At 61.9% G+C, this 55,089-nt stretch carries 58 protein-coding genes, 1 tRNA gene and 3 pseudogenes (1 of these 62 only partly in view); 36 read left to right on the top strand and 26 right to left on the bottom strand.

What is annotated here, in order from left to right:
• A protein-coding gene (locus AC1DWU_RS18295) for an enolase C-terminal domain-like protein (RefSeq protein ID WP_477151440.1) crosses the window boundary here: on the top strand, positions 1 to 952 show its 3' portion. Its footprint begins 263 nt before the window's first position; 952 of the gene's 1,215 nt are visible here — the last part of the coding sequence; its start codon lies beyond the left edge, outside the window; the stop codon is at positions 950 to 952.
• On the opposite strand, the gene AC1DWU_RS18290 is transcribed toward AC1DWU_RS18295, so the two are convergent.
• The 3 genes from AC1DWU_RS18290 to AC1DWU_RS18280 all read right to left on the bottom strand — a co-directional run bounded on the left by AC1DWU_RS18290 (position 953) and on the right by AC1DWU_RS18280 (position 4,017).
• Entirely contained in the window at positions 953 to 1,648 is a 696-nt protein-coding gene (locus tag AC1DWU_RS18290; RefSeq protein WP_477151439.1) for an outer membrane protein, read from the bottom strand. It abuts the gene before it with no gap.
• Positions 1,649 to 1,761: 113 nt separating this feature from the next.
• Complete coding sequence (locus tag AC1DWU_RS18285) at positions 1,762 to 3,060, bottom strand: PQQ-dependent sugar dehydrogenase (protein WP_477151438.1); 1,299 nt, start codon at positions 3,058 to 3,060, stop codon at positions 1,762 to 1,764.
• 84 nt (positions 3,061 to 3,144) lie between these two features.
• Entirely contained in the window at positions 3,145 to 4,017 is an 873-nt protein-coding gene (locus tag AC1DWU_RS18280) for an NAD-dependent epimerase/dehydratase family protein (RefSeq protein ID WP_477151437.1), read from the bottom strand.
• A gap of 87 nt (positions 4,018 to 4,104) precedes the next feature.
• Between AC1DWU_RS18280 and gnd the strand changes: the two genes are divergently transcribed.
• A complete protein-coding gene (gene gnd / locus AC1DWU_RS18275; RefSeq protein WP_477151436.1) occupies positions 4,105 to 5,082 on the top strand; it encodes a phosphogluconate dehydrogenase (NAD(+)-dependent, decarboxylating) in 978 nt (325 codons plus the stop codon).
• On the opposite strand, the gene AC1DWU_RS18270 is transcribed toward gnd, so the two are convergent.
• Complete coding sequence (locus tag AC1DWU_RS18270) at positions 5,079 to 6,065, bottom strand: acetyltransferase domain-containing protein (protein WP_477151435.1); 987 nt, start codon at positions 6,063 to 6,065, stop codon at positions 5,079 to 5,081. The two genes, gnd and AC1DWU_RS18270, sit on opposite strands and share 4 nt — an antisense overlap.
• Positions 6,066 to 6,131: 66 nt before the next feature.
• Positions 6,132 to 6,578, bottom strand: a complete 447-nt coding sequence (gene queF, locus AC1DWU_RS18265; RefSeq protein WP_477151434.1) for a preQ(1) synthase — start codon at positions 6,576 to 6,578, stop codon at positions 6,132 to 6,134.
• 185 nt (positions 6,579 to 6,763) lie between these two features.
• On the opposite strand from queF, the gene AC1DWU_RS18260 reads away from it, so the two are divergent.
• The 8 genes from AC1DWU_RS18260 (at position 6,764) to AC1DWU_RS18225 (ending at position 11,461) form a co-directional block, all read left to right on the top strand.
• Positions 6,764 to 7,189, top strand: coding sequence for a cyclic nucleotide-binding domain-containing protein (locus tag AC1DWU_RS18260; protein ID WP_477151433.1), 426 nt, complete (start codon positions 6,764 to 6,766; stop codon positions 7,187 to 7,189).
• A 14-nt stretch (positions 7,190 to 7,203) separates the two neighbouring features.
• Positions 7,204 to 7,644, top strand: a complete 441-nt coding sequence (locus AC1DWU_RS18255) for a Crp/Fnr family transcriptional regulator (protein WP_477151432.1) — start codon at positions 7,204 to 7,206, stop codon at positions 7,642 to 7,644.
• Complete coding sequence (locus AC1DWU_RS18250) at positions 7,641 to 7,952, top strand: Rdx family protein (RefSeq protein WP_477151431.1); 312 nt, start codon at positions 7,641 to 7,643, stop codon at positions 7,950 to 7,952. Before AC1DWU_RS18255 ends, AC1DWU_RS18250 begins: the two co-directional genes overlap by 4 nt.
• 131 nt (positions 7,953 to 8,083) lie before the next feature.
• On the top strand, positions 8,084 to 8,881 hold the full coding sequence (locus AC1DWU_RS18245) for a substrate-binding periplasmic protein (protein ID WP_477151430.1): 798 nt from the start codon (positions 8,084 to 8,086) through the stop codon (positions 8,879 to 8,881).
• A gap of 41 nt (positions 8,882 to 8,922) precedes the next feature.
• Entirely contained in the window at positions 8,923 to 9,735 is an 813-nt protein-coding gene (locus AC1DWU_RS18240) for an amino acid ABC transporter permease (protein ID WP_477151429.1), read from the top strand.
• 65 nt (positions 9,736 to 9,800) lie between these two features.
• Positions 9,801 to 10,352, top strand: coding sequence for a CreA family protein (locus AC1DWU_RS18235; RefSeq protein ID WP_477151428.1), 552 nt, complete (start codon positions 9,801 to 9,803; stop codon positions 10,350 to 10,352).
• A 107-nt stretch (positions 10,353 to 10,459) separates the two neighbouring features.
• Complete coding sequence (locus AC1DWU_RS18230; RefSeq protein WP_477151427.1) at positions 10,460 to 10,651, top strand: hypothetical protein; 192 nt, start codon at positions 10,460 to 10,462, stop codon at positions 10,649 to 10,651.
• A 174-nt stretch (positions 10,652 to 10,825) separates the two neighbouring features.
• Complete coding sequence (locus tag AC1DWU_RS18225; RefSeq protein ID WP_477151426.1) at positions 10,826 to 11,461, top strand: peroxiredoxin; 636 nt, start codon at positions 10,826 to 10,828, stop codon at positions 11,459 to 11,461.
• A 112-nt stretch (positions 11,462 to 11,573) separates the two neighbouring features.
• Here AC1DWU_RS18225 and AC1DWU_RS18220 read toward each other — a convergent pair whose 3' ends face one another.
• The 3 genes from AC1DWU_RS18220 to AC1DWU_RS18210 all read right to left on the bottom strand — a co-directional run bounded on the left by AC1DWU_RS18220 (position 11,574) and on the right by AC1DWU_RS18210 (position 12,586).
• Positions 11,574 to 11,840, bottom strand: coding sequence for a hypothetical protein (locus AC1DWU_RS18220; protein ID WP_477151425.1), 267 nt, complete (start codon positions 11,838 to 11,840; stop codon positions 11,574 to 11,576).
• A 65-nt stretch (positions 11,841 to 11,905) separates the two neighbouring features.
• Positions 11,906 to 12,250 carry an MmcQ/YjbR family DNA-binding protein gene (locus AC1DWU_RS18215; protein ID WP_477151424.1) on the bottom strand — a complete coding sequence of 115 codons (345 nt, stop codon included), beginning with the start codon at positions 12,248 to 12,250 and terminating at the stop codon, positions 11,906 to 11,908.
• A 12-nt stretch (positions 12,251 to 12,262) separates the two neighbouring features.
• Positions 12,263 to 12,586: a hypothetical protein gene (locus tag AC1DWU_RS18210; RefSeq protein WP_477151423.1), complete on the bottom strand. Its 324-nt coding sequence runs from the start codon at positions 12,584 to 12,586 to the stop codon at positions 12,263 to 12,265.
• Between the two features lie 248 nt (positions 12,587 to 12,834).
• Here AC1DWU_RS18210 and AC1DWU_RS18205 point away from each other — a divergent pair.
• Positions 12,835 to 12,924: transfer RNA gene (locus AC1DWU_RS18205), tRNA-Ser, on the top strand.
• Between the two features lie 154 nt (positions 12,925 to 13,078).
• Here AC1DWU_RS18205 and AC1DWU_RS18200 read toward each other — a convergent pair.
• The gene (locus tag AC1DWU_RS18200; protein WP_477151422.1) at positions 13,079 to 13,345 is read right to left on the bottom strand and encodes a hypothetical protein; all 267 of its coding nucleotides are present in this window, start codon (positions 13,343 to 13,345) and stop codon (positions 13,079 to 13,081) included.
• A gap of 169 nt (positions 13,346 to 13,514) precedes the next feature.
• On the opposite strand from AC1DWU_RS18200, the gene AC1DWU_RS18195 reads away from it, so the two are divergent.
• From AC1DWU_RS18195 to AC1DWU_RS18145, 11 genes are all read left to right on the top strand, one after another.
• On the top strand, positions 13,515 to 14,267 hold the full coding sequence (locus AC1DWU_RS18195) for a hypothetical protein (RefSeq protein WP_477151421.1): 753 nt from the start codon (positions 13,515 to 13,517) through the stop codon (positions 14,265 to 14,267).
• 68 nt (positions 14,268 to 14,335) lie between these two features.
• Positions 14,336 to 15,469, top strand: a complete 1,134-nt coding sequence (locus tag AC1DWU_RS18190; RefSeq protein ID WP_477151420.1) for a hypothetical protein — start codon at positions 14,336 to 14,338, stop codon at positions 15,467 to 15,469.
• 235 nt (positions 15,470 to 15,704) lie between these two features.
• The gene (locus AC1DWU_RS18185) at positions 15,705 to 17,138 is read left to right on the top strand and encodes a DNA cytosine methyltransferase (RefSeq protein ID WP_477151419.1); all 1,434 of its coding nucleotides are present in this window, start codon (positions 15,705 to 15,707) and stop codon (positions 17,136 to 17,138) included.
• Positions 17,131 to 18,339, top strand: a complete 1,209-nt coding sequence (locus tag AC1DWU_RS18180) for an MvaI/BcnI family restriction endonuclease (protein WP_477151418.1) — start codon at positions 17,131 to 17,133, stop codon at positions 18,337 to 18,339. The genes AC1DWU_RS18185 and AC1DWU_RS18180 overlap by 8 nt, the downstream gene beginning before the upstream one ends.
• 41 nt (positions 18,340 to 18,380) lie before the next feature.
• Positions 18,381 to 18,797 carry a very short patch repair endonuclease gene (locus AC1DWU_RS18175; protein ID WP_477151417.1) on the top strand — a complete coding sequence of 139 codons (417 nt, stop codon included), beginning with the start codon at positions 18,381 to 18,383 and terminating at the stop codon, positions 18,795 to 18,797.
• An 85-nt stretch (positions 18,798 to 18,882) separates the two neighbouring features.
• The gene (locus tag AC1DWU_RS18170; protein WP_477151416.1) at positions 18,883 to 21,861 is read left to right on the top strand and encodes a hypothetical protein; all 2,979 of its coding nucleotides are present in this window, start codon (positions 18,883 to 18,885) and stop codon (positions 21,859 to 21,861) included.
• The gene (locus tag AC1DWU_RS18165; protein WP_477151415.1) at positions 21,839 to 27,340 is read left to right on the top strand and encodes a DEAD/DEAH box helicase; all 5,502 of its coding nucleotides are present in this window, start codon (positions 21,839 to 21,841) and stop codon (positions 27,338 to 27,340) included. The genes AC1DWU_RS18170 and AC1DWU_RS18165 overlap by 23 nt, the downstream gene beginning before the upstream one ends.
• On the top strand, positions 27,337 to 29,313 hold the full coding sequence (locus AC1DWU_RS18160) for a DEAD/DEAH box helicase (RefSeq protein WP_477151414.1): 1,977 nt from the start codon (positions 27,337 to 27,339) through the stop codon (positions 29,311 to 29,313). Before AC1DWU_RS18165 ends, AC1DWU_RS18160 begins: the two co-directional genes overlap by 4 nt.
• Positions 29,314 to 29,971: 658 nt before the next feature.
• Entirely contained in the window at positions 29,972 to 31,606 is a 1,635-nt protein-coding gene (locus tag AC1DWU_RS18155) for a heparinase II/III family protein (RefSeq protein WP_477151413.1), read from the top strand.
• A 172-nt stretch (positions 31,607 to 31,778) separates the two neighbouring features.
• Positions 31,779 to 32,426: a PopZ family protein gene (locus tag AC1DWU_RS18150; protein ID WP_477151412.1), complete on the top strand. Its 648-nt coding sequence runs from the start codon at positions 31,779 to 31,781 to the stop codon at positions 32,424 to 32,426.
• 64 nt (positions 32,427 to 32,490) lie between these two features.
• A complete protein-coding gene (locus AC1DWU_RS18145) occupies positions 32,491 to 32,802 on the top strand; it encodes a 3'-5' exonuclease (RefSeq protein WP_477151411.1) in 312 nt (103 codons plus the stop codon).
• Here AC1DWU_RS18145 and AC1DWU_RS18140 read toward each other — a convergent pair.
• Positions 32,759 to 33,745, bottom strand: coding sequence for a hypothetical protein (locus AC1DWU_RS18140; protein WP_477151410.1), 987 nt, complete (start codon positions 33,743 to 33,745; stop codon positions 32,759 to 32,761). The two genes, AC1DWU_RS18145 and AC1DWU_RS18140, sit on opposite strands and share 44 nt — an antisense overlap.
• Positions 33,746 to 34,179: 434 nt before the next feature.
• On the bottom strand, positions 34,180 to 34,554 hold the full coding sequence (locus AC1DWU_RS18135; protein ID WP_477151409.1) for a hypothetical protein: 375 nt from the start codon (positions 34,552 to 34,554) through the stop codon (positions 34,180 to 34,182).
• 177 nt (positions 34,555 to 34,731) lie between these two features.
• Between AC1DWU_RS18135 and AC1DWU_RS18130 the strand changes: the two genes are divergently transcribed.
• Positions 34,732 to 34,974: a DUF6471 domain-containing protein gene (locus tag AC1DWU_RS18130; RefSeq protein ID WP_477151408.1), complete on the top strand. Its 243-nt coding sequence runs from the start codon at positions 34,732 to 34,734 to the stop codon at positions 34,972 to 34,974.
• Positions 34,975 to 35,009: 35 nt separating this feature from the next.
• On the opposite strand, the gene AC1DWU_RS18125 is transcribed toward AC1DWU_RS18130, so the two are convergent.
• From AC1DWU_RS18125 to AC1DWU_RS18095, 7 genes are all read right to left on the bottom strand, one after another.
• Positions 35,010 to 35,903, bottom strand: a complete 894-nt coding sequence (locus AC1DWU_RS18125) for a hypothetical protein (protein ID WP_477151407.1) — start codon at positions 35,901 to 35,903, stop codon at positions 35,010 to 35,012.
• A gap of 44 nt (positions 35,904 to 35,947) precedes the next feature.
• On the bottom strand, positions 35,948 to 36,232 hold the full coding sequence (locus tag AC1DWU_RS18120) for a hypothetical protein (protein WP_477151406.1): 285 nt from the start codon (positions 36,230 to 36,232) through the stop codon (positions 35,948 to 35,950).
• A gap of 50 nt (positions 36,233 to 36,282) precedes the next feature.
• The gene (locus AC1DWU_RS18115) at positions 36,283 to 36,567 is read right to left on the bottom strand and encodes a hypothetical protein (protein ID WP_477151405.1); all 285 of its coding nucleotides are present in this window, start codon (positions 36,565 to 36,567) and stop codon (positions 36,283 to 36,285) included.
• A 72-nt stretch (positions 36,568 to 36,639) separates the two neighbouring features.
• Complete coding sequence (locus AC1DWU_RS18110) at positions 36,640 to 36,981, bottom strand: hypothetical protein (RefSeq protein ID WP_477151404.1); 342 nt, start codon at positions 36,979 to 36,981, stop codon at positions 36,640 to 36,642.
• 381 nt (positions 36,982 to 37,362) lie between these two features.
• The gene (locus AC1DWU_RS18105; protein ID WP_477151403.1) at positions 37,363 to 37,563 is read right to left on the bottom strand and encodes a helix-turn-helix domain-containing protein; all 201 of its coding nucleotides are present in this window, start codon (positions 37,561 to 37,563) and stop codon (positions 37,363 to 37,365) included.
• A gap of 81 nt (positions 37,564 to 37,644) precedes the next feature.
• Positions 37,645 to 38,328 (bottom strand): hypothetical protein, encoded by a 684-nt coding sequence (locus AC1DWU_RS18100; protein WP_477151402.1) that lies wholly within the window; start codon positions 38,326 to 38,328, stop codon positions 37,645 to 37,647.
• On the bottom strand, positions 38,325 to 39,530 hold the full coding sequence (locus AC1DWU_RS18095) for a tyrosine-type recombinase/integrase (protein WP_477151401.1): 1,206 nt from the start codon (positions 39,528 to 39,530) through the stop codon (positions 38,325 to 38,327). Before AC1DWU_RS18095 ends, AC1DWU_RS18100 begins: the two co-directional genes overlap by 4 nt.
• Before the next feature lie 306 nt (positions 39,531 to 39,836).
• On the opposite strand from AC1DWU_RS18095, the pseudogene AC1DWU_RS18090 reads away from it, so the two are divergent.
• Positions 39,837 to 40,361 (top strand): annotated as a pseudogene (locus AC1DWU_RS18090) (DUF6538 domain-containing protein); the annotation flags it as partial.
• A 37-nt stretch (positions 40,362 to 40,398) separates the two neighbouring features.
• On the opposite strand, the gene AC1DWU_RS18085 reads toward AC1DWU_RS18090, so the two are convergent.
• From AC1DWU_RS18085 to AC1DWU_RS18075, 3 genes are all read right to left on the bottom strand, one after another.
• The gene (locus tag AC1DWU_RS18085; RefSeq protein ID WP_477151400.1) at positions 40,399 to 41,313 is read right to left on the bottom strand and encodes a Vgb family protein; all 915 of its coding nucleotides are present in this window, start codon (positions 41,311 to 41,313) and stop codon (positions 40,399 to 40,401) included.
• Between the two features lie 586 nt (positions 41,314 to 41,899).
• Complete coding sequence (locus tag AC1DWU_RS18080) at positions 41,900 to 42,289, bottom strand: hypothetical protein (protein WP_477151399.1); 390 nt, start codon at positions 42,287 to 42,289, stop codon at positions 41,900 to 41,902.
• A 208-nt stretch (positions 42,290 to 42,497) separates the two neighbouring features.
• Positions 42,498 to 42,776, bottom strand: a complete 279-nt coding sequence (locus tag AC1DWU_RS18075) for a GlsB/YeaQ/YmgE family stress response membrane protein (protein ID WP_477151398.1) — start codon at positions 42,774 to 42,776, stop codon at positions 42,498 to 42,500.
• Positions 42,777 to 43,108: 332 nt separating this feature from the next.
• Here AC1DWU_RS18075 and AC1DWU_RS18070 point away from each other — a divergent pair, with 332 nt between their 5' ends.
• On the top strand, positions 43,109 to 43,489 hold the full coding sequence (locus tag AC1DWU_RS18070; protein ID WP_477151397.1) for a low affinity iron permease family protein: 381 nt from the start codon (positions 43,109 to 43,111) through the stop codon (positions 43,487 to 43,489).
• Between the two features lie 413 nt (positions 43,490 to 43,902).
• Here AC1DWU_RS18070 and AC1DWU_RS18065 read toward each other — a convergent pair whose 3' ends face one another.
• A complete protein-coding gene (locus AC1DWU_RS18065) occupies positions 43,903 to 44,094 on the bottom strand; it encodes a hypothetical protein (RefSeq protein WP_477151396.1) in 192 nt (63 codons plus the stop codon).
• Positions 44,095 to 44,740: 646 nt separating this feature from the next.
• Between AC1DWU_RS18065 and AC1DWU_RS18060 the strand changes: the two genes are divergently transcribed.
• The 5 genes from AC1DWU_RS18060 to AC1DWU_RS18040 all read left to right on the top strand — a co-directional run bounded on the left by AC1DWU_RS18060 (position 44,741) and on the right by AC1DWU_RS18040 (position 47,278).
• The gene (locus tag AC1DWU_RS18060; protein WP_477151395.1) at positions 44,741 to 45,055 is read left to right on the top strand and encodes a hypothetical protein; all 315 of its coding nucleotides are present in this window, start codon (positions 44,741 to 44,743) and stop codon (positions 45,053 to 45,055) included.
• A 325-nt stretch (positions 45,056 to 45,380) separates the two neighbouring features.
• Positions 45,381 to 45,509 (top strand): hypothetical protein, encoded by a 129-nt coding sequence (locus tag AC1DWU_RS18055; protein ID WP_477151394.1) that lies wholly within the window; start codon positions 45,381 to 45,383, stop codon positions 45,507 to 45,509.
• 76 nt (positions 45,510 to 45,585) lie between these two features.
• Positions 45,586 to 45,849 (top strand): DUF6894 family protein, encoded by a 264-nt coding sequence (locus tag AC1DWU_RS18050; protein WP_477151393.1) that lies wholly within the window; start codon positions 45,586 to 45,588, stop codon positions 45,847 to 45,849.
• 30 nt (positions 45,850 to 45,879) lie between these two features.
• Entirely contained in the window at positions 45,880 to 46,539 is a 660-nt protein-coding gene (locus AC1DWU_RS18045; RefSeq protein ID WP_477151392.1) for a DUF6766 family protein, read from the top strand.
• A 154-nt stretch (positions 46,540 to 46,693) separates the two neighbouring features.
• Complete coding sequence (locus AC1DWU_RS18040) at positions 46,694 to 47,278, top strand: DUF982 domain-containing protein (protein WP_477151391.1); 585 nt, start codon at positions 46,694 to 46,696, stop codon at positions 47,276 to 47,278.
• A gap of 366 nt (positions 47,279 to 47,644) precedes the next feature.
• Here AC1DWU_RS18040 and AC1DWU_RS18035 read toward each other — a convergent pair whose 3' ends face one another.
• A complete protein-coding gene (locus AC1DWU_RS18035; protein ID WP_477151390.1) occupies positions 47,645 to 47,872 on the bottom strand; it encodes a hypothetical protein in 228 nt (75 codons plus the stop codon).
• Between the two features lie 260 nt (positions 47,873 to 48,132).
• Between AC1DWU_RS18035 and AC1DWU_RS18030 the strand changes: the two genes are divergently transcribed.
• On the top strand, positions 48,133 to 48,291 hold the full coding sequence (locus AC1DWU_RS18030; RefSeq protein ID WP_477151389.1) for a hypothetical protein: 159 nt from the start codon (positions 48,133 to 48,135) through the stop codon (positions 48,289 to 48,291).
• A 62-nt stretch (positions 48,292 to 48,353) separates the two neighbouring features.
• On the opposite strand, the gene AC1DWU_RS18025 is transcribed toward AC1DWU_RS18030, so the two are convergent.
• Together AC1DWU_RS18025 and trhA are read right to left on the bottom strand one after the other, a co-directional pair.
• Entirely contained in the window at positions 48,354 to 49,046 is a 693-nt protein-coding gene (locus AC1DWU_RS18025) for an EF-hand domain-containing protein (RefSeq protein ID WP_477151388.1), read from the bottom strand.
• 303 nt (positions 49,047 to 49,349) lie between these two features.
• Complete coding sequence (gene trhA / locus AC1DWU_RS18020) at positions 49,350 to 50,036, bottom strand: PAQR family membrane homeostasis protein TrhA (RefSeq protein WP_477151387.1); 687 nt, start codon at positions 50,034 to 50,036, stop codon at positions 49,350 to 49,352.
• Positions 50,037 to 50,125: 89 nt separating this feature from the next.
• Here trhA and AC1DWU_RS18015 point away from each other — a divergent pair.
• From AC1DWU_RS18015 to AC1DWU_RS18000, 4 genes and pseudogenes are all read left to right on the top strand, one after another.
• Positions 50,126 to 50,296, top strand: a pseudogene (locus tag AC1DWU_RS18015) (SDR family NAD(P)-dependent oxidoreductase); the annotation flags it as partial.
• A pseudogene (locus AC1DWU_RS18010) lies at positions 50,296 to 50,494 on the top strand (NAD(P)-binding domain-containing protein); the annotation flags it as partial. The pseudogenes AC1DWU_RS18015 and AC1DWU_RS18010, both read left to right, overlap by 1 nt.
• A gap of 723 nt (positions 50,495 to 51,217) precedes the next feature.
• Complete coding sequence (locus AC1DWU_RS18005; RefSeq protein ID WP_477151386.1) at positions 51,218 to 51,883, top strand: outer membrane protein; 666 nt, start codon at positions 51,218 to 51,220, stop codon at positions 51,881 to 51,883.
• Between the two features lie 203 nt (positions 51,884 to 52,086).
• Positions 52,087 to 53,580: a class I adenylate-forming enzyme family protein gene (locus AC1DWU_RS18000; RefSeq protein WP_477151385.1), complete on the top strand. Its 1,494-nt coding sequence runs from the start codon at positions 52,087 to 52,089 to the stop codon at positions 53,578 to 53,580.
• Positions 53,581 to 53,586: 6 nt separating this feature from the next.
• On the opposite strand, the gene AC1DWU_RS17995 is transcribed toward AC1DWU_RS18000, so the two are convergent.
• On the bottom strand, positions 53,587 to 53,835 hold the full coding sequence (locus tag AC1DWU_RS17995; protein ID WP_477151384.1) for an acyl carrier protein: 249 nt from the start codon (positions 53,833 to 53,835) through the stop codon (positions 53,587 to 53,589).
• Between the two features lie 114 nt (positions 53,836 to 53,949).
• On the opposite strand from AC1DWU_RS17995, the gene AC1DWU_RS17990 reads away from it, so the two are divergent.
• Positions 53,950 to 55,089, top strand: a 1,140-nt coding sequence (locus AC1DWU_RS17990; RefSeq protein ID WP_477151383.1) for a phthiocerol/phthiodiolone dimycocerosyl transferase family protein, incomplete at its 3' end; no start/stop codon positions are given.

Below are 55,089 nucleotides of genomic sequence, written 5' to 3'. Positions count from 1 at the left end.
CGGCATCGACATGGCCCTGTGGGACATCAAGGGCAAGGAAGCCGGCATGCCGGTCTACCAGCTGCTTGGTGGCAAGACGCGTAGCGCCGTCGCCGCCTATGCCCACGCCCAAGGCAACTCCATCACCGAGCTCGAGGACGACGTCCGCCGCTACTGGGAAGAGGGTTACACCGTCATCCGCTGCCAACTCGGCAACTATGGCGGCGGCGGCTTCGTCGATCGCGCCAATGCCCGTGGGCCCAAGAACCATTGGCCGCAGGACAAGGCGTTCGACGACGACGCCTATCTCCAGGCGATCCCCGAGATGTTCGCGCACCTGCGCGACAAGCTCGGCTTCGGCCCCAAGCTGACCCACGACGTGCACGAGCACCTCGCGCCGCACAACGCCGTGCAACTGGCCAAGCTACTCGAGCCCTACCGGCTCTACTTCCTTGAGGACCTGCTCTCGCCCGAGCAAGTGCAGTGGTACCGGCTGGTGCGCCAGCAATGCGCCACGCCGCAGGCGATGGGCGAGCTGTTCATCAATCCGCATGAGTACCTGCCCCTGATCACCGAGCGGCTGATCGACTTCGTGCGCGTACGCATCTCGAAGGGCGGTGGCATCACCAATGCGCGGAAGATCGCCACACTGTGCGAATGGTTCGGCGTTCAAACCGCCTGGCAGGAGGGCGGCGACAACGACCCGGTCAACCAGATGGCGGCGATGCATGTCGATCTCGCCAGCACCGCCTTCGGCATCCAGGAAGAGAACCACTTCAAGCCGGAGGAATACGAGCTGTTTCCCGGCCATGCCCTGCTCGAAGGCGGCTACCTCTACGGCAACGAGCAGCCGGGCCTCGGCATCGATATCGACGTCAAGAAAGCCCAGGCGCTGCTCGATCCCGACAAGGCGGCCAAGTCCTACTACATGGCTGAAGACCGCCGCCGCGACGGCCAGATCGTCCGTCCCTGATCAGAAGCCGTAGTTCACGCCAAGCTTGACGATATGGAGGTCCTGCTGGGCATCGGCAGAACTGACGGGCGCGTAGTCGAACTGGCTGCCGAGCGAGACGAAATCGTACTCGATTCCGGCGGAGGCGTTTTCGCTGAAGGCGAATTCGGTCCCGAGTCCCACCGTCCAGCCGGTCGCGATCGCATCGGCCGACATCGGTGGCGCGGGCGGCAGTGGCGCAGTGGCGGTAAGCGTCGAGCGCACCCCGCCCGCGGCAAGGCCACCCTTGGCGTAGAGCAGCAACGTGTCGGCGGCGTAGCCGACCCGGCCGGTCACCGTGCCGAGCCAGTCGAGGTCGTAGCTGTAGTCGAGGCTATTGAGCCCATCGGTGGCGCTGCCGCTGCCGCCGATCCAGGTTTTCGCGAGATCGGCCTCGGCGCCCAGCACCAGCACGCCGGCCTCGGCGTTGACGCCGGCCCGGATGCCGGCCAGCCAGCCGCCCGCTGCGAGGTCCAGCGGATCAACCAGACCGCCCGGCTCGGTCAGTGTGACGTCCCCGCTGCCCGCGCCAACGAACATGCCGGCATAGGCGCCTGACCAGTCGTAGCCGGCAGCTGCCGCGATGGCTTCAGGATCGTCGACAATCATGTCGGCAGCTGCAGCTGTGCCGCTCCCGAGGCCCGCAACGGCCAGGAGCATGAGCGCAGAAATTCGCATGGTGTGGCCCCCCACAAGTTCCGCGGTCGCGACCTTAGGACGGGGAGCGTGATGCCGCCGTCATCGAGGGCGGCGAGATAACGGCCGGCGCGGTAACCACGCCGGCCGTTCGATCACGCGGCGCTGACGCGCCAGATCACGTCACCCACGTCGTCTGCCATCAGCACTGCCCCGTCCGGGCCGATGACGACGCCAACCGGGCGGCCATACGACTCCTTCTCGTCGGGCGACAGGAAGCCGGTGAGGATTTCGCGCGGCGTGCCGGTCGGCTTGCCGTTGGCAAAGGGTACGAAGGCAAGCTTGTAGCCCGAGAGCGTCGAGCGGTTCCACGAGCCGTGCTGGCCGATGGCCATGCCGTTACCGAAGCCGGGGAGCGTCCCCTCGGGCAGCCAGCAGAGCCCGAGCGAGGCGGTGTGGCCACCGAGTGCGAAGTCGGGGGCGATGGCGGAGGCGACCTTGGCCGGATCCTGCGGCACGCGATCGTCGACGATCTTGCCCCAGTACGAGTACGGCCAGCCATAGAAGCCACCATCCTTGACCGAGGTCAGGTAGTCGGGCGGCGTCTCATCGCCGATACCGTCGCGCTCGTTGACCACGGTGAAGAGTTCGCCCGTAGTTGGCTCGAACGCGAGGCCAACCGGGTTGCGAAGGCCGCCGGCGAAGATGCGGCTCTTGCCCGTCGTGAGGTCGAGCTCGTAGATGCAGGCGCGGCCTTCCTCGACCGCCATGCCGGCTTCGCCGATATTGCTCTGCGATCCGACACCGACATAGAGCTTGGTCTGGTCGGCGCTGGGGAGCAGGCTGCGGGTCCAGTGGCCGCCCGGCTTGGTGTCCATCAGCTTCTTGCCCGCCGCGGTGATCCGGGTGTCGCCGACCTTGAAGGGGTAGGCATAGACACCGTCGGTGTTCCCCACATAGAGCGTCTCGCCGATCAGTTGCATGCCGAAGGGCTGGTTGAGACCCTCGAGCAGGGTGTGCCGCACTTCGGCGACGCCATCACCATCGGCGTCACGCAGCAGCGTGATCCGATTGGGGCTCTCACCCACCGCCGCGGCGCGGCGCATGGTGGTGAAGATCGCGTAGTCGAACGGGGTCTTGATGCCTCCCGGCGTGCTCAGCGCCTCGGCTACCAGCACGTCGCCATTGGGCAGCACGTGCATCCAGCGCGGGTGCTTGAGGCCTTTGGCGAACGCATTGACCTTAAGCCCGGCTGCGGCGGTCGGCTTGTGGTCGCCGGCCCAGCCGCGGGCCGTCGGCATCTTCAGCGTCGGGATGGATTGCGGCCGCGCCTCGGGGATGTCCGGGGCGTTGCCGTAGATCGGATTGCGCTTGGGCTCGTTGAAGCTGCGCGCCAGAATCGCGCCGGCTCCGATCCAGGCAACCACGCGGGCGTAGATATCGGCGAAACTCATGCTGTCCTCTGCATATCGCGGCGCGTTGAGCGCGCCGCCCATTGCTGCCGCATACTTGTCTGCGTCACTTGGCGCAACTCGGCGTTACTCGATGCCGGCTGCCTTGAGGTCGGCCCACACATCATCCTGCGGCTCGTAGCCTATCCACTCCCGGGCTTCCTCGAGTTCCCAGGCCATGCCGGTATTGTTCGACATGCCGGAAACCACGATTGCCGGACCCGGCCACTTGCTCGCATCGGCCCTGAGGGCCGCGTCCATCAGTCGGAGGTGATCGCCGTTGGAAAGCCACATGTTGCGGTACCACAGCGCGTTGCGCTTGATCATCACTTCATCGGTTTCGCCGCGATCGCCACCGCCGCTGCCTGCCAGGGTCCGCGCGAGGTTCTCGCCGCGCTGGCACCAGCCGATGCGGGTCGAAACCGCGGTGATGCGGCCCTCGGTCGCCGCGGCGCGGGCAACGCAGACGCGCTCGCCCAGCACCTTGGTGGCACCGTAGGCGGAGCCCCATTTGTAGCCTTCGCTATCGTGGTAGCGCGTGCCGCTGATCTGCGGTGTCGACATCCTGAGCTTGCCGTCGGCCGGTAGCGGCGCGTCCTTGTAGCCGCCCATGGCGTGGTTGGAGGACGCGAAGACGAAGCGGCAGGGCTTGGTGCCACCGCCGGCCTGCTCGAGCAGGTTCGCCGTCATGTCGAACGAGGCGGCCGACTCGGCCCAGCTCGAGGTGGGCGCCGGGTTGGCCGAGGCGTAGTGGACGATGCCGTCGGCGGCCTGCGCCTCCTTGCGCCAGCGTTCGTCGTACGGGTCGGCAAGGTCGGCGACCACCACCCTGGTCTTCTTGCCCGCAGTGAAGGGCTTCACGTCGATGGCGACGATTTCCTCCACCCAGTCCGCTGTTTCCAGGTGCTCCCTGAGCTTACTGCCCAGGTTTCCCGCGCCCCCGGTAATCACTACCCGCATAGTCGTTCCTCCTCGGACGGGGCTGCCCCCGTTCTCTCGATGTCGCGTATAACACCCCCCGCGTCGGTCGTTACAGTGGAGAGCATCATGCAGATCGGTATTGTCGGGTTGGGCCGCATGGGCGGCAATATCGCCAAACGGCTGATGCGCGCCGGGCACGACGTCGCGGTCTACGATATCGACGCGGCCACGCGGGCTGCACTCGGCAATGACGGCGCACGTCCGGCCGAGACGCTCGAAGCCCTGGTCGCCTCGCTGACCGAGAGCCCGCGTGCCATCTGGGTGATGCTGCCGGCCGGCAAGATCACCGAGGGTACCATCGCCCACCTCGCCTCCTGCCTCGCGCCGGGCGACATCCTGATCGATGGCGGGAACTCCTACTACAAGGACGACATCCGCCGCGCCGCCGAGCTGCAGAAGACCGGCATTCGCTATGTCGATGTCGGCACCTCGGGCGGCGTGTGGGGGCTGGAGCGCGGCTATTGCCTGATGATCGGCGGCGAGAAGGCGGCAGTCGACCACCTCGATCCGATCTTTGCAGCGCTGGCGCCTGGCAAGGGCGAGATCGAGGAGACGCCGGGCCGTAGTGGCTTCGACCCCCGTGTCGAGCAGGGCTACATCCATGCCGGGCCGGCCGGCGCCGGACACTTCGTCAAGATGGTCCACAACGGCATCGAGTACGGCATGATGCAGGCCTATGCCGAGGGCTTCAACATCCTCGAAAGCAAGAATGCCGAGGTGCTGCCGCCGGGCGAGCGCTTCGAGCTCAACGTCGCCGATATCGCCGAAGTCTGGCGGCGCGGTTCGGTGGTGACCTCATGGCTGCTGGATCTATCGGCGATCGCGCTGGCGAAGGACCCCAAGCTCGAGGCTTTCTCCGGCCACGTGGCGGATTCCGGCGAAGGCCGTTGGACGGTCGAGGCAGCGATCGAGGAAGCCGTACCGGCCGAGGTGCTGACCGCCGCGTTGTTCACCCGCTTCCGCTCGCGCCAGGAGCATAACTTCGCCGAGAAGATGCTGTCTGCGATGCGGCTCGGCTTCGGCGGCCACAAGGAACAGAACTAGGGCGCTTTGTCCGCCATCGCGGTGCAGAGGTTGGTGACGCCGGCGAACTGCGCCAGCTGTTCGTCGTTGGGCTTGGGCGCGGCAACTGCTTCCCACAGGTTGTCCTTTTCCACCTGCTCGACAGCGCAAGCGCAATAGCGCTCGCAGCGCGCCGCGTCCGAACCGGCGGCGAGGCAGCTCTGCGTGCAGCTCTGCACGAACGCCTGCGCCTCTGTGAGCACCGGCGGCGAGAGCACCGGCGCTTGCAACTGCGCCAGCCCGAAGAATACCGCGATGATCAGCGGCTGGTGCAGCACGTAGATCGGCAGGCTCCAGCGCCCCATGAAGGCGAGCCCGCGGGCCAGAGGCTCGCTGCTGTGGAAATGCCCCAGATCCTCGGCAAGCGGCGAGGCGAGGATCAGCCGCATGGCGGCCATACCGAGCAGCACGACGCCGAACCACGGGAAGATCGGCACCACGTCGCTGGTCGGCGGCGAGGTTGGCCAGAACCCGATCCAGCCGAGCTCGCGGCTCGAAAACACCGGGTCGTTGTAGAGGAAATTGGCGGCGATCACCGCGACGCCAATCGCCGCGACAAGCCACGGCGGCAGCCGGAGGAACGCGAGCCCCATCAACGAGAAGAGCGCGATCGCGTGCAGCACCCCGAAGAACACGAAGAAGTCGGGGAACATCCAGTAGGTGCCCGCCGTGACCAGCAGCGCACAGGCAACGAGGATGCCGAAGCGCCGCCAGAACTTGTTCCAGCGGATGGCCTTGCCATGCGCCAGCACCAGGCCCGCCCCGACCAACAGCAGGAAGCTCGAGACGATCGACTTCTGGAAGATCACCCAGCCGAGTTCGGTGGTGACGTCCACATTCGAGTAGCCGAAATAGTAGAGGTCCCAGGCGACGTGGAAGACGACCATGGCGATGATCGCCACGCCGCGCAGCAGATCGAGCAGCTGGTAGCGGGGACGCGTCCCGCTGCTCAGGTCAAGACTCACCCGCTTCGTCCCCCGGTTTCGATTTCCGCGACCATAGTGGAACGGCGCCGCCGCTCAAGCGTCGAACTAGCCGCGACCGCGATAGCCGGGTACGCCCTGCTCAGGCAACCACAGGTTGGCCGGTGCCGCGCCGGTCTGCCAGAACACATCGATGGGAATGCCGCCGCGCGGATACCAGTAGCCGCCGATCCGCAGCCACCGCGGCGCAAGCGTGTCGACCAGGCGCTTCGCTATGTCGACCGTCGTTGCTTCGTGGAAAGCGCCGTGGTTGCGGTACGAGAACATGAACAGCTTCAGCGATTTCGACTCGATCATCCACTGGTCGGCGACGTAGTCGATGACCAGATGCGCGAAATCCGGCTGCCCGGTGATCGGGCAGAGCGCGGTGAACTCCGGCACGGTGAAGCGGATCAGGTAGTCGATATCCGGGTGCGGGTTTGGCACCCGATCGAGCACGGCGCTGGCCGGATCGAGTGGAATCTCGGCCGGGCGGCCGAGGACGGACGTATCCATTTGTGTCTCTCCAATGTCGCGCCCGGCAGGTGACCGGGGACGGGAGGTTTCGGGCTGCAGCCGGTAAGGACCGGCGCGGCGCCTCCCATACGCGCGCCCCGCCGGTGCGGCCAGCGAAATCGTGCGCTTCGCATCGTCGCAAAGCTCGGCTACCATTCCCGCATGTGTACGGGCAGGTTGAGTTGATGGAGCAGATTCTCGTGGCAGCGGCGACGCTGCCAGTCAGTGTGTTGGGACCACGGGCGGTATTGGTCAGCGAGGGAGCACGCACCGGCAAGCTCTACATCCTGAAGTCCGGCGATCTCGAGGTGCTGCGTAACGGCAGTACTGTCGCCGCGATCGGCGATCCCGGCTCGGTGATCGGCGACATGTCGGCGCTGCTCGATTTGCCGCATTCGGCAACCGTCAGGACGCGCAACGGCGCGGAGGTGCACGTCGCTGACGACGCCGATGCATTCCTCGACGCTCACCCCGCGGCGGCGCGGCACATCGCGAAGCTCCTGGCGGCGCGGCTGCACAAGACCACGGCGTTGCTGGTCGATATGCGCAAGCAAGCCAAGGTCCGCGAGGACCAGGACATGTTCGACAAGATCTTCGCTCTACTCGAATAGCAGGAGTTGGATTGGTGGCGGGTCAAGAGACGGAAAGCTGGCTGAAGTTCGATTTCTTTCCCGCTGGCACTGAACTCATCGTGCAGGGCGGACAGGCCGGCGGCAGCATCATGGTGCTGAAGGAAGGCGAGGTCGAAGTGCTGCGGGACGGCAAGTTCGTCTCCACCATCAAGCAGCCCGGCGCCATCTTCGGTGAGATGAGCGTGCTGCTGGAGCGGCCGCATTCGGCGACGGTGCGCGCCGTCACCGACGTGCAGCTCTACGTCATCAATGATGCACTCACCGTGCTCGAGGCGCACCCGTCGTGGCTGCTGCAGATCGCGCGGCTGCTGGCGCAGCGCGTCAACGCCACCACCGCTCAACTGGTGGCGTTGCGCAGCCGCGAGGGCGAGGAGAATGACGTCCTCGTGCTCCCCACCAACGTCTTCTCCTCCTGGGCGGATCCGCAGATATGACCGACAAGCCGAAGCTCGCCATCACCTACTGCACGCAATGCAACTGGCTGTTGCGCGCCGCCTGGATGGCGCAGGAAGTGCTCTCGACCTTCAGCCTCGAGATGGGCGAGGTGACGCTGGTGCCCGGCACCGGCGGCATCTTCGAGATCCATCTCGACGGTGTGCTGATCTGGGAGCGCAAGCGCGACGGCGGCTTCCCCGATGCCAAGCAGATCAAGCAGTTGGTGCGCGACCGGATCGATCCGGGCCGAGACCTCGGCCACATCGATCATCCGCATGGCCCCGCCGCCAAGCACGGGCATTCCTGATATCCGGCGTCCTTCAGCACCCTGTTTCAGAAAATTCAGTTGAGGCCGCAAGAGCCTGCCGGATATGGTCCCGCCAATGCCGGCAGGGGTAATATTGGCCGGCCACAGCCATTGTGGGAGAATGCCGCCTCATGAAATCCTTCATCACCCTGCTTGCCGCGCCGTTGCTGGCGCTCGGCCTCGCGCTACCCGTCCATGCCCAGGGCCTGCCCGATCTCGGTGGCCGCACCATCAAGGCGGTGACCGAGAACGCCTATTACCCGCTGAACTTCGCCGACAAATCGGGCGCCGGCATCGGGCTCGAATATGACGTGATCAACGAGGTGGCGAAGCGCCTCAACGCCAAGGTCGAGTGGAACCTCTCGGCCTGGGACGTGATGATCGAAGCGGTGCGGACCGCGCAGTTCGACATCGGCGCCGACGGCATCACCATCAATGCCGAGCGCGAGGAGCAGATCGACTTTACCAAGCCCTTCATCACGGTCGAGCAGTACTTCCTCGTGCGCGGTGACGAAGCCCGCATCACCGGCATCCAGAGCTTCAAGGACGACACCAGCCTGCTGTTCGGCGCACAGGCCGGCACCTCGGCCTTCTACACCGCCATCTACGATGTGCTCGATGGCGACGAAGCCAATCCGCGGGTGAAGCTGTTCGACACCTTCGGCGCTTCGGTGCAGGCGCTGAAATCCGGTGACGTCGATGCCGTGATCGCCGACCAGTCGGCCGCCGCCGGCTACATCGGCGCCGATCCGGGTGCCTTCAAGCAGGTCGGCGAGCCGATCAAGTCCGAGCCGCTCGGCTTCATCCTGACGCCGGGTTCCGACCTGGTGGCGCCGTTCAACGCAGCCCTCGACCAGATGCAGGCCGACGGCACGCTCGATACCCTGATCAAGAAGTGGTTCTTCGAGTACGGCCAGCAGAACTCGTAACCGATCATCGGGACGCGCATTCACAGGCGCGTCCCCTTTCCATGCCGGCATCCCCCAACAAACGCATTGCTGAGTTCCCGTGGTGGCTGCTGGCCATCGCGCTGCTCGGGCTGACCATCCTCTGGGCCATCGTCGCCGACGAGGGCTATGCCGAGATCTTCTCGGTGCTGACCAAGGGCGTGGTGACGACGCTGTGGGTGACCTTCGTCGCCTTCGGCCTCGCCGGCATCCTAGGGCTGCTGGTAGCGCTCGCACGAACGTCCGGCAACCCGTGGCTCACGCAGATCGCCACCTTCTACGTCGAGATCATCCGCGGCGTGCCGATCCTCGTGGCGCTGTTCTATGTCGCGTTCGTCGGCGCCCCGGCGATGGTCGTCGCTGCGAACTGGGTGCTGACGCCGCTGCTGCAGGCCGAGCTGATCGAGCCGCTGACCGTCCGCAATTTCGATTTCACCTGGCGCGCCATCGTGGCGCTCACGGTGTGCTACTCGGCCTTCATCGCCGAGATCTTCCGCGCCGGCATCGAAGCGGTGGACCGTGGGCAAATCGAGGCGGCCAAGGCACTCGGCCTCTCCCGCTGGAACACCTTCCGCCACATCGTCGCGCCGCAGGCGCTGCGCACCATCCTGCCACCGCTCGGCAACGACTTCATCTCGATGATCAAGGACTCCGCCCTGGTCTCGGCGCTCGGCGTGCAGGACATCACCCAGCTGGGCAAGGTCTACTCATCAGGCAGCTTCAAGTTCTTCGAGACCTACAACGTCGTGGCGTTCCTCTACCTCACCATGACCATCTCGCTGTCATTGCTGGTGCGGCTCCTCGAGAAGCGGCTGAAACAATCGGAGCGCCAGTAGTTGCGCGGGGCTGCTAGGGTTCCCACATCACGCCCGTCCGCAACTCGAACCCCTGGACCTGCAGCATGATCAAGCGCCTTGCCTCCCTCGGCCTCGCCCTCGTCCTCACCGGCGCGCTCGCAGCGTGCGGCAACAATAACGGCACCAATGTCGGCAGCGTCGGGGTCGACTGGACCGGCAACGACATCAGCGTCGAGGCGGTGGCTGATCCCGAGGTGACGGGTGTCGTCTGCCACGTCGCGTACTTCAACCGCTCGCTGATTGACCGGCTGCAGCAGGGCAACTGGTTCGAGGATCCGTCCTACTCGGCGGTCGACTGCACCGCGGCTGGGCCGATCACGGTGGGCAAGATCAACACCAACAAGGGCGGCGAGGAAATCTTCAAGCAGTCCCGTTCGCTGATCTGGAAGAGCCTGCGCGTGTCGCGAATCTACGATGCCGAGAACAACTCGCTGATCTACCTCGCCCACGCGCGCGAGTTGCAGCAGGGCTCGGGCAAGATGTCGCTGTCGGTGGTGCCGCTCACCGGGCTCGACGTCACCTGGACCAACGGGGCTCCGAAAGGCGCCGCGACCGCCCCGGCGGCGTCCGCCGGCACCGCGGCAGGCGGCGTCTGAGGTCGTTCAAACCCTAATCAAACCCGACCGATCCGGGCAACGCCGAGGCAATGCCTCGACGCGCAGTCTCGCCTGGATGCCCGCAATGAGGCGTGGGAGGCACGATCATGTTCAGCTGGCTGCCGCCGCTACAGCAAGGTGCAGCGATCATCGGCGTCGCGCTGCTGCTGATCGTCGTGATCTTCCTCATTGCCCGGGTCGCGCGGGTGAGCCAGCCCCTGGCGCTCGCCCTCGCCGTGACGCCGCCGATGGCGCTCGCCGTGGTGCTCGAGCGCAGCCTGGCCAGCGGGCTCATCTAGCCCTATCACGCTGATTTTGCTGCTGGCCCCGCTGCTGCGGAAGCGGTTACCCAGCCTTGACGCCAAAACACAAAAGGATTTCATGCGGCGCAGTCGTAATCGACTGGGCTGCGTCGGATATTCGTCGACGCGCCTGCGCCAGAAGCGGCGACGATCCGCACCAAGGAGTTCATCATGGCAATTCTCATCGGCGATACCGCCCCCGATTTCGAGGCGGAGACCACCGAAGGTCGCATCCGCTTCCACGACTACATCGACGGCAGCTGGGCCGTGCTGTTTTCGCACCCCAAGAATTTCACGCCCGTCTGCACCACCGAGCTCGGCTACACCGCCAAGCTGAAGCCCGAATTCGACAAGCGCGGCGTCAAGGTGCTGGGTCTGTCGGTCGACAAGCTCGAGAACCACGCCGGCTGGGCCGCCGATATCGCCGAGACGCAGGGCGCAACGCTGAACTTCCCGCTGATCTCGGATGTCGAGGGTGAGGTCGCCCGCAAGTACGACATGATCCACCCCAATGCCGACAATTCCCTGACGGTGCGTTCCGTCTTCGTCATCGGGCCGGACAAGAAGGTGAAGCTCAAGATCGAGTACCCGGCCTCCACCGGCCGCAACTTCGACGAGATTCTCCGCGTCATCGACAGCCTGCAGCTGACCGCCAAGCACCAGGTCGCGACCCCGGTGAACTGGAAGGCAGGTGAGGACGTGATCATCGTCACCGCCGTCACCGACGAGGCAGCGCGCGAAAAGTACCCGGAAGGCTGGAAGACGCTGAAGCCCTACCTGCGCATCGTCCCGCAGCCGCGCGCCTGACCTCGCGTCATCACGGCATTCGAGCGGGCGGTCCTTGATCTGGTCGCGTGATCGAACCGGAAAAGTCTGCAACTTTTCCTGATCACGCTCCAGTCGGGCCGCCCGCTTTGCATCAGGCGTTGCCGCGCAGCGCCCGGTTGATCGCGCCGAGCAGCATGACGATGCGGCCCAGCCCCATCAGCGCCAGTCCGCCGACGAATGGCAGCACCGCCCATTCCAGCAGCCGGGCAGCATCCACAAGCGTCCCGAGCAGGTCGGAGCCGGGCGCATCGAGCGCGGTGTTGATCATCTGGATCAGGCCCGGCGCTCCGAAGCCCGCCACGATGATCGTAGCCAGCACCGCAATCAGTCCAACGACATAAAGCAATCCTGCAACCATTCTCGCCCCCTCATGGCCCAATGGTCGACAGTTAAGAAGTCCTGAACGACTTCGTCAACGTCCGCTCAAATTCCCAGCTCTGCCCTGAGCTTGCGCGTCAGCTTGCTGGCGATCAGCCGGTGCGACTCACGGATATAGCCCTCGGCCAGCTCCTGCTCGAGTGCGCCGGGCGTCACCCGCACCCACTGGCGCTTGGCGAAATAGGCCGCCTGCGCGATGCCGTCGAGGTCGGTCAGGCCGTCGAAGGCGATCTCGCCGACCTTGAACACCAAATCGCCCGAGCTGTCGCCTAGCAGGCAGAACACCTTGCCGCCGACCTTGGCGACCAGCGCCTCCCACTGCTCGTGCAGCGTCACGGCGGGCAGCCCGGTAACGAAAGCGGTGTACCCGTCGCGCTCATGCAGGTTCAAAGTCGCCGGCCCTCAGATCTGGTCGTGCCGGACAAACAATCGCGTCTTCCGCGACCTCCCGGCCCAGGCCAGGAGCGCTCCCGGAACGGCGAGCACGGCCCAACCCGGGAACGCAAGGATCGCTTCGGACACCGGCTCGAGCACCATGCCGAAGAACCGGCCGGCAAGAAACTCCCGCACGGTCGCAAGGCTGTCGGCGTTGAGCCAGGTCCAGTTCTCGGCCAGCGAGGTGAACACCAGCTGGCTGGCGCCGAGCGAACGCGTGCCGTCGATGATCAAGAGGATCAACGCCACACCAAGGAGCCAGGTGCCCAAAAGCCTGATAAAGAGCCGCATCGAGGTTCGTCGCGTCCGCATGCGCCAAGCGGTTCCCGATTGCCCCGCCGGCTGCTTCGCTCCTTTTGCCACGCCGCCCGCGCCGCAGACAAGACAACTCTACCGGCCATCACGCAGCAATCGATCGCAGTGCGCCGCCGACGACGTTATGTGCCTTGCGGACACGACGTCGATGAGTATATTGCGCCCGCTCCGGCAGGCTCAGGCCCCGGACACGCAGACCCGGGCCCGCCCGGCCCGCTGCATGCGGAGAGATGGCCGAGTGGTCGAAGGCGCACGCCTGGAAAGTGTGTAGGCGGGGAACCGTCTCAAGGGTTCGAATCCCTTTCTCTCCGCCACCTACTCCTTGTAGTCTATTGATTTTGCATAACGTTTGTTGCGCACCGATCAGGTGTCCCCACTGCTTTCCCCATTTGCGGGCGTCGCAGCGGTCGCGTGCTCAGGCGATCATCATCGCTGTTCGATGACGTCGACCGCGCGATGGCACGTCGCTTACGGGAGCGGGTTCAGCTTCCATCCATAGTAGGAATAAAGGAAGTCACCCCTTCCCTCGCGGTCAGTCAACTTAACCTTCATCCGAAACTTCGTTCCTATCGGGAACTTGGCAACGGCGCTTTCCGCGCATTCTACTCGGAGCGAGGTCGGGAAGGGGCCACCGGCGACAGGACGAACGTGGACCGCGCCGTGCAGGCCGGAAGTTTTGGTTGCAACATAGCTCTCAACTGCAATGTACTGGTAAGGCTCTGCCGGCTTCGCCATTTTCTGGCTCCTTCTGATGCGTAGCGGAACGACCGTTCGCCGCTCAGGACTACTCCCGTCTAATCTCTCAGTGTAGTACTGCCTCAGCTATCCCGAGCACGGCACTTTTGTTACCCAGTTCTAGGCAGACACCGATCGGACAATCGGCTTATCGGGCAAGGGGGCAACCGTGGGTGACAATGAGGCAATACCGGAAAAGGTACTCAAGGCGATTAAGAAGAGGGCACGCGAGGAGTGGCCCGACGATCTCGATATGATCGCGTCTACGATTGACGAGGAAACGGCAGCCTATCTCGCGTACACCAACTTCGACTTTGCGGAATTGCAGGACGACCGCATAAGATTGATCAGACAAGCCAAGGCCGCAGAATGGCTGGACCCAAGCTGGGAGCACCGCCTGGAGAGCCTGCAGTCGGAAGTAGATGCATGTCGCGAGCTTTCGCAGTCGCGAGACGGGGTCCCGAACGATCTTGTCCGACAACTTAGGACCGAGGCGAAACTAAAACACCCGGACAGTTATCCTTCGCAACTGGAGGAGGTTTCTGCCGGTGTTGCCAGATGGCATTACGTTTCAGATCTCCGCAGTTCATTAGGGCCAATTGCGCAGTTAGTGATTGAGATGGAACGCATTATTGGGGGGGCGTGCTTCAATCACAGCATACAGAACTATGGCCCTTGGGGCGTATGGGAGGGCGAAGGACGAGCCTTTCGATATCCGATAACCTTCGTCGACGAGGATCGGCAGGAGCGCAAAAAGTGGACGGTCACGTCAGATATGCCGCCAGAACTTCTTATCACTGGCTTCTACAAATTTGGGGCAAACGAATTGGGTATAGTCCGCTCCATGGTCGAAATTATTAGGATGATCGAGGCGACCTACGGCGTCGATCTTTCGGACAAGAACAAGAATGAGAAGAAATAGTGACCTATCAGGCGAAGTTGCCCGACGGGCCGCTTCGACGCTCCGAAGACACTCGCAGGAGACCCATGATGGCCGACAGTTGGCCAGATATGAACGGCTACAATCTCGCCAGCCTGCATAAAGACATTCGCGAAGCAGTGCTCGAGCTTGAGGAATCGTTCAACGAAAACGGGATCCCCGAAAAAGGGGACACTAGTCAGCTGCACGATCAGCGGCTTGGCCCGTTCCTCCACGAAACCTATCAAAAGCTCGCCGAAAATCCGCCCGGCCCACTTCGCTCTCTGCGGGCAACATCCGTATCGACCCTACTGTCACAACTGGAAAACGACCTGTCACCCATCCAGTTTGCCCATGCGGAGATCATGACGGGTGTGGAAGCCGCCATCGAAGACCAAGAGGTGGCGGCAGGCGTTACCCTTGGCGGAAAGACGACCATTAAGGCATGGTTTAGTGAACAGTCGCAGTCAACCGTCAGTCTTCGACTGGATCAGATGCTCGGCGCACGTTTTTGGCGAATTGGGTTTGCGTTCGAAAACCGCGAGCTCACTGACGAGTGGATTGGCATCCTTGTTCGCAACGCGACCCGTCGCCTAGCGAGCGATCTGCTTTCTTTGGAGCGAGTGCTGGCACAGTTCAAGCCGGTTTCGAGGACGAGGATCATTCCCGTTCCCGCCGAAAGGCGCTTCGAGCACCTCATACTTGATATACTAAACGAGGACGTACATCGCGCAAGAATAGCACCACTCGCTGAGGACGTACTTGAGAAGACCGACATCCGAGTGTCGTATCCACAGGTGGGACGAAAGCGCGGAGCCAGAGTACAGGTAACCTCAATCACGGATGCCGATCTGCACCAGTCGAAGCTCGGTGCCATTAGAAGATACGAGGAGTTTGTATTTTTATCACCACTGTCATTGGCGGAGTTCGCATGCCAATCCGAGAACAGTGATCTTCTATTGCCTCTTTTGGACGTTTTGAGATTGTATCCGGACTGCCCCGAGGACCACACGACTGTGCCCGAACTGGCTCTTGAACTTAAGCGAGCTCTGTCCCGCGCGTCCGCTCGCCCATCAGACACGCCCATCGGACCACTAACTCAGGTACCGGTGTCAGTGCGTGAGTTAATCAGACGGTTCGTTGAGATAAGAGCGTTAGCATCGACGAATACCCTACGCGCGCGCCAGTCTGAGAATGAGCCCTGAACAGTTTAGGCCTGCAGACAGCGGCTATTGCTACGGTGCAGAGCACGGGCGAGAGCAGTACCGACTCCTTGCCGGCTGGCAGTCCGTGAGGTCAAAATGCATGCTCGCCGGCCGCTGCAACCTCACACGCATGATAGGGTACGCGCCGCAACCAGCGATGGCGTTCCTCACGATACCCTGGATTGCAGAGAGCGTTCAGGTTAGCATTGAACCAACTGATTCTATAGCGATGACCATGGACCAGATCCTCCCCGCCCCACTCCCGAAGCATGACGACGTTGAGTTTCCGGCAGTGGGGGCCATTCAACGTCAACGCCTGTACAGCGTCGTAGATCTCTTTGCGGGTTGTGGTGGACTATCCTCGGGGTTCGAGAATGCGGGATTCAGCCCCGTTTTTGTGAACGAGCTCGACAAGGATGCGCGCGGGACATATCTGGCCAACCGCCATCACGAGATCGGAGGGCTCGCGTTCTCAGACAACTTTGACCTCCACAGCAGCGACGCGCAGGAGCTCACTGGCCGCCGTCTCGACAAGCTGGTCTCAGACTTGTCGTCTCTGCCGGAAGTTGACCTGAAGTTCGATAGGGGCGCCCGGCTGGAAAGTGGTTCCGGCAGCAGCCTTGACGTCATCGCCGGTGGCCCGCCTTGCCAAGGCTTCTCCGGCATCGGCATTCGCCGATCCTATGCAGTCGACAAAAAGGAGCTGCCCTCCAATCGACTCTATGTCCGCATGGCGGACATCATACGCAAGCTGCGCCCGCGCATCTTCCTGTTCGAGAACGTGCGCGGACTTTTGAATTCGCGGTGGACGCGTGAAGAAGGCGCCGACCTCATCTTCCCAGACGTGAAAGCAGAATTCCGGAGCATCAAAGGCTACGAAGTCCGCTGGTCCCTCGTCTACGCGAAGGACTACGGCGTCCCGCAAAACCGTCCGCGCGTGCTTCTCGTCGGCATACGCAAGGATGTCCTCGATGCATGCGACTTCCTAGACCCAACAGCCGACAAGGAAGACGCAGTCGCGTGTGGCTTTCTACCAGAAGGCCAGCCCGGAAAATATCCGGACCTCATCGACCTCTTGGGTGACCTCGTGGACCCAATTGCAGGTGACATCCTGCGCTCTGGTGATTTCCCGAGCGGCACGTTCGAGACGACGGCATATCCACGCGCGGCCTCGACTGCGATCCAGAAGCGCCTTCGAGCGCCACACCCAGGCGAGCGAGCACGCACGCGGCTCACCGAGCATGAGTACAGCAAGCACAAGCCGGACGTCGTCGCCAAGTTCTGGCACATGATCCACAACGACGGCGAAATCCCCGAGCATTTCCAGACGAAGAAATTCTCGCAACGGGCGCTAAAACCTCGTTGGGAAAAAGGTGGACCGAACATCACGGCCACGTCACTGCCCGATGACTACGTCCACTTCTCGCAGCCGCGCATTTTGACCGTGCGTGAATGGGCACGCCTGCAAATGTTCCCGGACTGGTACCAGTTCGTCGGCAAGCGCACGACGGGCGGCATCCGCCGCGCTGGCAATCCGCAGGAAGGCAACTTTGATCGCGAGGTACCCAAGTACACGCAGATCGGAAATGCCGTGCCCGTCGGCCTCGCCGAGAAAGTTGGTGCGCACTTCAAGAAGATCATCGACACGGCGACGGGTGCGGATGCTTGAGAAAAGCGACACAAGCATCAGTGACACGCTGAAGGCATTCAACGCCTTTGACCTCGACGTAGGATTCATCGTCCCGACCGAAACCGCTATGCGCAAGAGCATCATGGATGCCACGGCCTCCATGCGTGACTACCTGCATGACACTAAGTTCCACGACTATGCGACGCAGGGAAAAGGCCAGAAGGAGAACGGCGCCCTCCGGAAAGCCTACTTCGTCCTGCCCAACGGATTAGTCGAGACCAAGGTGTCGCTCTACCGTCCCGAGACGAAGGACGGCGATCCACGCATTTGGTTTTACGACCTAAAGAGCCGCGTCGACGCCTTCAACCTGCTTGCCGTGATCGTCGATGGGCAAGATTTCTACATCGTCAATTGCAGTGACAAGGCCGTCATAGCCTCCCTGCATGACGCGCAATCGCCCTTGGGCGAACTCATCGCCCGCCGCCGTCCCACGATCGACCCAAGCGTCGTAGAACTACTCGACATGATCCGGGAAATCTCGCGCAAAGGCTTCGTGCCCACATTGCGCCCCGGCGACACCGGCATCGGCATGACGCTTGAGACGATGCTTGGCATCAAGGCCAACGCGAACAAGACGCCTGACTACAAAGGGATCGAGATCAAGGCAAAACGGATGGGCAAGAGTTCCGCCAATCGCGTTACCCTCTTCTCGCAAGTGCCCAACTGGTCATTGAGCCCGATTGACTCCGCGTGGAACCTACTCAATCGCTACGGCTATGTTCGTGATGGCAAGCTACGCCTCAACCATCAGATTGATGCGAAGGGTCCAAATTCCCTCGGCTTCTTCCTCGAAGTAGATGCTGCCAAGGACTGGCTGAAGCAAAGTCACTTGGAGGCAGGAGTGACTGACCGCGAAAAGGGCAAGCATGTCGCGACTTGGGAGCTAGAGACGCTGCGCACACGACTTTCAGAAAAGCACCCACAGACATTCTGGGTCGGCGCCAAGGTTCAGGGCCGTGGTGCGGATGAGCATTTTCATTACGTCCAGGTCCAGCACACACGGCAGCCGAAAGTACGCAATTTCGATGCCCTGCTCGAAGGTGGCCTGATTTCGATCGACTACCTCATGTCGCAAAAGGGAGAGAAGTCGGTTCGCGACCATGGCTACCTTTTCAAGATGCACCCGCGCGACTTCGATGCCCTGTTCCCACCCTCATCGGTGCATTTGTTCGAGCATTAACATGCTTGGGACGATCCGGGCCGACGGGCGTTAGCTTTGCCATGGTAGATACCCTCACCACTGCCGAACGGTCCAAGCGCATGTCGCTGATCCGTTCCAAGGATACGGCCCCGGAACTCGCGATACGACGGGCACTGCATGCGCTTGGACTAAGATATCGCCTTGGCAATAAGCACTTGCCCGGCAAGCCCGACATCGTGTTCCCCCGGCAGAAGGTCGCCATCTTCGTCCATGGGTGCTTTTGGCACCGCCATGAGAACTGCAAGGTCGCCAACATGCCGAAGTCCAATACGGCATTCTGGAAAGAGAAGTTCGACGGGAATGTCGCGCGTGACCAGCATAGCCGTGCGAAACTCGAAGCCATGGGGTGGCGGGTTGAAACCGTATGGGAGTGCGAGCTTGGGCCCAAGGAAGTAGCGGACGTGGCCAGCCGCCTACGAGGGATCATAAAGCTTTGATGCAGCGCAGTATAACCCTACTCACAGGCAGTTTTTTCTAGACATTTTCCCGGGGCTATCCAAGTCTGGCACCTGCGAGGGGAACATGCCGGAAGTGCTATCCTACGACGCCGTCAACGGCGCCATAAACAACGTATTCTTCGACGGTCGCTTTGCAGGCCAGCCGGTCTACTTGTCGATGGACAATGGAATCCGCGACGAGATCGCAACGCTGCTTGCCGTTGACCCTGAGACCGTAGCCGATGCGATCTGTGAGAGTGTCCGCAGCACCCTCCCCCGCAAGGGTGAACTTTATAGTAGGCATACAGCCGCCGCCAAGTTTTGGCGATTGAGGGGGCGGCAAGGACCGCCGCCGTTTAGTGCACTTCTTTTTACGCAGGCTTTTGCAGCCGAGCAGATGGAGGAGGAAGGCAGCTTCGCCAGCCACAACTACTATTACCGACTTTCAAAGGTGACCGGGCGCGACCGCGAGGAATTAAAGGTTCCCATGCGCGCGGCCGAATTCATGTGGATGGACTTGAACGAGTGGCTCAAGGCGAACAACTACGTCCTTGGCCGTCCCACTGCATTCACCAATGGGAGCACGTTCCGGTACGTTGATTGGCCGATATCCCAGGCAATCGTACGTGCAAGCGATCGAGACCGGTTCCACGACCTGTACGAACGATTTGGCTTTTCCGGCAGCGAAACAGTCACGCGCCAGGAAATGGCCCATTACCTCGCGAACTGGATTCCCGCGCGTGCGCCAAACTCGCGACTGATGCGTGCTTGGGAGAAGAAGGAACTGCGGGACCGCGTCGTCGAAGCGGCCATCGCTGAACTTTCGACGTGGAGCGCAAGCGGCACTGCGGGTGCCGCGACTACACGTTCTGGTCGCGCAACGCGCCTATCGCTCGTCGCCAACATTGTCTCGCGTTTCCCAAGGCCCCGCGTGCTTGAACTCCACCTCGGCTACCAAGGCGACCAACTCGACCCTGTGCGCGTCACAAGCGAAGATGGCTCGTTCCAAATCGCCAACGAAAATTTTGGAAACATCGCGACTCTCAGCCCCTCGCCCTTTGCAGCCAGCGGGGAAGCCCTTGGCCATCGGCACGCGTTCGAAGATGGCGCGCACGGACGCAAGTTCGACTGGGACCCCCGCCTCGTCATCCCCTTCTCGATGCCGTCGCAAAACTCGGCCGGGGTCGAACTATCCCGCGTTGGCTTCGGCACCCCACACATGCTGCTTGTGCGCGACACGAAGAACCTTCCAGCGATCGTGGAGACTTTCCTCCTCGACAAGGTAAGCAAGTTTCCCACCAGGGACACCCCGGCGCAGCTGCCAGGCTTGCCTGAAGGCTGGGTGCTCTACACGAACGTCCAGCTCCGTGTCGCCGACATCATGCCTCCCAATGACGACCTCGATTGCCTCGTCCCCGTCGGCGCAGGGACCGTTTTGGATTTTAGCGGTGGCCTCGAATTGCTTCGCGGCATCTACCACCCAGCCGTGATGCCAGTTGCACGCATGGCTGCGCCAATGGACTCCAGCCTACGCATTGAGGCGCACCCCATCGGGGACACGGCCGCGATTGAATTTGCCTCGGCCGTCGAGGAAGCCAAGCTCGACCTCGTGGGCCTCGGCGATGGCAAGGACGGCCTCGTCATCAAGGGTTACCTCGACGACAAACTCGTGGAGTTTGAGGAAGTCCTGCTTCGCGATGCCAACCGCGCAACGCCACTGCGGCGTGATGGAAAGGGCCTGCTCGAACACGCATCCATCATGTCAGCGACACCGCCAGCGGACATTGCACTGGCCGTGGTAGGCATGTCCGTGCATGGGGAACCACCGGCACCGTCTATCGCTGGCGGCACCGACGTGCACGCGGCGCTCCCGACCGGTGAGACAGAGTCGCTTCAAGAGGTGACCTACTCGCGGGCAGTCGAAGGACATGCGCCGCGCAAGGCCTGCATTCACTACTGGATAATCCAGCCGGTTCCGCCAAACACACCGCGCGGCACGCCATTCAAGACTCCCTGCGAGCATTGCCGGCAAGAGCTTGTCACCATCTACCGCGAAAGGAGGAGGCCGCCTGCCGTGGGTACGCCAAGACCCGTCGTGCGACAGTTTGAACTGCCTCCAATGCCTGCGCGGGACGACAAGCAAGGCGCGCGTGTCGACCACGACATCCTCATGGACGCGCTCTCATGCCTGGGCAGCGGCTCATGGGGCAAGTTCGAGTCCCTGCTCGAAGCCCTCTCGCCCGAGCCGCAATACGCGCGCCAGGTTGCGCAAGACTATGCGATGCTTGGGCTGCTCGACCTTGAGCAGCGCCGGGGCTCTGGCGCCATCCGTTCGTGGTGCGTACCACCACCGACGATCAACATGACGCCAAGTGGCCGTGCCTTCTTGTCCGGCTTCCGCTCAAGCAAGCTCGTAGACGAGGTGCGCGACATGGCCCAACTTGCTGGTGGCACTGTCGTCGCCGAAGGAAGCGAACGCGCGCCGGCCAGCATCTTCATCGACGGCCTCGACGCCGATGCGTTGCGGGATGCCATGGGCAGCATCCAAGACCCGCATGGACGCAGCGTGGCGATCAACGAGGCACCGGGCCTCGACATCGCGACGGCTTGCATTGCGCTCGGTGGCATCGAAGAGAGCATGTCACCTGTCTCGATCGGCCGGGCGCGCAACTTGCAGAGGTTCGACCTCAGCCGCGCCCGCTGGGACGACGTCGAGGAAGTCCGGGGCAGTGGCTGCTATCGCTGGAATGACGGCTTTCAGGCCTACGCGTTCGTCGACACGGATAATCGCGCCCGTGCCGGTAGCTACCAGGTGGCAAAGTTGCTTGCCGCGCGCGCCAGTGGTGTCCGCCTGCACGCGTATGACGCGAAGGCCGGGACATTCCATTCTTCACTAGGATGCGAGCCTCCGGGCTTGCTCTCCCGCGCGCTTGTGGCGTGCTCGGGAAAACTACCGACCATCGGGCGGGGCGCGATCGCCTACCAAGGGGTCACGACCGATGTTGCAGGGATTGTATTAGACGCATTGTACGGGGGAACGAATGACAGAAGCCAACCCAAGTAGTGTCATGCACTACATCAGCGAGGGATACCGTCGCTACTACGACAGCGCGTTCTGGATGCGCGACCCCGCCGTCATGGCGGAGCGGCGCGCGATCCTCGACACGGACGGCGTCATGTCGCGCGAGCCCCTCATCGAGGCGGTGCCACAGTATCCATCCATCGTTCCCATCGAAGAAGCATGCAAGCGAGCCGGCCTCGACCCATTTGTCGCCGAGCACCTAGGCGAGATCGTCTTCGGCAGGACAGGCGCCATCAATTTACGCCTGCACCAGGCCCAATCACTTGAGACTGCAATCGGTGGCACCGCCAATGGGCATCGCAATGTCGTGGTGACATCTGGCACGGGCTCGGGCAAGACCGAAAGTTTCCTCCTGCCGCTCATCGCAAGCCTCATGCAAGAGCGCCTCAAGGGCCCCGGCACGGGAACGATCAATCGCTGGTGGCAGAGAGGCTTCTCCAAGGACGACAAGCAGTGGCGGCATTCGCGCGATGGCATTAGTGGCATGACGCCTGCGATGCGCGCGCTCGTCCTCTACCCGACGAATGCCCTCGTCGAAGACCAAATCTCACGCCTCCGCCAAGCCGCAGAGCGCGCATACAAGTTGTTCGACCGCCCGCTATTTTATTTCGGTCGCTTCACAGGTGCCACGCTTGGCTCCAACTACACGCCACAGGTGCCGCTGAAGGGAAACGACCGCGACAGCCTCAACAGGGTCGGCAAGGAAATCCTTGAAATCGAACGCGAGGTGGCGCGCATCCGGAAACAGATGGCTGCCAACGGCATCGAGCCCGGCAAGATCCTCGAGACCACGAGCCAGTTCCAGGATCCGCTCATTGGCGAAATGCTGAGCCGCTGGGACATGGTTGCCGCCGCGCCAGACATCATGATCACGAACACGAGCATGCTCAACATCATGCTCATGCGCGACGTGGAAGAACCCATCTTCGATATGACGCGGGACTGGCTCCGCTCCAACCCGGAGAACACATTCACCCTCGTCGTCGACGAGTTGCACAGCTATCGCGGCACCCAAGGCTCCGAAGTTGCCCTTGTCGTGCGCAACATGCTCGACCGCCTCGGCCTCGACCCGAGCTCCAAGCAACTACGCTGCATCGCAACTAGCGCGTCTCTCGATGGCGATGCCGGACGCGACTACCTGGCGGAATTCTTCGGTGTCGCCGGCAACACGTTCTCCATCTTCAAGGGCGAGCCACGCGAGTTCAAGGCGAGCCTTCCAGTTGACGTCGACGCACTGGCGTCGCGCGCCGACGCGCTGCGCGGCAGCGACCAAGGGTTAGCCAAGGATGCAACCGCGTCGGTTGTAGGCAGTTTTTCCCCGCGCGAGGCCCTTGCCGTCGCCTGCTCCATTGCAGGCCAAGCAGAAATCCTCGACGCGATCACCGGGCAGATGGTGAAGGTCACGCGGCCCGCCACCATGGGCAAGTTGTCCGAGACATTGTTCGGACCGGACGCGGACCCCACGCTACTCGAAGCGCTCCTAGTCGCCGCCAAGCTTGAAGGCGATGGCGAGAAGCCTGACTTCTCGAAACCCCGCCCGACATTCCGCTCGCACATGTTCCTGCGACAGGTCCAAGGCATGTGGGCTTGCTCTAACCCCAACTGCACCGAAATCCACGAAAGCCATAAGTCGTCGCGCCGCAAGTTCGGCCGCCTGTTCAAGTCGCCAGCAATGAAATGCGATTGCGGCGGCCAGGTGCTGGAGCTCCTCTACTGCTATGACTGCGGCGAGGCATACCTCGGCGGCTACGTGGTGCCCGCAACGGACCCCCAGCTTGCACCGTTCACGTTCCTAGAGGCCACGCGCCCTGGCGAAGGCATCGACAAGGCGAGCCAAGTAAATGAACGCACCATGCAAGAGTACCGTTGGTACTGGCCCGGCGGGTCGATTGCAGCCGGCGAAAAGTCTTCGTGGACCCACGCGTCGCCAAGTGGCAACACGGTCACGCTCTCTTTCCAGCTTGGACACTTCGATCATCTTACCGGAAACCTGAGCCAGGCAACGCAAGGCGCCACCGGGCTCATCCTCCGGCAGGCAGGCCTCACCGGCAACGAACAAGTGGCTGCACTTCCAGAAGTCTGCCCCTGCTGCTTAAGCGACCGAAAGGACCAAAACTCGCGCAATGAAAACCGCCGCGCCTACTTTAGCGGCGTCGTGCAAAGTCCCATACGAGGCCTACGCACTGGTTTGAATATTACCACGCAGCTCATCGCCGACCGCGCCATGCATTCCACGGGCGATGGCGTCGACGCCGAGAAGATGATCGCGTTCACCGACAGCCGCGATGATGCGGCCGACCTCGCTGCTGGACTCGAACTCAACCACTTCCGCGATCTAGTCCGGCAGCTGGTCTACACATCCATAAAAGTACAGGCCGTCGCATCAGGAATTGAGCTTGCGACCAGCGCGCACATCGATCCAGACGACGACCCGGCATTCAAGGCCATCCACGACGCGGCCGAGAAACTCACGCCGGGAATCTTCATGGCGGTGAAGCTCAACAAGGCTGGGCTCGCTGCAAAGGCGGACAAGGAGAAGATCGCTGCCCATGATGCAGCGATTGCCGACACAAATACTAGTTGGCCGCGCCTCGTTGCGCGCATGCGCGACAAGCTTGTCGCCATCGGGCAGAACCCGGCGGGTCCGGGCGCCAAGTTCGTCAAGCATGATGGGGCGGACTGGTGGCTATACTTCACACCACCGACCATAGGTGAGTGGCAACCACTCGCAGCAGATGTCGCGGCCGCCGGCCTGCAACGCTACATGGGCGAGTTTTCGAAGAACGTCGGCTTCTCGCTGTTCGACCGTGCCGGGCGCGACCTTGAATCCATGGGCGTCGCGACAATCGAGGTCGAGGGCAAGCACGGCGACCGGTTGGGCATGGATGACGCCATTGCCAGAGGCATCCTTGCCAACATTGTGCGGATCCTTGGGCACGCGCGCTACATGATCGGGGAAAAGACACGTAGTGCGACTAGCGTTCCCACAGTAGCAAGACGCTACATCGAGAAGGTGGCGGCCCAACTCAACCGTGACGCTCCCGACCTCTTGGCGTCCATTGATGAATGCCTGCAAGACCTCGGCATCATTAACGCAAACTGGCTTCTCAACATCGATCGCCACACTCTCTTGAAGTTGACAGTGGCGCCTGCCGGCAACCGCCTGCTCCATCGGTGCGATGGATGCTCCCGTAAAACCATGCAGCTGCCTGTGAAGGCCTGCACTACGCCGCATTGCAAATCCTCCTCATTCTCCCCGACACAAGCTGGCGAAGACTACTACAGCTGGGTGTCGACCGAGCCACCACACCGCTTGGCAGCCGCCGAACTCACGGGACAGACCAAGCCCATGTACGTGCAGCGCAATCGCCAGCGCCTGTTCAAAGGCACAGCCTTCCTCGATGGAGAATCGAAAATTGTTCAAGGGCTCGATGCGCTGTCGGTGACGACCACCATGGAGGTCGGCGTCGACATTGGCACTTTGAAGCTCGTGATGATGGCAAACATGCCACCGCAGCGTTTCAACTACCAACAGCGTGTGGGGCGCGCTGGCCGTGCCGGGCAAGCCTTCTCCTACGCACTGACCATCTCTCGCGGCGCAGCCCACGATGAATACTACTTCAACAATCCAGAGCGCATGACGGGCGACGTTCCGCCACAGCCGAAGCTTGATCTCTCGCGGCCCGAGATCATCCGCCGCGTCATCGCAGCGGAAAGCATGCGTCGAGCCTACCTGTCGCTAGATCCCCGTCCCGCGCGAAACGAGGAGAGCCTTCACGGCATCTTCGGCAAGCGTGTCGAATGGCCTACGACATATCGCGCTCCCATCGCCGCTTGGCTTGAGAGTTCCGCGGAAGTCGAGAAAGTGGTCGCGCGTCTCACAGTCGAGACTCCACAACTGGCCAATGCTAGCGACCTCGTTTCCTACGCACGAAACCAGCTCGTCGTCGACGTAGACGAAGCGGTCAATGACCCTCATTTCATCCAAGAGGAACTAAGCCACCTTCTTGCCGTTGCAGGCGTCCTCCCCATGTTCGGGTTCCCGACGCAAGTGCGCAGCTTGTTCTGGGATAAGCACAAGGCCTCGAAGTTGGAGGAGGTGGTCATTAGCGATCGGCCACTGGACCACGCCATCTGGGCCTTCTCGCCTGGAGCCGAGATACCCAAGGACAAGCAGCTGAACACCGTCTCGGGGTTCGTCCATCGCAAGGATGGGCCGATGGGTGTGAAAAACGAGCCCGCTCCGCTCGGCACGCCGACCATCTATACGCGCTGCACCGATCCTACGTGCGCCACGATTTCCGATGGCGCCGGCATGGTGTGCATAACGTGCAGCCAGCCGTCGCAACCCTTCCCGCTCTACCAGCCAAAAGGCTTCCTAGCCGCGTTCTACCGCAAGGACTATGACGGCCAGCGCCAGCGCGGGCCTGCGCTACCCGCGCCGGTTCGTGCGTTCCAGCAGGATTTTGGTAACGAGGGCTGCGGCCCGATGAAGCTCGCCCAGGCTTTTGGCCCCATCGCCGTCGTCAACGACAACGGTGGCAACTACTACGAGTTCCACCAAGAAGCGGACAACCGCGTCTCGGTCCGAGATGACAACCTCTACCGCGAGGCGAGCCCGTGGGATTCTACGGCCACGCCTCCACTGATCGACCGTGGTGCGATTGGCGCGATCTTCACGACCGACGTCCTCAGCTACTTTATCCACGGTGCACCGGGTATCGGCCGGCAAGGCATGCTCGACGTCGCCAAGGAGCCTGTCGTCGCGCAACCATCCTCGCGACCGGCCATCGCATCATTTGCGGAGTTCGTGAAACTCGCCATTGCAACAACGCTCGACGTTGATCCCGGCGAGTTCCGCGTCGGACGACAAGCCCTGCGAAAGGACGGCTGTGAAACCGAGCAAGTATTTCTGGCAGACGCCGCGGAAAACGGCGCTGGCTACGCGCTGTGGGCCTCCGATCCCGACAATATGCGAACTGCGCTCACAGGCTACTACTCCGTCGTTGCCCCCAAGTGGCAGGATGCCAACCATGCATCTGATTGCGACCGCTCCTGCCCAGATTGCTTACGCAACTACGGCAACCGCTTCAGCCACGGCATGCTGGATTGGCGCCTCGCGCTTGACCTTGCTGACGTGGTGCTAGGCAACGAGCTGCCGCTCGATCGCTGGATTGATGGCTCTGAAGGAAAGGCAGTTGATGCCTTCACTAGCTTCTGCAAGCACGCTGGCACGAATGTCAGTGTCGAGTACTACGCTGGACTCACGACGCTCGTAGCAAACGGAAAGGCAATCGTGCTCGGCCACCCATTGTGGCATACGCAGCCCGGATACCTGCAGCCACGCCAGGTGCAAGCGCGCGATGAAGTGAGGGCGACGCACGGCACCGAGCCCAGCTTCGCTGACGTGCGCGAGTTCGCGTCCCGCATGGCGAGCTACTACCTAAGCCTGCAGCCATGATCGAGCTTATTGGCCAAGATGGCACTCCCGAACATGATGCCGCGATCGCCATTCGCGATGCGTTCATCACGACCTGGCCGGGGATTGAATCCACGTCCAAGGAAGAGGAGCATATCAAGATCGCTTCCTGCGTGAAGCTATCCGGCCAAAAGGTGAGCGACCTTGACGTCGTCCTCGTCGGCCAGCTCCGGCCCAATCGTTTCATTGTCCCAAGGGCCGGTGCCAAGGACGCCGACGGCAACAGCCTTGTAAACACGAAGGTCCGGGTAAAGTCATTCATCGCCGCAATCGAAGTGAAGGACCATCCCGCAGAGAACATGGTCGTCGAGGCAGGCGGAGTGCGCGTGAAGTATCACGATGGCTGGAAGAGCGCGACGGAGCAAAACGAACAGCAACGCTATGCCCTATTGTCATACCTGCGCGAAGCGACAGGCGTGAACCCATGGGTGCACCGTTGCCTCTTACTTCGCGGCATCCATGAACTGCCTAAGGATCGCGGCATCCCACGGCCAACATCCGGCGCGGTGCCTGCGCTATTCGACGCAACCGCGCTCTTGGTTGCGATGGCCTCCGTCAACGGCATCAGGAAGCTGGGCGGTGGACACACGATCAGCTCTGGTGACGAAGCACTATTAGAAGGCATCCTCGCTGATAGCCTGCTTACTCCACTCATCCCTTCCAGCCTCGACCGCAAGCGCATGGACCGGATCGCTGCACGTCCCACGGAAGCACGCGAGCTAGCAGCCCTGCTGGGCAAGACGCCCATTCACCTACGTGGAAATGGTGGCACGGGAAAAACCGTGCTCCTCCTCCAGTCAGCGTACGAAGCCTTCCAAGAGTACGGCAAGCGATCGCTCGTGCTCACCTACAACACGGCGCTAGCCGCCGACATCCAACGCACACTAGCGCTTATGGGTATTCCCAGTGACGGCGAAGCAGGCGGCATCAGCGTCCGCACTGTGATGTCGTTCACCTATGGTTGGCTCAACAAGCTGGGGGTCGTCCAAGATGAAGATCATGCAGGCTTCGAAGAATATGAAGCGAAATGCAGCGAGGCCCTGCGGTACGTAGCGGAAGGCGCAATCAAGCAGGCTGATATCCATGTACTCAAGTCGACGCACGCAACTGAACTCGCCTTCGATGGAATTCTTGTCGACGAGGCACAAGACTGGCCACAGGTAGAGGCCGACCTATTGGTTGCGCTCTATGGGGCGCAAAGCATCGCGCTCGCCGATGGCCTGTCGCAACTCATCCGTGGCGCGCCAACCAATTGGACGTCGCATGCCAGTGCAAGCGCCAACGACGCCGGACGGCGCTTATTGCGCGATGGACTGCGCATGAAGGCGAACCTCGCCAAGTTCGCAAACGCCTTGGCCGAAGAAGCCGGTTTCCAATGGCATGTCACGCCCAACAAGCAAGCGCCGGGTGGTCGCATCGTCATAGCGCATGGAAGTTACGCCACGATGGACGACCTGCAAAAGGACGTCCTGGCAGCAGCGATAAAGGCGGGCAACCAACCGATTGACACACTCCACTGCGTGCCGCCATCAACAATCTACCAACACGCCGGAAGCCGGCACAGCGACCTTGCGCGCGCATTCACGGCCAACGGATGGGAGTCGTGGGACGCTGTGGATGAAACCATCAGGCGCTCGTTCCCGCGCTCGGTGATGGCGCTGCGGATCGTCCAGCATGAATCGTGCCGTGGGTTGGAAGGTTGGACGACCGTGCTGGATGGCCTCGATGAGTTCTGGGACCTGAAATATGAAAGGGCGCTTGCGGATGGACAATCTCGTGGCCTTGTCGATCCAAGCCTGCATGCTTCGGCCATCGCATGGCGTTGGTGCATGATACCCATAACGCGCCCCATCGATACGCTTGTCATTACGCTACGAGCGAAGGACGGTGCACTCACAAGGGCGGTTGAGCGCGTAGCGAAGTTCCTCCCCGACATGGTTGAGTTTCGTCCATGAAATCTGTTCTCGAAGGCGCGTCGCCCAGCTACGTTTCGATTACGCAAATTCATGCAGCGACTTCAGTTGCGGCATTTGGAGCCAAGGCGGAAACGTAGAGCTGAGGCTTGGCTACAAGACATCGCGCGACGGCGAACGCCACGCCGCGTGCTTCGTCATCCCATCAAGTAGCGCGACAAGCGACGCGGAGCGCACACGGCTCATCGATGGTGCGATGCAAGTCTTTCGCGAAGCAATCGATCGATCCTTGCAAGTGCATTGAGCCCAGAGCTGCCGCCGCATATCAAGGGCTCCCCGGGGTTTCGTCCACGATGCAGGACGGGTGGACTCCATGCCGCGCACGGCCTCCGTGCCGCGAGGCACGGTACAGGCCTCCTGAGTTTGTCCCTTCATCAATGAAGTACCACCAGCACGGATTGTCGACCGTTCAGCGCGCCTTTTTCAGGAAGCGTCCACTGGGCCGCGGCTTTCGCCGTCATCCACTCCGGACGCGCCAATGGTTCTCTCGAGGTGCCCAACGGTCCCTGAGTGCGATCGGCTCGGGCGGGAATTTTTGCTGTTCACTTAAGGATATGAGCGTAGGAGGCTTCGTCTTGAATGGCTGTCCAACTTCATTGAACTGTGGTCAAGGACCCGGAACGTATGTGAGGACGTAGACTTGGCACATTCGCTGCGTTTCCTCGCACGCCGCACATTGCTGTCAGCGGCCGATCACATCGTCACCAATCCGCTGATCCGCTGGACCTGGACCGGCCCGAGCAACGACGACCTGATCGGGGCCCTCGCCGAGTTCCGCCCCACCGACCGCGAAACCATCCTCGAGATGATGCAGGGCCGCTATCTGCTGGCGTCGAAGCTTGTCGACACGCACGGCGTCTCGCCCTTCTCGCTCGAAGTCGATCACGACGACTGGCACGACGACCTGCAAGCCTTCGCCTGGTTGCGCCATTTCCGCGATGCCCGCACCGACGAGGAGCGCCGCTTCGCCCGCACCCTGACGCTCGACTGGATCGGCCGCGAGGGCCACTTCAACCGCGACAGCTGGGGCCCGGCACTCACTGCCCGCCGCGTCCTCAACTGGCTGCGCCACTACAACATCCTCGTCGAAGGCGCGTCGCCGGAACAGACCCAGCAGATCGGCCGTTCGCTCTCTACGCAGATCTCTTCGCTGAAGATCCGCGCCCTGCTCTCGACCGACCCGGTTGATGCGCTGCTCGTCGCCATCGCGCTGGTTGGCGTCGCGCTCTGCTCCGACCGGCCCGGCGCCGAGGTGGATGCCCGTGTTCGGCATGTGCTCAACCTCGTCGACAGCCAGATCGACGAGGACGGGCTGCATCGCAGCCGCTCCGCCAAGATCCAGATCCTGTTGCTGATCGAGCTGATCACCATCAAGCAGGCGCTGCGCCGCGACCATGAGCAGGCCTCGAACGATCTCGACGAACTGACCGAGAGCATGCACCGGGCGCTCGACGCCATTTCGCTCGGCACGGGCGAGCCCGCCTATTTCAACGGCACCGGCCAGATGGCGCACGACCTGATCGTCGCCGTGCAGGCCCAGAGCGCCGCCCGCGCCCGACAGACCGGCACCGCCGGTGGCTATGGCCGCCTGATCGCCGGCCGCTCCATTGTCGTCGCCGACTCCGGCCTCGTCGCCGATCCGGAGTTCACCGCGCACGCCCATGCCAGCGCCCTCGCCTTCGAGTTCAGCCACGGCCGAGACCTCGTGGTCTGCAATTGCGGCCCGGCCCCGTCCGACTATGACGATGCGCTGCTGTTCCGGCAGGGCATCGCCCACTCCGCGCCCACCATCAATGCGCTGTCCGCCGCCGCTATCGCGCCCTCCGGCCCGCTCGCCGGGCGCCTCCTGCCACTCGGCCGGCCCAGCGAGATCGAGGCCCGCAGCTCCGATGAGACACTGATCATCACGGCCCACGGCTATGCCGAGCGCTTCGGCGTAACGCTGGAGCGCCACCTGACCCTGCTGGCCGAGGGCAAGACCCTCGTCGGCCAGGATCGCTTCGTGCGCCACCGCAACCGCGTCTCCGGCGCCGCCGCCATCCGCTTCCACCTCGCCCACCAGACCGAGGTGCAGCTGACCGACGACCTCGTCCGCCTGCGCCTCAACTCCGGCGCGGTGTGGACCTTCCTGTGGGAAGGCGCCGACATGCGGATCGAAGACAGCGTTCGCCAGTCGGCCTATTTCGGCTTCCACCGAACCAAACAGCTGGTGCTCGAGACGCTGGTCGCCGACGCCAACGAGGTCAGCTGGATTTTTACCCTCGAAGAGACCTAACCATCTAAGGCTATACTCAGTGGGGACAGCGCCAACCACCGTTGGCACCTCGTTCGCTGTGGATCCAAATTGAGCTGAGTTGATTCGCGTACGCTTGCATAAAGTGTGCGGCCGCCTATCTGGCGAGTAATGTGAGGCAGTTATGAACAAGCCGGCGCCCAAAGAGCCCTCGATGGACGAGATTCTGTCATCGATCCGTCAGATAATCGCCGACGACGACGCCGGGGTGGCGCCGAAGAAGCCGGTAGTGCCGGCACCACCGCCGGCCCGCAGCTTCATCCCGCAGCCGGTCGTCGAGCCCGAGCCGCTGGCGCTGTCGCCCGAGCAGATCCTGCGCGATACCGCCGCCGAAGACGAAGCCAAGCCCGGCCTCAGCTTCTCCGAATTGCTCGGTGGCGCCTCGCCGGCGCCCGACCTCGACGCGACGCTCGTCGATCCGGACGACATTTCCTTCGATCTGGAGGAGGATGACGAGCCCGCCCCAGCCCCAGTGTTCACGCCGCCGCGCGCAGCGGTCCCCGCATACGAGCGCCCGGCGCCGCGTCCCGCCGCTTCGGTAGCAATGGCCGCCCCGATGCCCGATCCGTCGCTCTCGTCCGACATCGCCGAGCAGCTGCTCGAGCCCACCACCCAATCGGCGGTGAAGAGCACCTTCGCCCGTCTGTCCGGCCTCTCGACCGTCACTAGTGGCGTCACCATCGAAGACATGATGCGCGAAATGCTGCGACCCATGCTGAAGGAATGGCTGGACGAGAACCTCCCCTCCGTCGTCGAGCGCATGGTCGAAAAGGAAATCGCCCGCGTTTCGCGTGGGAAGTGAACGCAGCAGTGGGGAACATCATGGGGACATTTGCAGCGCCACCATATTTAGTCAGATTTTACAAATGGTTGCACAGATTGTGGGCGGAGCGCTCCTCCTCCGCACTCCCCTAAGGGGCGAACACAGAATTTGGAAGAAGGGGCTGGAGTTCAGGGTCGTCGCGGTTGTCGCCTGTGACGAGGGCGTTTTGCCACTCGAGGAGCGGATAGGCGACGTCGCTGACGAATTCGAATGGGATGAGGTAGTCTCGACCGAACGCCAGCTACTGTACGTTGCCGCCACCCGATTTGCGGTCACCATGATAGTGCAGGCCCCAGCGCCATCAAACCGCTTCAGGAATTTTCTTGAGAAGACCGTATTGGAGCGGCCAAGGTAGGCTCGGCAACCAGCAACTCAAGTAGCTCTTTGACTCCCGGTAGCCCAGAATGGATCAACTTTGCCGCCGGCATGCTGCGTGGAGCATAGGGACGACACTCGTCGAGGATATCAATCAGCCCCTTGTCTGCGGATACGACCAGGTCGGTCTCGAGAAGATAGGAGAACAACTGGGTGTCCCCACTTGAGCCCGGACTTACCTTACGAAACCGCTGTTGGAACTTGTGGGCCCACCGCAACCACTGTCGGGGGAGATCAGTGGACTGCGCTTCGTAGAGCCAGAACTCGTTCCAACCCTTGCTGAAAAGCAGTTCACCTTCCAACGGCAGATAAGGTCCCAGCCAGTCCCGCCGAGGGTTGCCACGCTCGGTCAAGGAACGGGTTATCTCCTCAAGCCGCTCAACCCTCCACGCCTCAACCCAGTCTCCCTTCCATCCGGGGATCGGGCTGATTGGCATGGCCAATACCTTGTCCATCGACGGCCTATGCTTCCACCCGCCTTTAAGCATCTCCTCCCGACGCGCCTTGACGTCGGCGTGTGCAGCCTCGGCCAGGTTGCCCTCTCTATCTCGAAGCCATGCCGCTTCGCCCGAGGGTGACCGCTGGCATCTGCGCCAAAAGCCCTTTCGAGACCACTCATCTCGCAGGGCGGCGACAGTCTCCAGATGAGGGACGTCTCTCAACCAACCGGGCCGCAGCGATCTTATCGCGGTAAGGATTTCTTGTGCTTCAGAAAACGCCTCGGGCATCAAGCGATGGAACTGCGGTTTTGTCTGAACGCCAACAATTGTTCGCATCAAGGCAACATCATTGAACCGGAGCGTCTCGAAAACGACCGCAGGGGCAATTTGGACATGCCATCGTCCGTCCTTGGCAAATCTGATGAGCGCGTCTTCACGTCGAGCGTCTGCAACGTAGCGCCACACGTTAGTGTCGAGGAGCATCCTTGGCTTCGCCATCGATCTACCCCCCTCCAATCGCTCGCCGAAGGCCGCTTCTGTTGCCCGTTCTCGTCGCAATAATTACCGTGCGAGATGGCAATCGCACAATCGGCGTGGTAGCGGCCAAATCTTTCCGGGCGGCTTTCATCCCACCCGCTGTTGTCGAACCTCTGAGAAGCGTCTCAGTCCTTTTGCCGCTAATACTTGAGGACGAGGACAGCAGCAGCGAGAGGTCGGCACTCCGCCCGGTTCTCAGCAGAACAGCCCCCGTAGATTGAGGCACGGTTCTGGAGTTGGCCGCTGCCTGCCATGCAGGTTTGGGAGCGGCTCTCCCCGTTGGCCAACGGCGGCCTCCAGATAGGTCCTGTCCGTATGGAAGTCCGATGGTTTGGGGACGGGCTTGGCGATCGTGCGAGCAGGAGGCTCGACCGCCCGGATCAGTTCCAGTGCTTCCTGAGAGCGGCCCAATCTCTCTCGACCGCCTCGTGCACTTTCGAAAGGCCATCCTCGCTGGCCGCGGCAAATGCGGCTCTCAGATGTTCCGCGATGCGATCCATCTCGTCCACAACCTGTTCGAAGGGAGGCTCAAGACCCCTGAGCGCGAACTCCGCCGTAAGGTCGCTCTGCTGCTGAGAGGGCCAGTCCTGCGGGGCGCTGGCACACCGGCGCATCTCGGAAACGAATTTGTCCGACAATTCCGGTGCCGTCAGGGCGGAGAAGCGGCGACCACGCCTCAGGTAGCTGTCAATACTATCGACGTCCTGCTTCGCCAGCAGCTGAAAGGCGGCCTCTCTGGCCGGGTTCCTCGTCATTGTCGTGCTCCATCGTCCCTAAAGCGTACGTTCGTCCGGCGGAAGCACATAGATGACCATTCCCGCCCCCGTTCAGAGCCGCCTAGTTGGCTTGCAGTGCCTAGGCGGCATCCGGTGATATTATGCACCGTATATGCGGACTTATATCATCGGAAATGATGATACTTGGAGGCCCGTATGGTCGAGTCGCGTAAGGCGAACCCCGTTAACGTCGAATGGGAGACGCGGGCGAAGAACCTTTTGAAGGCTGCGCTGAAGCGGAAGGGGATAACCTACGCGCAGTTGGCAGAAGCGTTGAAAGGACTCGACATTCACGAGACCGAGCGCAACTTGAACAACAAGATAAGCCGTGGGGGCTTCACTGCTGCGTTCTTCTTACAATGCCTAGCCGCGATTGGCGTCCAACAGGTTCAACTGTAGCGCTCTGGCTGATCGCGTTAGCGGTCTGGTCCGCGTTAGTATGGGGCGTAGCCCAGCAACAGGCATATCGCGCCCACTACAGCGACTACGCTACCGGCCAGAACGCCGAAGACGCCCGCAAGGAAATCACCAACGTATGCGCGACTGAGACGGCTTCGGGTGCCTACGTAGAGTGCGTCGAGCGCGTGCTTGGTACCGAACGCGACAATCGCCGCGCCGACAATGATCTGAAGGCCCAGGAGAACATGGCGCTTTGGGCCGCTCTGATGGTTGGCACCACCGTGGTCCAAATCGTCATTGGAAGCATTGGCCTTTTCTTGCTGATCGGCTCGTTTCAGCAAGGACGCATTCAGGCCCACGCCTCTCAGCGTGCCGTCGGCAAGGCCACCGTCGCGAATGTTGTAGCCCGCGAAACGGGGCAAGCGCAGGTCCGCGCCTACCTGTCCGCCCACGACTTCCAAATATGCGAATTCAACGATCCCGTGCTCGGTGAAATAGTTGTGTTCAAGTTCCAATACGCCAACAGCGGAAATTCGCCTGCTCGCGCCGTTAGGATCGCTTGGCGGTTTGGTTTCTCTGAGGGGCTCGCGACTCCATCGGAGTTCATCGAGCCAATGTATACTTTCCGCGGTGACCTGCGTGCATCCGGTAGCGACGAGTTTAGCAGTAGGCTGGAAGGTATCGATCTGGATAGATTCACCCGCCCTGAACCTGCTGGCTTTCATGTCCAAGTATATCTTTGGTACAGAGATGCTTTCGGTTTCCGGCAGCGCGATGATTTCCATGTCTGGATAGAGACGGGTGCCGTCGACTATCACATCGCCAACCTCGTGGATGACAGTTGGTTTAGCCTTCAGACCGTTCCCGACGGAAAGGCCGACGATGAGTGGTACCGAAAGCACTAGCGCGCACAGCGCCGCCGCGATCACTCAGCGCACCCTTGGTGCGTTTGATACATAAGGCCGTTCGTTCGCTAGAGAGTAGCCTCATCTTGCGGGAGCACGTTGATGACGATCGGGCGCCCTGCTGTGGCGTCGTTCTCCGCTGCTGCTACTGGTCCCTCGATCCGGTTGAAGATTTCCCGGGTCGCTGCAATGTCGCCTTCCCGCGCACGCTCTACCAACATATCGGCGACCGCGCGGTAGTTGGTGCGTCCGTCCGGGAGCTTCTCCGAAAGGGCAACACGTAGCGCTTCGCTTAGCGAACGGCCGGCCGGCCGGCGACCTTGACCATACTTATTTCCTTGCAAGAACGGCATGTTAAAAACCTACCAAGTGCTTCTGTTTGCGTCTATCGAGCGTCTTGAGGCTAGTTGCGGTGAAGAGCGCCCCGGAGCTTCTCGAGATCCTTCGGCGTGCGGCCCGCCTCGACCAAGAGAAGGGCTTTCGCAACGGCGTTCGCAAGCTTCACCAGATCGAGATGTTGCAGGCGAACTTCGTGGACGTTCATCAGCCGCAATCCTACGTCCCTGAGCCGTACCGCATCACCAATTGTGATACGAACCTCGTCATAATTGGGGGCAAGTACCTCCACGGTTAGAACGCGCCCATGTTCGCCGCGCACGACCCGAAGCGTCGCCGATTTCCTGTTCATTTGAGGACAACTCGCGGTTTGAGGTACAGAGACGCCCGTCGAATAACGAGGGGCTGAGCGCTCGTTTGCTCGCTACCAGATACGGAACGCCCCCTCCTCGGCGAAGTTGGCTACCTCCTCGGCCATGGCGTCTCCGTGGTGGCGGGCTTCGATCGCCCGCACCCTTTCCACTCCGTCGAATGGGTCGGCTTTGATCGCCACGCTCGCCAGTTCGTGACGCAAGGCCTTGGCGAATGACATTGCATCGGCACCAGTCACGAGTTGGCCGTCGCTGGTAGAGTAGTTCCCGCTCCAGTTGGAGCCCTTCCAGTCGGTCGTCCAATCTTCCGGCTGCTCGGTTCCATTCGGCTGCCAACCGTTGGCGACGGCCGTCTCGAGCAGCCATGCCCAATTTCCGTTGGTCAGCGAAAGCACTCGTTTCTCGTTCGCTAGGTCGTAACCCATCTCGAAATCCAATCTGGTTGTGTGCAGGTGCCCGGGGAAATTCGGAGCGAGTGGTCATAGGACGAACAAGCCCACCGGCGGTGAGCTTGTTCCTAGACCTCGTCGATCGGTGCCCGTGGAGCCATCCGTCGCTTCGGGTCCCTGTCATCGCGAAGCCCCGTGACAGGTTGGTGGCTACTTTCTCGACGCCTGGGCTTGGCATCGGCGATCCCGCTTCCACCTTTCGGACTGCGGTTGGGGTTTGATCGCGCCCCGTGGAACCCCTTTAGGCCCGATGCGCCACCGTCTTTCGACCGTCCACATCGACCGGCGAACGCGGTTGCCCCGCGTTGTCGCTCGTCGGTTACTGGCTCACGTCGCTTTCGACGCCATAGGCAGAGCGGCGCTCCACGCCTCAGCGTCCGCTGCGAGGATGAGCGTGCGCTTGCCGAGTTTACGGGCCGTCAGACGACCCGACTTGATCTCTTCGTAGGCCTTGGTGCTGCCGATCTGGTAGGCGGCACAGAACGCTTTGATCGTGTAGGCGAGGACAGCGCCGTCTTCATCGGACATGGGATGGCTCCTGTTTGAAGAAGCCCACCATTTATCGCCAGCGCTCGCGTCCGTCCGGTTGAACAAATGCGCACGGGTGCCTCAGTCACTGGCCAGATGTCGTTTCCCGCGCGCGAGGCTGGTTTTGACCGTGCCGGCTTGCCGCCTTATTGCCGTCGCCACTGCCTTGATCGCGGAGGCCTCGCTCTCGTTCGGGGCACGTTTTTTCTGCTCCCGAACGCGTACCGCAACCTCGATATCATCAAGGAGCGCTGAGTTTCTTCCGCGCCGACGGTGGCGAAGTTCAAGAAGCCCCTTTTCGTTTAACACAAGCCATCCCTCCGAGTTGCCGCCGGGCCCAGCTGTCGAGAAGACCGCCGCAAGGGACATGAGAAGGGCGGAGGGTTGGGTCTCGAGAGCTAGCAGCCTTGTCATGGCTTTTCGACATTCGGCATCCTCGCGAGAGGTTAGGCCCCGACCCCTTTTTTGCTGCCCGCGCCTATACGTGAAGCCATGGTCAAGGAAAGTAAGCGCATTGAGCAAGTCGCGCTGCTGCGGGCTGAGTTGGTTATCATACCAGATGATGTTTTCGCCTCGCTCCTCCGTCTCCCGTGAAGGGAGATCGTGGTTCACGGCGGAGAAGGCGTCAGCGATGCGATCTATTAGTTCGCGAGGAGGTGTTGCGGAGCCAAGCAGGCCAACAATGGCCGTTCGGGCGTCATCGGCTTCCAATGAGCGCTCAAAGAACGACAGGGCACGACGCAGTGTCGCGCGGTCACCGATCACGTTCGCCCCCGAGACTTTAAGTCGATAACGTTGCCGGCGGGCGGGATCAGGCAGTAGCGTTCCCACGCCTCCATTAGTTCACGCCGTTTCTCCAAAGCATCTGCCCGCCGGTAGGCCTGCTCTGTCGCGTCGCCAACTCTATGGGCTAGGGCCGCCTCGGCGACTTCGCGCGGGAATGAGGAGAGATCGCCCGCCCAGTCTCGGAAGCTAGAACGGAAGCCGTGGGCGGTGAATTGATCGACCTTGAGGCGTCGCAATAGCATTTCCATCGCCGAGGCGGACAGTGGGCGTTTTGGTCGCTGACCGAAGAAGACGAAATCGGAAGTGCGGGCCTCGTAGAGAGGCTTCAGGATCGATAAGACATGGTCGGTGAGCGGTACCCTGTGCTCGCGAGAGGCCTTCATGCGCCCAGCTGGCAGTACCCACCTACGTCCTTCCAAGTCGATTTCCGACCACGTGGCCCCAAGCACTTCGCCGCTGCGCGAGGCCGTCAGGATTAGGAACTCAAGCGCCCTGGCCGCCATCGCCTCGGATTGGCCCAGACGCGCCATGAATGCAGGGACGTCCGAATAGGGCATCGCAGCGTGATGTCCGCGCGTTAGCTTGGCCCGAGGTGGCAAAATGCTCTTTAAGTGGCCGCGCCAGCGCGCGGGATTTTCGGCACCGCGCCAGCCACGCGCCGCGGCGAAGTCAAGCACGCGCTCTATCCGGCCACGCAGGCGGGAGGCCGTCTCGGGCTTCTCCTGCCAGATCGGCTTCAGCACGGCTAGAACGTCCTCCGTTGTGACCGAAGAGACCAACCGACCGCTCAGCCGTCGGCAATACTCGGTCAGGGTCATTCGCCACTGGGCCCGGTGCTTGTCGTTGCGCCACGCCCCCTCCATCGATCCGAGGAACTGATCGACGCACTCTTTAAAGGTAGGCACCGCGTCCCGGCTGCGCTCAGCGATCGGGTCACGGCCATCCGCTACGACCTCACGATGCTTGGCAGCCAGCTTCCTCGCAGCCGCAAGTGGCACCGCCGGGTAGCTCCCCAGTCCCATCTCTCGACGTCGCCCACCAATTGCCCACATGAATAGCCAAGAGCGCGACCCCGTTGCCGTAACGTTGAGGTAAAGACCACCACCGTCCGAGTGGCGGCCGACCTTTAGGCCCGACGACTTGACGTATGTGTCTGTCAGCTTCCATGTTGTGCGCGGCATGACTTCCCCACTTTCTTCCCCACTTCAAAATGGGGTTAAGGGCGGACCTACGCAATGGGCGGCGAACAACGGCGTAAGATACTCACTGATTTTTCAGCGACCTAGCGAAAGTCGGCGAGTGGCGGCGAACGATGGTACGGAGGACTTTCTCTCCGCCAGCGGCACACAAATCGCTGGACGATCAGAACCTTAGCTGTAATCAATGAGTTAGCGCCGCCCGATTGGTACACACGGGTGGTACATATGGTCCTCACGATGGCGCGCCCCTGGAAGCATCCGGACACCGGCATCTAGTGGTTTCGGAAACGCGTGCCGGACGCGCTGCGTGCCGTTGTCGGCAAGCGCGAGGAACGCTTCAGCCTCAAGACCAGAGAGCCGGAGGAGGCGAAGCGCCTTCATGCGGCCGCGCTGCTCGAGGTCGAGACGCGTTGGGCCAACCTTGCGCAACCTGAGCGAAGCATCTCCGAGCGCGAGGCTATCGCTCGGCCAGCGTACGAATGGCTCAGGGGCCAATATGCCGACAATCCGTCGCAGCAGATCTTGTGGGATCCGGAGCTCTACGAGGAGCTGTTTGCCTCTCCACCGCCCTTCGCAGCCGGAATGACCCTCAGCGAGTTCTTGCTGGCGCCCCCGGTGATGACGCCGCAGAAGCAGATGATGCTGAGGCTACTGGACGAGATGACCGATGAGCTGATTCAGCGGTCGGGCAAGGGGATCCGCAACGTCGCCGTTCCCGCCATCATTTCCAACGATAGCCTCAAAGCCGCACGGGAAGGCCGCACGGGGACGGCGCCAGCATGTCCGATTAGATGGCCGCCATTTCGAACGTGAACCGCAGCCCTCGCAACGAGATTGACCGATCGCCGGGTTACCGAGGGACTTCGTATCGGCGAATAGAGGTGTCCCAGATCCAAACCGATCCACCCCCATAGGCGACGTAGCCAAGCCCACCCTTGCCCAGATAGCGCCGCGCTACCGCGTTGGAAGTGGGATCGATCTGTAGTAACGGCGCGATGCCAGTGATCGATAGCCAGACGGCGTTGTCGCCGTATGCGATCATGCCGGTGTAGCTGGGTGATGTCGTTGCGATGGTCGCCAGAACAGCACCGGTTGACCCGTCGATCCGCTGTACGGTGCCGTCGGCCGCGTTCACGACCCATACGGAGCCGCTCCCCACTGCCATGAACTTGGGTGATTGCCCAAGTTCGATCGTCGCGACGATGTCATTGGTCGTCGGGTCGATGCGGTAGAGTTCGTTCCCGCTCATGGCGGTAACCCAAACCGAACCATAGCCAACGATCACGCCGCCACCGCCGAATGGAAGTGCGATCTTTGCTTCGATGGCCCCGTTCGAGGCATCGAGACGGGTAAGCATCTTCTCGAAGTTCTCGGAGGTAACGACCCAGACCGATCCAAAGCCGACATCGAACTGGCCTTGCACCGACAACATCGGCGCCGCGAACTCCTCGATAACCGTGTTCGTTTCAGGATCGATCTTGACGACGACACTTTTTCCGGCGTCCGCTACCCATATGGCGCCCTCACCGGAAGCGAGCCCTCGCTGTCGAAAGCTGGCATCGGGCAGAACGATCTCGTCTACTTCGTTGGTTTCAGGATCAACCCTTATTAGCGTGCTCCCACCTCGACATGCCCACAGCGCATCAAAGGCAAACTCCAGGCTAGCTGCCTCGCCTGCGTGTAGCGGGATTTCTGTCTCGAGGACGAGAGTCTCAATGGGCAAGTCCTCAGTGGCCAACGCCTCTGCCAAGCCTGCCATGGTCAAGAGCAGTCCCCACGTGATTGCGTAGCCTGCGGTGGCAAGTCGTGTCAGGCCTCTCCTCCGTGTCGGTTTGGACAGGGAAGATGCTTGAGCCCGAGCGAGCGTGGAACCGATGGGGCGTTGTCCGAGATCACTGACCGCGCCATTGCAAAGAAGCACCGACGCGCTGCGATCGAGGGAAACGGCCGATTAAGCGTGCCGCCCGGACGCGACTCAATAATAGCGCGCCCAGCCAGCAGGCAACAACGGGCTTGCTATTTTGGATCGGCGGCAGGCGCCGATCACACGCCACGCGGGCCTGACACAAACGAAGGACTCTGCCAACGTCCGCTGCTGGCCCAAAGCTGTCGTCAGCAGGGGAGCCGTCTAGAGTGCTGCACTGGTTCTCGAAGCGCCGGCGTCGGATCCGGTCCCAGAGCGCGGACCATCGATGCCGACGAGCAGGCGCGACCGTTGCTGGCGATGATCTACAGACTTAAGACATTCGCGCCGATACCCGGGTCAATGCGGCGTTCTAAAGTTATCTCGTGAACGGTAATCGTGACTTCCAAGGATCCGCCCCCGCCTGAGGTGGGTGTGAAAGAGCCCGCTAAGCGTCTTTCTTCATTTCAACGCGAATGCCGTGAAGAGTCTGGTCGGATCCATTGAACACGCGCCCGGCGGGTTGCGGCGCCATGTGTACGACGAGGCAGCCCTTGCCATTCCAAGCGTTGGCAGCCTGGATGACATCGCGATTAGGTGGCAGTTCAGTTCCATCGGGCGCCACGTCGACTACCGGTGGCTTAATGGCGTCGAAAACAAAGATCGAAGGCCAACGATGATGATGCACCGGCTCTTCATCATTTGGCTCGAGCGTTACCTCAATGACGCGGATATTCTCGTTCTCGAACAATACTTTGTGGCGCTTCGGTGCGGCGACTACCGCATCGAGAGCTGGATCCCAAGTCGAGGGATCGTCGATACTGTTTTGCAAGTTCATCTCAACCTCCCCTTGTCGAACGCTAACTCTTTACATCTGGATTCCGATATTTGGAATATATCTGACACGCCACCCTGGCGTCATTGCTTGGTCGCGTGACGCCAACCTCAAGGAGGGCGAGTTCGGTCCGCCCATGGTGTTGTTCCAGGCAAGCGACGTGCCGAGTGCGGCCCCGCCATCTCGGCAGGCCGCATGCGATGGGCTCCCCTTAGCGTCGCCAAAACCGTCCGCCGCTTCCGCGCTGCACTAGGCCGATAATGACGAGAAGGATCACCGCACCAATCGTGGCACTCACGACTGCCGCCACCATCCCAGTTCCCAAAGCGATGCCGAGTTGCGGGAGTAACCAGCTGCCGATCAGTGCCCCAACAACGCCGACCGCCATGTTCCCCATTAGGCCGAGACCCGAGCCCCTGACAATCAGGCCGGCCAGCCATCCCGCTATCAGACCCACGAGGAGGATGACCAATAGGCTTTCAGTGCTCATTTGCTGTGTTCTCCAAACCATTGCGCCCCACAGGGAAGTAAAAGCCGCCCCGCAGGTGGCGGAGCGGCGACAGTATCCCCGGGGGCGTGGGGTCTGCTGACCAGAACGGTCACGCTCAGCAACGATCGGGCGAATGCTTTCGTTCCGGCCGCTGCTAATTCACCTGTACTGATTGCCTCGGTACCAAACTAAGCTCTGAGGGGGCCGCTGACGGCTCGCCCGAAGCGCTGCAAGCAATTGCTGCCTGCGTGCACCGGTTTAGCGACGCTGGTTCGATCATTACGCTCCCGCGGGAGCATCTAAATCGCGTCAGGGACGTTGTGGATGCCGCCATGAAGCCCACAACCACATCTAGCCGCATCAGCCGACTGATCTACCGCCTCGCAGACTTCCTCTCAGACTGGCGAGGGTTCATTGCCACTTTTCTTGCCCTGATGGCAGGGATCGGCATCGGTGCTGCGTTGCAATTCAACGAAGGCTTCATGTTCGGCTTCAACATTTTCCTCTCGGTGGCGGCCATCGTCATCAGTGGCGTTATCCTTGTGGCCGGCGCGCGCAGTGAGGCGGCCCTGCACGTGAAGCTCGACTACCTGATCGAGCACTCCCCCGCCACCAACAAGGTCGTCGGCCTGGAACACAAGGACGCGCGGGAGATCGAAGAAGAGCGCCGCCGCGTCGAGCGGGAAGTTGCTGAACCCAGGCGACGACCATGAACGCGCGCCCAGCCCGGCTGAATGGGCTGTTCTCGCTCAGGGAGGCAGGCATCGAGCGGCACGATGAACAAGACGTCCAAGTAACCGAGCAAACGACTTCGCCCCTCTCTTCACGTTGTCCAGCACGCGCACCTCCGAGCCAGCCGTGGTTGAAGCGGTGCCGGCGGCGCTGCGTGGAGGGCCGGCCTTAGAACCGATCAGGTATGAGGCATGCCACAACGTGCCGCCTATACCGAGAGCTAGGACCGCTGCAAGCACCAGCCAGACGAGTACAACTGCCCAGCCCCAATCAAATCGTCCTCGCAGTAGGTAGTCCCCCTTTGACGGAGGCCAGCCAATCCGAACTTCCTTAGAACCGCTGAACGGCTGGTGGAAACGGCAACGTCACCGCCGACTTTTGTTTCGCCCAGGAGTCAGGTTGCCGGGGCCACGTCGGCCGGTACGACCTGCCGCATCTTGCCGTCCTCGTCGGGGGCGAAGACTTGAGCCTTGCGGCCCACGTCACCGAAGATTTCGGCGAAGCGGAACGCGTTGGCAGTTGCATGTTGGGCGGTCTCGAACGGGCCATAGGACTTGCCCTCGCAGTCGACCCACCATTGGTCCATGCTCTGGACCACCAGAAACCAACAGGTCTTCACGGACGGTCGAACCTCACAACGACTTCCATCGACCCGCGCCGGACCACGGAACAGGGCACCGATCCCTCGTTGGGGACCGACAGCTTGAAGGCGGAAGGAAGAGTGGCGTTACGGCCAACGCGAAGCATTGCACCGGTGCCGGATGCGAGGGATGCACATTGCAACTCGCAGCGATCTCGCCATCGACGATGGATGTTCCCTTTCAGCACGCGCTGTCTGGGAAAACTCCAGAAATCAGTCATTTGGGCCCCTTGCATATCGTCTGACCCAATGCAGCCAGGGCGGCGTGGTTCCGGACCACCGACTTCAGTCGGTACTCACGCGGCCGCTAGGGGAAGGGAGCGGCGGGCGCCCCGATGAGCGCCTGGAGCGCCCGCCGTGAGATGCCCCTCAGGTTGCGGCGAACGAAGGGCATCCGGCCAGGCCCCGCAGAAGAGCCTGGTTACTGATGGGGACGCCGACCCTCGTTTTGCAGACAAACCAATCAAGGCGGAGCGCGTTGGTTCCAGGAGGCGGACTTCAGTCGCCACCCGCATGGCGCCTGAAGTCGTCGCCCGGAACAGGTCCCCTATGTCGGGGTTCATGCACCACACCCGGCTCTAGGAGATCAAAAATGAAAACGCTACTCGCACTATCCCTCGCCTGCGCAATGGCGATCGGCTCGGCCCCGGTCCTCGCACAGGACAACAATGCCAACCCGGCTGCACCAGGACAGGACCGCACCTGCCTGGTCACGACTGGCGTGCCGAACAGCTGGAACGACGTCGACGTCGTCGGCACCAAGTGGCTGCCGCGCAAGGCCGCGGAAGCTCAAGCGAAGAAGGACCCCACCACGATGAAGACCTTCGAGTACGCCGACGACCCACTGGTACTCAATCACACGTACGCCTCGGCCGAAGAGCTGTGCAACAAGCACTTCGTGAAATGACCACCTCAAGCCCGCGCTGACCTGCTTGCCCGAAAACCGAGCCGACAGCCGATGCGCCTCCGCTTCAACTGCCGACTGTCGAGGTCCCGGTCTCCAATACGGAGGCTGGGGCCTTCTGCGTTCCTTCTTCGATTGGTACTGAGAATGAAGCAACGACCGCCCAGGCGAGCACCAAGGCTGCCAAGCCTGCCGCCAGGGCAACCCAGATTGCGCGATCTGACTGAATAGCTTTGTACCCTCGGAGATGCCTTGCGCTTCGTAGCGGACGGCGGCTAGCCGGACCAAAGTCCGTAGTGGGACGGCCGGGGCCGGCAGCACCGGCATCTTGGCGCGCGAGCCAAATGGCGCCATCGACCTCGTGCGGCTCATCGTCCTCGTCGAACCCGAACCACCCGCACCAGTAATGGAACTCAAGGTTCTGTACCTCGCGATCGGCGCTCGGCCGTGGTGGTGAGCCAGTTAGCCAACTGGCGCCAACCCGGATCGATTTTTGAGATGCGGAGTTCCTCACAGATCGGGGAGGCCGGGCGATGACGCGTTACTTCTTTGACCTCCATGATAGCGCCGACGGCGTGTTCAACGACCTGGAGGGGCAACAGCTTGCCACTGACGAGCTAGCGCGAGTTCAGGCTGCGCTTACCCTCGCTGAGATAGTTCGAGACTGTCTTCCCGATGACAGCTCCCCCAGGGACCTAATAGTCGTCGTGCGCACCGATGCTCACGGACCGCTGTTAGAAACCCGTCTGCATTGGGAGACGCACCATCTAGAGGGCCGGACCGGAGAATTACCCTGACCTCCAATTACCACAGGAGACAACTGCGCGATGCGCTTCTTCAAAGATAACGGTCTGACCATTGTCCTGATGGCTGCGTTCCTCGCAACGTTGATGGGCATGCTATTCGCGGGGTGGATGGCCAACAATGCCGAACTCGCCGAGCATGGTTGGGCAACCATGGGGCTCCTGGAGTTCTTCCTCTCCGGTGAATTCAACTCTGCCGTGTTCGAGAACTGGGAGAGCGAGTTTCTCCAGATGGGGTTCTATGTCGTCCTGACGTCGTTCCTGTTCCAGCGTGGCTCGTCGGAATCAAAAGATCCGGACGCTGCCGAGGAGGTAGATGAAGATCCGGCAAAGAAGAGCCGCAACAAGTCAGCGCCTTGGCCGGTACGAGCGGGCGGGCTGTGGTTGTGGCTCTATTCCTACTCGCTTGGGATCCTGCTTGCGGGACTCTTTCTCGTTTCTTTCGTCGCCCACTGGCTTGCCAGCGCGGCGGCGGCGAACGAAGAGGCCGCCCTCCACGGGGAAGCACCAGCAACTCTGGTCGATCACCTCTTTAGCGCGCCGCTGTGGTTCGAATCCCTCCAAAACTGGCAGTCCGAGTTTCTGTCGACTGCAGTAATCGTGGTGCTCTCGATCTTCCTGCGGTTCCGCGGATCCCCAGAGTCAAAGCCTGTGGCCGCGCCCCATGCAAAGACAGGAGGGTAGCGCAACCGCACCACTCGCCCCACATTGAAGTGGGCCGCCCACCGGCCCACTCTCACCCTTATCGCAACCTCTTGACGGGTCCAAAGTCCGCTCCCATCTGGCAGGTCGTCAGCGGTCAAACCGCATTGCTTGTTTCAGACGATCGGAGGAAGTGATGGGACATCGGCCCTTTTCCAAACCTGTATTCTTGAAGCTCCACCACACGGGAAATTTCCAGGCGCGAAGCGCGTGGGAGGCTCTGGAATATCTCGACCTGCATTGGCCGGAAGCGCGGACCGCGCACTACCGCCAGGCTCGCGCCCTCTGCCAGTCGGCAGTGGACGGTTTCGTTGATGCCGAAGCTGCTCGGAACGCTGTCGTCGACGCAGCCCAGCGGGCAGGAGTTCTAGCTAGAGGCTGGGAAGTTGACGGTGTGCCCACCAACACGGTGTTTGTCGCGAACCGCCCCTCGTGGACCAGTGACGCCGAGGACGATGACGTAACTGACGTAGACCTTATCGGGTACTATCATCCCCGCGAGATCCTTGCGGACCCCTCAGTGGCGCCAAGCAGGAAGAAAAAGATGCTGGCGTTCTGGGGCTCGGACATTCACGCGGTGGCGGGCGCACCGGCTCTGCGGTGCGTGCGAGGAGTCACTGTCACGATCGATGACATCCGCATCGCGATGGACACACTCGACAAGGAGATCGATCCGGCCGCCATGCATCCCAAAGCAACTGGTCGAAATCATGAGGTCTAGAAGGGGAGCAGGAGCCACAGCATAACGCCCAGTCACCGGGCCTAGGGGCTCCGCTGCTGGTGGACGCTTTCACTGTGCCCGCCTCGACCTGTAGTTGGGGAAGCCCGCGGCGAGCCGAAGAAGCGGTTGCTGAGCAGCTAGCTCTGCTCTTCCTGTTGGTGCACGCCCCACGTAGCGGAGCGCTGTTCGGCAACTCCGGTTTGCACAACGATCTCCGCCACGTCTTGGGGCTGGGGGATGGAGCGCCCAGCTTTTCGGCCTAGGCGGACTTTCGGTGCTGGGAAGCGATCCTCAGGATATGCCTTCTGCACTTCGTGTCTCCATAAGAGTGAGGCCTGCCCCCAACGGAGGCAGGCTGAGTTTGCGCTATTTGTCGTTCTTGTGGCTCTGGCGACCCGCCTCGGCGTGCTGTTCGCGAGTACCGCCTTGCGTGCCGCCGGACTTGCTATCGTCGTCCTTGCGGCCCTGGCTGCTGGAGCTCTCGCTCTGCCTGCCGCCGGGAGACTGCGACTTGCCCTGGGAGCCGGCACCCTGTTTGTGGTCCGAGCCGCCGCCCGAAGACCTATTGCCGCCAGAACCTTGCTGATTGGCCATTTTGTTTCTCCTCTAAGGATGATTCCCTAGGGTGGACAAACTTGACCGTGGTGGGTTCGTTCCTGACCAAATATTTCGGTCGGAATGTCTTTTGATATTGACGGCATTGGCTGTTGGCGGCTCGCTCGACACTTGTCCCGCTTTCGCTAAGGGAGTTCGGGCATTGGACGGAACCAGGCAGGGCCGATATGCTGAGTGTTCAACAGTGGGGCGTGTACATGCCGAAGTTTCCTCCTAAGCCGCCAGCACCAAGTGTACGCGTGAAGATCGGCGCCGCCATCGAACGCAGCCGAGGGCTGTCCAAGGATGAGCGGCCAATGTCGCAGCAGGAGGTGGTCAAGGACATGATTGCCAAGCTGGATCTGCCAGCATCGCTCAAGAAGCAACTGCGCCGCCGACACGGACTGGAAAGGCACTAAAGCTCGGCCCCGACTTCAACTTTGAAGCCGGGGCCGCGAATTGCACGCTTCTGTGGCCGGTGCTAGCCGGCAGTCGCGCTCGAGACCACGTAAACGGTGACGGTGTCGCCATCCGCAGTGGCGCCCAACACATCCGCCATCGTGGCGCCACGCGATTGAACCGCAGTGACGGCCGCAGCATTGGCTTCCAACGCCTTACGAATGTTGGTTGCCCCTTCGGCGGCCAGCGCCGAAGAAGTCTCGTCCGCTGCGCAGTTCGACACGAGCACCACCTTGACGTTCGTGGCGGCAGTCAGCGCGCCCGGATCAGCCATCTTGAGGGTGCTCGTGACGCCAGCCAGGCCGCTGGCATCGCAGGCTATTGTGTCGTTGGACAGTGCTGCTAAAGCTGCCTCGGCTGCGGCGGCTTCTTCCAAGGTGACAGTACCGTCGCCGTTTGCGTCGAGCACAATGCTGGCATTGCCGCTGGCGGTGATGACGGCGTTGGCCGCGGCGATTTCCTCGGCACTGAGGGTGCCGTCGCCGTTTGCGTCGACGGTCAGGCTCGCCGTTGCATTGGCAGAGGCGCTTGCGCCAGCCGTTGCGGCCGCGGCGGCATCGGCTGCCGTTTGTTCCTCAGCGGTGACGTTGCCGTCTCCGTTCGCGTCGGCGGTTACACCGGCCGCAGCGTTAACCGTCGAGTCGACCTGCGCGTATGCCGGATTCATCGATAGTGCCAGAGCAGTGGCCAGCGCTAGAATTGAGATGCTTTTCATTGTTCTTGTTCCTTTTTGGGGCCGGGCAGCATCTCAACTTCCCCCGGGGAGTATGGTTGCGTCTCCCCGCAAGGGGGCCCTAACTCCGGCTAGTTCTCGCCGCGCCTATTTTCTCTCCCCCGTCCTGAATTTGCAGAGCTCGCGCGACAGGGCATCGATCAGCTTATCGAGGCCCGGCGTGCGCGTCCGGTGCCGCACCTGGTCCATCAGACACGACAGGGTTTGCTTGTCGGCAGCCCGGATCGAAAAGAGCGCGACGACATCCGGCCACGGCGCCGCCAGCTGGTCATGGCGGGCACATAGTTATAGCCGCTGCAACACCATGCAGTCGAGAACCGCCCACAAGTGGATGCTTGCCCCCACCACAACAAACGTATGCCAGATCACATTGTGAAAGCGCAGTCTCTCCCATAGGTGGAAAACGATCCCCGAGGAGTAAGCCACGCCGCCTGCCAGGATCAGCATGAGCGTGTTCGCCGGCAGGGCTGCGGAAAGTGACTGGAAGATAAGCAGGCCACTGAAGCCGATGCCGAGATAGAGCAACAGCGCTAACCGGCCGAAATGCTGCGGTATGATCAGCTTCAGGGCGATGCCAACGAGGGCAGCGCTCCATATGGCGACCAGCATCAACATGCCGGTGGGAGTGTCGTTGAGCAAAGCCAGGAGCGGCGTATAGGTGCCTGCAATCAACAGAAAGATGGCGGCCTGGTCGAACCTCGCCAACACGCGCTTGAGCGGGGTAATCGGCGAGAGGTTGAACGCGAACGAAACGCTGAGGACAAGCAAGAGCGAGCCTACATATACACAGATCATGGGCCATTCCGACGGCGCGGTTCGCAGTCCGCTGAGCGCCACGAGCGTTCCTCCCAAGGAACCCGCGATAAGCAAACCGATCGCATGGATTACCGCGTCGCCGATTAGCTCTTGCCGGGAGTAGGGCTCGCCGCGGTGCCACCAGGTGCGGTTGGAGAACTGAGGGGAGAAGATCATCGCTTGCCTCGCTTGGGCCTCGCTTGGGCAAAGACAACGTCATTCAGGGCGAACCGATCCGCCTCACCGTCGCTTCGCTGATCAAATCCGGCGGCCAGCACAATCTCGACGACCTCGACCGCCTGTTCGACACGGTCAGACGGGAGAAGGGCAAGATCGATGTCCTCTACGCGAGCGCCGGCATGGGCGAAGCCCTCCCGCTGAGCGAGATTACCGAGCAACACTTCGATGCGGCCTTCAACCTGAACGCGCGCGCATCATGAGCTACGCAATTGTAGGATTCGGCAGGATAGGCCAGGCCCCTCGCCCACGCCTTCGCCCGTAAGAACATCGAGGTGGCGGTCGCGAGCCGCCGGCCGCCCGAGGCGTTGGCCCCGCCAGCTCGGGCGATTGGACCCACGGTCGTCGCCAAGTCGCTGCGGGAGGCACTCGAGGCCGATACAATCATCCTGAGGGTGGCGCGCTGGTGCACGCCCGGAGCCGCACCTGGGGCCAGTTCATCTTCCAGGATTTGTTCAAGAAGGAGCAGTGATCTGCGTATGAGCCCCGTTCGAAGAGCGGGGAGACCGGCGACGGAGCGCCAGATCTGCAGGTCGCTTAGTATCTCTCGACGATCGGCGGCGTCAAGACTGCCCCTCTCGTAACTGCGACTTCGCTTGGCGAGAGTTCGACGATCACGACTCCCGTAAGAGATAGGCATCGAGCCTCCGGCGACCCGTAGCTCTGGTCAACGGGCCTGGCAGCGTTGGGGGTGGATTCATTTTCTGGGTGTGGCGGTTGATGACCGGTTTCAACAAGGCACTCGACGACCGCGACGCCGCAGCCGGTCTTGAAAGGGAGCGATCGTCGAGGAGGACATCCGCCGGGAGTTCGGCGACTACAAAGTCCACGCAGCAGAAACCTTTGCTCCCAATGAAGTGACTCGGCGGCGTAGGCCGGGTCGAGAGCGCCGTCGACAGGTTGACGGGTCGAATCCATCGGCTGCTGGAAGCGCAGGCGAACGCACCTCAGCCCAGTCGGAGGAGCGGCGCAAGATCGCCGCGATTGGCGCCGCCCTGATCCATTGGCAGAACTGTAGCGTGAAGGTGACAGTTTGGCGGCGATACGCCCGTGCTGCGCGGATCCCGCTCGCCAAGATTGCGGCCCGCAGTTAGAGTCTTCGTATCATTGGGGAGCTTTCCATGAATCGCATCACCACGGCCTTCCTCTGCGGCGTCGCAGCATTTGCATTCGCGCCTGTCACCCACGCGGCTGATCTGATCATCGAGGAACCGGCTGCGGGCATAGTCGACGTCTCGGGGGACTGGGATGGCGCCTATGTCGGCGTTTTCGCCGGTGGGGCTTGGGGCACCTATGAGGACAACGGCCCGGTCGGGGGCGACGAGGACATCTCGGGCTGGCTAATTGGCCTTGCGGCCGGCGCGGACTTCACTGTCGCCGATGGTATCGTCGTGGGTGTAGTTGCGGACGCCGCGTGGTCCGATGTGGGCTTCGGCTTCACCGATATCGCCGAAGAGTACAACTTCAGCATCGATTGGCAGGCGTCGCTCCGCGGCAAGCTTGGTTTTGACGGTGGCTCGTTCCTTCCGTATCTGACGGCGGGTCTTGCAGTCGCTGGCACTTCGGTCGATTACGTCAGCTTGGGGCCGGTGTTCGAGGATTCCCAAGTGCACGTCGGTTGGACCGTCGGCGCCGGTGTAGAGTTCGCGCTCACCGACAGTGTGTCGGTTGACTTGCTGTACAGGTACTCGGACTACGGCACGCAGACATACAACGAAGCGGGTCCTGACTACGAGGCGAGCTTCACCACCCATACCGCAAGTGTCGGCCTGAACTGGTCGTTCTGACGGCCTCATAGGATGGACGAACCACATTGGGCCGCCCTCGGGGCGGTCCTTTTTGTTTGCACGGTGCTTCACCCTCCGCGAGAAGAGCTCCACCTCAACGCGGGCCAAAGCTCCTCGCAGGATGCTTGCCTCAGTCGTCCTACTCGGACATGATCGCCCCACCTGCCTCCCTAAGATAACCCATTGGTTTGTTTGGTGAAGGTATGATCTTCGAGAACTTCGCGCACATTGCTGCGCGCGCACCGGGTACGAGCGGGCTTCGCCAGAACGGCCGTTCTTACTCCTATGGTGAGCTGGTCGAACGGATCGCCCGCATGGCCGCGGGTCTTAGGTCAGGGGGTATCGGGATCGGTGATCCAGTTGCGATCCTGATGCCCAACTCGCCTGAGCTCTTTGTCGTTGTCCACGCTCTGTTCGCGATCGGCGCCATCGCCATGCCGCTTGGCACGCATGCGACCCTAAGCGAGTGCACCGTTTTGGCGCAGAAGGCGGGCGCCGTCGCGCTCATTGTCTGCAACGAACGCACCGAACTAGGAACAAAGGTTGCCGCGAGCGCCGGGGGCATGCGGCCGTTGCGTGTTTTCGTCGCCGTCGGAGAGGGAAACTTCTCGCTTAGCACCCTTGAGGACGCGGCCCCAATCACTCTACCCAAGCTAGATGGCAGCGTACCGGCACTTTACCTGGCATCCTCGGGATCTACGGGCCTGCCCAAGATTGTGCTGCACACCCACGCCGAACTCCTCGCCGACGCCCGGCGGATGAGCTCCGCGTGGCGGCTGACACCAGATGATACAATCATCAACATCCTGCCCGGCAATTTCGCGATGGGCCTGCTGTTAAGTGCCACGGGCGCAGTCGAAGCGGGTGCCACAACCGTCTATTGGGGCGACCGTCGCCCCTTGGTGCTGGCGCGTCAAACCCTGCTCGACGTCCTTGTTGCCGAGCGGGTTACGGTGATGGGGGCGGTACCTGCCATGTACGACGTGCTGGCCGGCGCACCCGGGGAGGCTGGCCTCGAAACCATGCGGCTTGCATTCTCGGGTGGTGCCGGGCTCAAACGTGCGAGTTACGATCGGTTCCGCGAACGGTTCGGGGTCACCTTGCGCCAGGCCTACGGGTCAACCGAGGCCCTCATGGTTTCCCACAATGATGCGGCCGATATCGATGGCCTGTGGGCCAGCGTCGGCAAGCCGGCGGGCGACGCCGAGGTGCGGATCAACTCCGAGGGCGGTCTGGCTCCCGGAGCCGGCGAACTGATGGTCAGGTCCTCATCGCTGACGTCGGGTTATCTGGGCGAAGCTGAGGCGAACGCTGCAAGCTTCCGCGATGGCTGGCTCAGTACCGGTGACATCGCCCGGCTCGATGAGGACGGCAATATATTCATCGTGGGTCGCAGCAAGCTGCTCATCGAGGTTTCGGGCTTCAAAGTCGACCCCATCGAAGTCGAGGAGACGCTACAGCTTCACCCCGCAGTTGCCGAGGCCGTAGTGGTCGGCGTTCGCCTGTCGCCGCATGCCGACCTACGGCTCAAGGCGTTCGTGGTGCGTGACGAGGAAGTTGCCGCGGAACAATTGATCCGCTTCCTCCGCGAGCGCCTGTCGGCCCACAAGGTGCCTGCGCTGATAGAGTTCCGCGACGCGCTACCCAGGAGTTCGGCGGGCAAGGTGATGCGCGGTCGGCTCAGCGAGGAGGCCTGAAACGTCCTATCCCAAGCGACGGGCAACGTAAGCGGCGACGCTCGCCGGTGTCTCGAACAGGTCCGGATTCAGGTCCGCATCCGGTATTTGCAAGCCGAACTCGGATTCGATGAACTGGATGAGGCCGACCAGCCCGATCGAGTCGAGAAGACCCTTCTCCAGCAACCCGGTCTGCGGTGTGACTGGCTCGCTGTTGCCGGCGTCGGCGACTGCCTTGGAGAGGTAGGCCATGACCGTTTGCCCGACCTTGTCCAATTGAGGTTCTCCTACCCAGTATTTGCCATACTTATCATCGCTCTCGCCAATCGCACCATATCCTCGGTAACATGAATGCGCGACTTGGCGGCACGAGGCGCTGGGGAGGGGATGATGAGGGACAGCCGGAAGCTCGGGGAGCAGGAGCGGCTCCTGCACTACATGCATCCCTATGGCGGGTTAATGCCGCTGCAGGTGCTACACATACGGGGCGGGCTCGACGGCAATCTCGTGGCCCGCGGGCTCGATTGGCTGCAGCGGCGGCATCCGATGCTGCGCGCGCATGTTCGTTATGGCGGCCCGATCTTCATAAAGAAGCCTCCCTTCGTCTATCGCCAACCCTATTTCGACACCGAGGGCACGACCAGGATCCCCCTCCAAATCCGGGACGAACCCTGGGAGGACGTGCTCACCGAAGAGATGAGCAAGCCGATGCCGAGCACCCGGAGCCCACGGTTGCGGGTCACTCTGGTGCGCGATCAGCAAGATCCTGAGCTCAACCATCTGATGTTCTGCGGCGACCATGCCACGATGGACGCCTATACTGCCCACCTGATCAGCCGGCAGCTGCTCGAGTTTTTTGCCGACCCTGCCGTGATGGAGCTTATGCCCCCAGTCAACGACAGCTTGCCGCCGTCCCTTGAGACCGGATTTCCAAAAAAGCCCGATAGCGGTACGAAAGGCTACCAACCCGCGCTCCGCTTGCCACGCCAGCGTGTTCCCGGCGCCAAACGAGCCACCCGCGTCATCGCGCGCCGGCTCGACGTCGCGGCGACCGATGCGCTCAAGGCAGCGGTAAAGGTAAATCGGACCACCCTTCACGGCGCCATTGCTGGGGCATTCTTACTCGCAATGCACCAGCACTACGGCGTAGCGCAGATGACCTGTGTGTCCAGCGTTGACCTGCGTCGGCTGCTAAGACCACCACTGCCGCCCGAAACCTATGGCTGCTACATCGACGTGCTGCGCACCCGGCACGAGCTTGGTCCCGATCTGTGGCCGATCGCTCGTGATGTTTCCTTCAAGCTGGTGACCGCTCTGGCCAAGGACCACGAGGCCGCCTCGCTGCTCAAGCTACCCGGCTGGAAAGCCCTTGCCGCCGAGGTATGGCCGGCGATGACGCACAATCGCCGGATCGACGGCCTGGGCATCACGACTGCTGGAGACTCTGGGCTCGGGTACCGCTTCGGCAACCACACGCTTGAGGGCGTAACCATGGGAGTGGGCATCGATTTCGTCGGCCCCTCGATACTG

The sequence above is a fragment of the Devosia sp. P2_G7 genome, from assembly GCF_056403495.1.
Note: the sequence above shows the minus strand (reverse complement) of the source record. Positions and strands in the feature narration are given on the sequence as shown.

What these genes read in the sequence shown, in the direction of transcription:
- AC1DWU_RS18095 (WP_477151401.1), bottom strand. Translation starts at nt 39,530, where the DNA reads ATGCCGCGCACAACATGGAAGCTGACAGACACATACGTCAAGTCGTCG.
- AC1DWU_RS18040 (WP_477151391.1), top strand. Translation starts at nt 46,694, where the DNA reads ATGGGACATCGGCCCTTTTCCAAACCTGTATTCTTGAAGCTCCACCAC.
- AC1DWU_RS18170 (WP_477151416.1), top strand. Translation starts at nt 18,883, where the DNA reads ATGCCGGAAGTGCTATCCTACGACGCCGTCAACGGCGCCATAAACAAC.
- AC1DWU_RS18000 (WP_477151385.1), top strand. Translation starts at nt 52,087, where the DNA reads ATGATCTTCGAGAACTTCGCGCACATTGCTGCGCGCGCACCGGGTACG.
- AC1DWU_RS18250 (WP_477151431.1), top strand. Translation starts at nt 7,641, where the DNA reads ATGACCGACAAGCCGAAGCTCGCCATCACCTACTGCACGCAATGCAAC.
- AC1DWU_RS18050 (WP_477151393.1), top strand. Translation starts at nt 45,586, where the DNA reads ATGACGCGTTACTTCTTTGACCTCCATGATAGCGCCGACGGCGTGTTC.
- AC1DWU_RS18140 (WP_477151410.1), bottom strand. Translation starts at nt 33,745, where the DNA reads ATGCTCCTCGACACTAACGTGTGGCGCTACGTTGCAGACGCTCGACGT.
- AC1DWU_RS18245 (WP_477151430.1), top strand. Translation starts at nt 8,084, where the DNA reads ATGAAATCCTTCATCACCCTGCTTGCCGCGCCGTTGCTGGCGCTCGGC.
- AC1DWU_RS18120 (WP_477151406.1), bottom strand. Translation starts at nt 36,232, where the DNA reads ATGCCGTTCTTGCAAGGAAATAAGTATGGTCAAGGTCGCCGGCCGGCC.
- AC1DWU_RS18130 (WP_477151408.1), top strand. Translation starts at nt 34,732, where the DNA reads ATGGTCGAGTCGCGTAAGGCGAACCCCGTTAACGTCGAATGGGAGACG.
- AC1DWU_RS18045 (WP_477151392.1), top strand. Translation starts at nt 45,880, where the DNA reads ATGCGCTTCTTCAAAGATAACGGTCTGACCATTGTCCTGATGGCTGCG.
- AC1DWU_RS18220 (WP_477151425.1), bottom strand. Translation starts at nt 11,840, where the DNA reads ATGGTTGCAGGATTGCTTTATGTCGTTGGACTGATTGCGGTGCTGGCT.
- AC1DWU_RS18160 (WP_477151414.1), top strand. Translation starts at nt 27,337, where the DNA reads ATGATCGAGCTTATTGGCCAAGATGGCACTCCCGAACATGATGCCGCG.
- AC1DWU_RS18180 (WP_477151418.1), top strand. Translation starts at nt 17,131, where the DNA reads ATGCTTGAGAAAAGCGACACAAGCATCAGTGACACGCTGAAGGCATTC.
- AC1DWU_RS18145 (WP_477151411.1), top strand. Translation starts at nt 32,491, where the DNA reads ATGGTTGCACAGATTGTGGGCGGAGCGCTCCTCCTCCGCACTCCCCTA.
- AC1DWU_RS18005 (WP_477151386.1), top strand. Translation starts at nt 51,218, where the DNA reads ATGAATCGCATCACCACGGCCTTCCTCTGCGGCGTCGCAGCATTTGCA.
- AC1DWU_RS18150 (WP_477151412.1), top strand. Translation starts at nt 31,779, where the DNA reads ATGGACGAGATTCTGTCATCGATCCGTCAGATAATCGCCGACGACGAC.
- AC1DWU_RS18225 (WP_477151426.1), top strand. Translation starts at nt 10,826, where the DNA reads ATGGCAATTCTCATCGGCGATACCGCCCCCGATTTCGAGGCGGAGACC.
- AC1DWU_RS18060 (WP_477151395.1), top strand. Translation starts at nt 44,741, where the DNA reads ATGAAAACGCTACTCGCACTATCCCTCGCCTGCGCAATGGCGATCGGC.
- AC1DWU_RS18185 (WP_477151419.1), top strand. Translation starts at nt 15,705, where the DNA reads ATGGACCAGATCCTCCCCGCCCCACTCCCGAAGCATGACGACGTTGAG.
- AC1DWU_RS18285 (WP_477151438.1), bottom strand. Translation starts at nt 3,060, where the DNA reads ATGAGTTTCGCCGATATCTACGCCCGCGTGGTTGCCTGGATCGGAGCC.
- AC1DWU_RS18290 (WP_477151439.1), bottom strand. Translation starts at nt 1,648, where the DNA reads ATGCGAATTTCTGCGCTCATGCTCCTGGCCGTTGCGGGCCTCGGGAGC.
- AC1DWU_RS18260 (WP_477151433.1), top strand. Translation starts at nt 6,764, where the DNA reads ATGGAGCAGATTCTCGTGGCAGCGGCGACGCTGCCAGTCAGTGTGTTG.
- AC1DWU_RS18035 (WP_477151390.1), bottom strand. Translation starts at nt 47,872, where the DNA reads ATGGCCAATCAGCAAGGTTCTGGCGGCAATAGGTCTTCGGGCGGCGGC.
- AC1DWU_RS18165 (WP_477151415.1), top strand. Translation starts at nt 21,839, where the DNA reads ATGACAGAAGCCAACCCAAGTAGTGTCATGCACTACATCAGCGAGGGA.
- AC1DWU_RS18210 (WP_477151423.1), bottom strand. Translation starts at nt 12,586, where the DNA reads ATGCGGCTCTTTATCAGGCTTTTGGGCACCTGGCTCCTTGGTGTGGCG.
- AC1DWU_RS18135 (WP_477151409.1), bottom strand. Translation starts at nt 34,554, where the DNA reads ATGACGAGGAACCCGGCCAGAGAGGCCGCCTTTCAGCTGCTGGCGAAG.
- AC1DWU_RS18065 (WP_477151396.1), bottom strand. Translation starts at nt 44,094, where the DNA reads ATGGACCAATGGTGGGTCGACTGCGAGGGCAAGTCCTATGGCCCGTTC.
- AC1DWU_RS18080 (WP_477151399.1), bottom strand. Translation starts at nt 42,289, where the DNA reads ATGAACTTGCAAAACAGTATCGACGATCCCTCGACTTGGGATCCAGCT.
- AC1DWU_RS18240 (WP_477151429.1), top strand. Translation starts at nt 8,923, where the DNA reads ATGCCGGCATCCCCCAACAAACGCATTGCTGAGTTCCCGTGGTGGCTG.
- AC1DWU_RS18190 (WP_477151420.1), top strand. Translation starts at nt 14,336, where the DNA reads ATGGCCGACAGTTGGCCAGATATGAACGGCTACAATCTCGCCAGCCTG.
- AC1DWU_RS18025 (WP_477151388.1), bottom strand. Translation starts at nt 49,046, where the DNA reads ATGAAAAGCATCTCAATTCTAGCGCTGGCCACTGCTCTGGCACTATCG.
- AC1DWU_RS18075 (WP_477151398.1), bottom strand. Translation starts at nt 42,776, where the DNA reads ATGAGCACTGAAAGCCTATTGGTCATCCTCCTCGTGGGTCTGATAGCG.
- AC1DWU_RS18070 (WP_477151397.1), top strand. Translation starts at nt 43,109, where the DNA reads ATGAAGCCCACAACCACATCTAGCCGCATCAGCCGACTGATCTACCGC.
- AC1DWU_RS18235 (WP_477151428.1), top strand. Translation starts at nt 9,801, where the DNA reads ATGATCAAGCGCCTTGCCTCCCTCGGCCTCGCCCTCGTCCTCACCGGC.
- queF (WP_477151434.1), bottom strand. Translation starts at nt 6,578, where the DNA reads ATGGATACGTCCGTCCTCGGCCGCCCGGCCGAGATTCCACTCGATCCG.
- AC1DWU_RS18105 (WP_477151403.1), bottom strand. Translation starts at nt 37,563, where the DNA reads ATGTCCGATGAAGACGGCGCTGTCCTCGCCTACACGATCAAAGCGTTC.
- trhA (WP_477151387.1), bottom strand. Translation starts at nt 50,036, where the DNA reads ATGATCTTCTCCCCTCAGTTCTCCAACCGCACCTGGTGGCACCGCGGC.
- AC1DWU_RS18175 (WP_477151417.1), top strand. Translation starts at nt 18,381, where the DNA reads ATGGTAGATACCCTCACCACTGCCGAACGGTCCAAGCGCATGTCGCTG.
- AC1DWU_RS18230 (WP_477151427.1), top strand. Translation starts at nt 10,460, where the DNA reads ATGTTCAGCTGGCTGCCGCCGCTACAGCAAGGTGCAGCGATCATCGGC.
- AC1DWU_RS18200 (WP_477151422.1), bottom strand. Translation starts at nt 13,345, where the DNA reads ATGGCGAAGCCGGCAGAGCCTTACCAGTACATTGCAGTTGAGAGCTAT.
- gnd (WP_477151436.1), top strand. Translation starts at nt 4,105, where the DNA reads ATGCAGATCGGTATTGTCGGGTTGGGCCGCATGGGCGGCAATATCGCC.
- AC1DWU_RS18115 (WP_477151405.1), bottom strand. Translation starts at nt 36,567, where the DNA reads ATGAACAGGAAATCGGCGACGCTTCGGGTCGTGCGCGGCGAACATGGG.
- AC1DWU_RS18280 (WP_477151437.1), bottom strand. Translation starts at nt 4,017, where the DNA reads ATGCGGGTAGTGATTACCGGGGGCGCGGGAAACCTGGGCAGTAAGCTC.